Source organism: Haliscomenobacter sp. (genome assembly GCF_041740695.1).
In the GTDB taxonomy this organism is placed as follows: Bacteria; Bacteroidota; Bacteroidia; order Chitinophagales; family Saprospiraceae; genus Haliscomenobacter.
On the sequence record NZ_JBGSLK010000076.1, the window covers coordinates 1 to 49,199 of the forward strand.

At 45.3% G+C, this 49,199-nt stretch carries 49 protein-coding genes and 1 rRNA gene; 15 read left to right on the plus strand and 35 right to left on the minus strand.

What is annotated here, in order from left to right; all coding sequences use genetic code 11:
- Positions 1 to 25 precede the first annotated feature (25 nt).
- Positions 26 to 136 (plus strand): 5S ribosomal RNA (gene rrf / locus ACEW9O_RS15695).
- A gap of 597 nt (positions 137 to 733) precedes the next feature.
- Here rrf and ACEW9O_RS15700 read toward each other — a convergent pair.
- Together ACEW9O_RS15700 and ACEW9O_RS15705 are read right to left on the minus strand one after the other, a co-directional pair.
- Positions 734 to 1,786, minus strand: coding sequence for a sugar phosphate isomerase/epimerase family protein (locus ACEW9O_RS15700; protein WP_373551125.1), 1,053 nt, complete (start codon positions 1,784 to 1,786; stop codon positions 734 to 736).
- Positions 1,787 to 1,803: 17 nt separating this feature from the next.
- Positions 1,804 to 3,462, minus strand: a complete 1,659-nt coding sequence (locus ACEW9O_RS15705; protein WP_373551126.1) for a M1 family metallopeptidase — start codon at positions 3,460 to 3,462, stop codon at positions 1,804 to 1,806.
- Positions 3,463 to 3,663: 201 nt separating this feature from the next.
- Here ACEW9O_RS15705 and lpxK point away from each other — a divergent pair, with 201 nt between their 5' ends.
- From lpxK to ACEW9O_RS15730, 5 genes are all read left to right on the plus strand, one after another.
- A complete protein-coding gene (lpxK, locus tag ACEW9O_RS15710) occupies positions 3,664 to 4,731 on the plus strand; it encodes a tetraacyldisaccharide 4'-kinase (RefSeq protein ID WP_373551127.1) in 1,068 nt (355 codons plus the stop codon).
- A gap of 37 nt (positions 4,732 to 4,768) precedes the next feature.
- Entirely contained in the window at positions 4,769 to 6,076 is a 1,308-nt protein-coding gene (locus ACEW9O_RS15715; protein WP_373551128.1) for a 1-acyl-sn-glycerol-3-phosphate acyltransferase, read from the plus strand.
- 12 nt (positions 6,077 to 6,088) lie between these two features.
- Complete coding sequence (locus ACEW9O_RS15720) at positions 6,089 to 7,216, plus strand: glycosyltransferase (RefSeq protein ID WP_373551129.1); 1,128 nt, start codon at positions 6,089 to 6,091, stop codon at positions 7,214 to 7,216.
- Complete coding sequence (locus ACEW9O_RS15725) at positions 7,204 to 7,821, plus strand: RNA polymerase sigma factor (protein ID WP_373551130.1); 618 nt, start codon at positions 7,204 to 7,206, stop codon at positions 7,819 to 7,821. Before ACEW9O_RS15720 ends, ACEW9O_RS15725 begins: the two co-directional genes overlap by 13 nt.
- A 113-nt stretch (positions 7,822 to 7,934) precedes the next feature.
- A complete protein-coding gene (locus ACEW9O_RS15730; protein ID WP_373551131.1) occupies positions 7,935 to 8,777 on the plus strand; it encodes a DUF4349 domain-containing protein in 843 nt (280 codons plus the stop codon).
- A gap of 65 nt (positions 8,778 to 8,842) precedes the next feature.
- Here the strand turns inward: ACEW9O_RS15730 and gcvH are convergent, their stop codons facing one another.
- Complete coding sequence (gcvH, locus tag ACEW9O_RS15735; RefSeq protein ID WP_373551132.1) at positions 8,843 to 9,226, minus strand: glycine cleavage system protein GcvH; 384 nt, start codon at positions 9,224 to 9,226, stop codon at positions 8,843 to 8,845.
- A gap of 87 nt (positions 9,227 to 9,313) precedes the next feature.
- Positions 9,314 to 10,633 carry a citrate (Si)-synthase gene (locus ACEW9O_RS15740; protein ID WP_373551133.1) on the minus strand — a complete coding sequence of 440 codons (1,320 nt, stop codon included), beginning with the start codon at positions 10,631 to 10,633 and terminating at the stop codon, positions 9,314 to 9,316.
- Between the two features lie 150 nt (positions 10,634 to 10,783).
- Here ACEW9O_RS15740 and ACEW9O_RS15745 point away from each other — a divergent pair, with 150 nt between their 5' ends.
- Positions 10,784 to 11,359: a DUF3109 family protein gene (locus tag ACEW9O_RS15745; protein ID WP_373551134.1), complete on the plus strand. Its 576-nt coding sequence runs from the start codon at positions 10,784 to 10,786 to the stop codon at positions 11,357 to 11,359.
- A gap of 71 nt (positions 11,360 to 11,430) precedes the next feature.
- On the opposite strand, the gene ACEW9O_RS15750 is transcribed toward ACEW9O_RS15745, so the two are convergent.
- The 6 genes from ACEW9O_RS15750 to ACEW9O_RS15775 form a co-directional block, all read right to left on the minus strand.
- Positions 11,431 to 11,646 carry a DUF4177 domain-containing protein gene (locus ACEW9O_RS15750; protein ID WP_373551135.1) on the minus strand — a complete coding sequence of 72 codons (216 nt, stop codon included), beginning with the start codon at positions 11,644 to 11,646 and terminating at the stop codon, positions 11,431 to 11,433.
- A 48-nt stretch (positions 11,647 to 11,694) separates the two neighbouring features.
- Entirely contained in the window at positions 11,695 to 12,129 is a 435-nt protein-coding gene (locus ACEW9O_RS15755; protein WP_373551136.1) for a hypothetical protein, read from the minus strand.
- Positions 12,130 to 12,179: 50 nt separating this feature from the next.
- Positions 12,180 to 12,419, minus strand: coding sequence for a DUF4058 family protein (locus tag ACEW9O_RS15760; RefSeq protein ID WP_373551137.1), 240 nt, complete (start codon positions 12,417 to 12,419; stop codon positions 12,180 to 12,182).
- Between the two features lie 39 nt (positions 12,420 to 12,458).
- Positions 12,459 to 14,516, minus strand: a complete 2,058-nt coding sequence (locus tag ACEW9O_RS15765; protein ID WP_373551138.1) for a TonB-dependent receptor family protein — start codon at positions 14,514 to 14,516, stop codon at positions 12,459 to 12,461.
- 50 nt (positions 14,517 to 14,566) lie between these two features.
- Complete coding sequence (locus tag ACEW9O_RS15770) at positions 14,567 to 14,872, minus strand: DUF1330 domain-containing protein (protein ID WP_373551139.1); 306 nt, start codon at positions 14,870 to 14,872, stop codon at positions 14,567 to 14,569.
- Between the two features lie 142 nt (positions 14,873 to 15,014).
- Positions 15,015 to 16,154, minus strand: a complete 1,140-nt coding sequence (locus ACEW9O_RS15775; protein WP_373551140.1) for a P1 family peptidase — start codon at positions 16,152 to 16,154, stop codon at positions 15,015 to 15,017.
- An 83-nt stretch (positions 16,155 to 16,237) separates the two neighbouring features.
- On the opposite strand from ACEW9O_RS15775, the gene ACEW9O_RS15780 reads away from it, so the two are divergent.
- On the plus strand, positions 16,238 to 16,540 hold the full coding sequence (locus ACEW9O_RS15780) for a nucleotidyltransferase family protein (protein ID WP_373551141.1): 303 nt from the start codon (positions 16,238 to 16,240) through the stop codon (positions 16,538 to 16,540).
- A gap of 327 nt (positions 16,541 to 16,867) precedes the next feature.
- Here ACEW9O_RS15780 and ACEW9O_RS15785 read toward each other — a convergent pair whose 3' ends face one another.
- From ACEW9O_RS15785 to ACEW9O_RS15820, 8 genes are all read right to left on the minus strand, one after another.
- Positions 16,868 to 17,413, minus strand: a complete 546-nt coding sequence (locus ACEW9O_RS15785; RefSeq protein ID WP_373551142.1) for a hypothetical protein — start codon at positions 17,411 to 17,413, stop codon at positions 16,868 to 16,870.
- A 187-nt stretch (positions 17,414 to 17,600) separates the two neighbouring features.
- On the minus strand, positions 17,601 to 17,981 hold the full coding sequence (locus ACEW9O_RS15790; RefSeq protein WP_373551143.1) for a hypothetical protein: 381 nt from the start codon (positions 17,979 to 17,981) through the stop codon (positions 17,601 to 17,603).
- A gap of 305 nt (positions 17,982 to 18,286) precedes the next feature.
- A complete protein-coding gene (locus ACEW9O_RS15795) occupies positions 18,287 to 19,036 on the minus strand; it encodes a bacteriorhodopsin-like (RefSeq protein ID WP_373551144.1) in 750 nt (249 codons plus the stop codon).
- A 102-nt stretch (positions 19,037 to 19,138) separates the two neighbouring features.
- Positions 19,139 to 20,095 (minus strand): Brp/Blh family beta-carotene 15,15'-dioxygenase, encoded by a 957-nt coding sequence (locus ACEW9O_RS15800; protein WP_373551145.1) that lies wholly within the window; start codon positions 20,093 to 20,095, stop codon positions 19,139 to 19,141.
- Entirely contained in the window at positions 20,092 to 21,276 is a 1,185-nt protein-coding gene (locus ACEW9O_RS15805; RefSeq protein WP_373551146.1) for a lycopene cyclase family protein, read from the minus strand. Before ACEW9O_RS15805 ends, ACEW9O_RS15800 begins: the two co-directional genes overlap by 4 nt.
- Before the next feature lie 198 nt (positions 21,277 to 21,474).
- Positions 21,475 to 22,425, minus strand: a complete 951-nt coding sequence (locus ACEW9O_RS15810; RefSeq protein ID WP_373551147.1) for a fasciclin domain-containing protein — start codon at positions 22,423 to 22,425, stop codon at positions 21,475 to 21,477.
- Positions 22,426 to 22,589: 164 nt separating this feature from the next.
- On the minus strand, positions 22,590 to 23,222 hold the full coding sequence (locus ACEW9O_RS15815; RefSeq protein WP_373551148.1) for a trans-aconitate 2-methyltransferase: 633 nt from the start codon (positions 23,220 to 23,222) through the stop codon (positions 22,590 to 22,592).
- 73 nt (positions 23,223 to 23,295) lie between these two features.
- Positions 23,296 to 23,862, minus strand: coding sequence for a Crp/Fnr family transcriptional regulator (locus ACEW9O_RS15820; protein ID WP_373551149.1), 567 nt, complete (start codon positions 23,860 to 23,862; stop codon positions 23,296 to 23,298).
- A gap of 32 nt (positions 23,863 to 23,894) precedes the next feature.
- Between ACEW9O_RS15820 and ACEW9O_RS15825 the strand changes: the two genes are divergently transcribed.
- Positions 23,895 to 25,070, plus strand: a complete 1,176-nt coding sequence (locus tag ACEW9O_RS15825; protein WP_373551150.1) for an MFS transporter — start codon at positions 23,895 to 23,897, stop codon at positions 25,068 to 25,070.
- A 252-nt stretch (positions 25,071 to 25,322) separates the two neighbouring features.
- The gene (locus ACEW9O_RS15830; protein WP_373551151.1) at positions 25,323 to 26,948 is read left to right on the plus strand and encodes a sulfatase; all 1,626 of its coding nucleotides are present in this window, start codon (positions 25,323 to 25,325) and stop codon (positions 26,946 to 26,948) included.
- 42 nt (positions 26,949 to 26,990) lie between these two features.
- On the opposite strand, the gene ACEW9O_RS15835 is transcribed toward ACEW9O_RS15830, so the two are convergent.
- Positions 26,991 to 29,219: a TonB-dependent receptor domain-containing protein gene (locus ACEW9O_RS15835; RefSeq protein ID WP_373551152.1), complete on the minus strand. Its 2,229-nt coding sequence runs from the start codon at positions 29,217 to 29,219 to the stop codon at positions 26,991 to 26,993.
- Between the two features lie 247 nt (positions 29,220 to 29,466).
- The gene (locus ACEW9O_RS15840) at positions 29,467 to 29,817 is read right to left on the minus strand and encodes a heavy-metal-associated domain-containing protein (protein ID WP_373551153.1); all 351 of its coding nucleotides are present in this window, start codon (positions 29,815 to 29,817) and stop codon (positions 29,467 to 29,469) included.
- A gap of 182 nt (positions 29,818 to 29,999) precedes the next feature.
- Between ACEW9O_RS15840 and ACEW9O_RS15845 the strand changes: the two genes are divergently transcribed.
- The 4 genes from ACEW9O_RS15845 (at position 30,000) to ACEW9O_RS15860 (ending at position 33,137) form a co-directional block, all read left to right on the plus strand.
- Positions 30,000 to 31,169, plus strand: a complete 1,170-nt coding sequence (locus tag ACEW9O_RS15845; RefSeq protein ID WP_373551154.1) for an alpha/beta hydrolase family protein — start codon at positions 30,000 to 30,002, stop codon at positions 31,167 to 31,169.
- 472 nt (positions 31,170 to 31,641) lie between these two features.
- Positions 31,642 to 32,163, plus strand: a complete 522-nt coding sequence (locus tag ACEW9O_RS15850; protein WP_373551155.1) for a hypothetical protein — start codon at positions 31,642 to 31,644, stop codon at positions 32,161 to 32,163.
- Between the two features lie 95 nt (positions 32,164 to 32,258).
- Positions 32,259 to 32,819, plus strand: a complete 561-nt coding sequence (locus ACEW9O_RS15855; protein ID WP_373551156.1) for a DUF4240 domain-containing protein — start codon at positions 32,259 to 32,261, stop codon at positions 32,817 to 32,819.
- Between the two features lie 6 nt (positions 32,820 to 32,825).
- Positions 32,826 to 33,137, plus strand: a complete 312-nt coding sequence (locus tag ACEW9O_RS15860; RefSeq protein ID WP_373551157.1) for a hypothetical protein — start codon at positions 32,826 to 32,828, stop codon at positions 33,135 to 33,137.
- Between the two features lie 54 nt (positions 33,138 to 33,191).
- On the opposite strand, the gene ACEW9O_RS15865 is transcribed toward ACEW9O_RS15860, so the two are convergent.
- The 6 genes from ACEW9O_RS15865 to chrA all read right to left on the minus strand — a co-directional run bounded on the left by ACEW9O_RS15865 (position 33,192) and on the right by chrA (position 41,652).
- Positions 33,192 to 34,151 carry a hypothetical protein gene (locus ACEW9O_RS15865; protein ID WP_373551158.1) on the minus strand — a complete coding sequence of 320 codons (960 nt, stop codon included), beginning with the start codon at positions 34,149 to 34,151 and terminating at the stop codon, positions 33,192 to 33,194.
- 125 nt (positions 34,152 to 34,276) lie between these two features.
- Positions 34,277 to 35,443, minus strand: coding sequence for a hypothetical protein (locus ACEW9O_RS15870; protein WP_373551159.1), 1,167 nt, complete (start codon positions 35,441 to 35,443; stop codon positions 34,277 to 34,279).
- A gap of 193 nt (positions 35,444 to 35,636) precedes the next feature.
- The gene (locus ACEW9O_RS15875; protein WP_373551160.1) at positions 35,637 to 35,903 is read right to left on the minus strand and encodes a hypothetical protein; all 267 of its coding nucleotides are present in this window, start codon (positions 35,901 to 35,903) and stop codon (positions 35,637 to 35,639) included.
- A 117-nt stretch (positions 35,904 to 36,020) separates the two neighbouring features.
- Positions 36,021 to 38,579, minus strand: coding sequence for an SUMF1/EgtB/PvdO family nonheme iron enzyme (locus tag ACEW9O_RS15880; RefSeq protein ID WP_373551161.1), 2,559 nt, complete (start codon positions 38,577 to 38,579; stop codon positions 36,021 to 36,023).
- Positions 38,580 to 39,650 carry an SIR2 family protein gene (locus ACEW9O_RS15885; RefSeq protein ID WP_373551162.1) on the minus strand — a complete coding sequence of 357 codons (1,071 nt, stop codon included), beginning with the start codon at positions 39,648 to 39,650 and terminating at the stop codon, positions 38,580 to 38,582.
- Positions 39,651 to 40,311: 661 nt separating this feature from the next.
- Positions 40,312 to 41,652, minus strand: a complete 1,341-nt coding sequence (gene chrA, locus ACEW9O_RS15890; protein WP_373551163.1) for a chromate efflux transporter — start codon at positions 41,650 to 41,652, stop codon at positions 40,312 to 40,314.
- 179 nt (positions 41,653 to 41,831) lie between these two features.
- On the opposite strand from chrA, the gene ACEW9O_RS15895 reads away from it, so the two are divergent.
- Positions 41,832 to 42,602 (plus strand): ion transporter, encoded by a 771-nt coding sequence (locus ACEW9O_RS15895; RefSeq protein ID WP_373551164.1) that lies wholly within the window; start codon positions 41,832 to 41,834, stop codon positions 42,600 to 42,602.
- 97 nt (positions 42,603 to 42,699) lie between these two features.
- Here the strand turns inward: ACEW9O_RS15895 and ACEW9O_RS15900 are convergent, their stop codons facing one another.
- The 9 genes from ACEW9O_RS15900 to ACEW9O_RS15940 all read right to left on the minus strand — a co-directional run bounded on the left by ACEW9O_RS15900 (position 42,700) and on the right by ACEW9O_RS15940 (position 49,160).
- Positions 42,700 to 42,906, minus strand: coding sequence for a DUF6496 domain-containing protein (locus ACEW9O_RS15900; protein WP_373551165.1), 207 nt, complete (start codon positions 42,904 to 42,906; stop codon positions 42,700 to 42,702).
- A 376-nt stretch (positions 42,907 to 43,282) separates the two neighbouring features.
- Positions 43,283 to 44,068: a CPBP family intramembrane glutamic endopeptidase gene (locus ACEW9O_RS15905; RefSeq protein ID WP_373551166.1), complete on the minus strand. Its 786-nt coding sequence runs from the start codon at positions 44,066 to 44,068 to the stop codon at positions 43,283 to 43,285.
- Complete coding sequence (locus ACEW9O_RS15910) at positions 44,061 to 44,888, minus strand: CPBP family intramembrane glutamic endopeptidase (RefSeq protein ID WP_373551167.1); 828 nt, start codon at positions 44,886 to 44,888, stop codon at positions 44,061 to 44,063. Before ACEW9O_RS15910 ends, ACEW9O_RS15905 begins: the two co-directional genes overlap by 8 nt.
- Before the next feature lie 4 nt (positions 44,889 to 44,892).
- A complete protein-coding gene (locus tag ACEW9O_RS15915; protein WP_373551168.1) occupies positions 44,893 to 45,102 on the minus strand; it encodes a hypothetical protein in 210 nt (69 codons plus the stop codon).
- Positions 45,103 to 45,232: 130 nt separating this feature from the next.
- On the minus strand, positions 45,233 to 46,366 hold the full coding sequence (locus ACEW9O_RS15920) for an alpha/beta hydrolase (protein ID WP_373551169.1): 1,134 nt from the start codon (positions 46,364 to 46,366) through the stop codon (positions 45,233 to 45,235).
- An 11-nt stretch (positions 46,367 to 46,377) separates the two neighbouring features.
- Positions 46,378 to 47,319: an NAD(P)-dependent alcohol dehydrogenase gene (locus ACEW9O_RS15925; protein ID WP_373551170.1), complete on the minus strand. Its 942-nt coding sequence runs from the start codon at positions 47,317 to 47,319 to the stop codon at positions 46,378 to 46,380.
- 374 nt (positions 47,320 to 47,693) lie between these two features.
- Positions 47,694 to 48,194 (minus strand): hypothetical protein, encoded by a 501-nt coding sequence (locus tag ACEW9O_RS15930; RefSeq protein WP_373551171.1) that lies wholly within the window; start codon positions 48,192 to 48,194, stop codon positions 47,694 to 47,696.
- Positions 48,195 to 48,244: 50 nt separating this feature from the next.
- Positions 48,245 to 48,673, minus strand: a complete 429-nt coding sequence (locus tag ACEW9O_RS15935; RefSeq protein ID WP_373551172.1) for a hypothetical protein — start codon at positions 48,671 to 48,673, stop codon at positions 48,245 to 48,247.
- Positions 48,674 to 48,767: 94 nt separating this feature from the next.
- Positions 48,768 to 49,160 carry a DUF6064 family protein gene (locus ACEW9O_RS15940; protein ID WP_373551173.1) on the minus strand — a complete coding sequence of 131 codons (393 nt, stop codon included), beginning with the start codon at positions 49,158 to 49,160 and terminating at the stop codon, positions 48,768 to 48,770.
- Positions 49,161 to 49,199 lie beyond the last annotated feature (39 nt).

Consider the following 49,199-nt stretch of genomic DNA (forward strand, 5'->3'; position numbering starts at 1 on the left):
AACATTCGTCATTCACCAAAGAATTGTTGGTGGTTATAGCGAGCGGGTTCCACCTCTTCCCATTCCGAACAGAGAAGTTAAGCCGCTCAGCGCTGATGGTACTGCCCTTGGGTGGGAGAGTAGGTCGCTGCCAACTCAATAAACACACACAATATAAAGCCTCATCTGGTAACCCAGGTGGGGCTTTCGTGTGTCTGGGCCAGAACAAAACCCAACACACAACCCGACCTGAAAAACACCATTTCAATTCGGAACGCAGGGCGTCCCGAATGCAATGCAGGCCAGATATATGGGGCCCTGCTCCTCTACCACAATGTAACCTGTCTAACCACGGAGTGGTTCAATTCAGAATAGCCGCAGTCGTCTGCGGTAAAAAGTCGGAGCGAGGTGTCTCAACCACGGCAGTGGTTGAACTGACCACTGCGAATGGTTCAACCGCTACCGCGGTTGGGAAACAAACCTGGGCCCGAAAATTCCCCGGACGACCGGGGCTATTCTAAATTCAATCGCTCCGCGATTGGTAGGATGTTGAAATAGAGGGGATAGGTTCAAGTTAGCAATCAAGAAAGCCACTACATTTATCTGTAATTGCAGTAGTTTTTTAAAAACGATCACCTTTGTCAAAGCGGGAAATAGTCGATTAATTGAGTTCTATTCATAAAACTTCATAACTAACGACCAATCAAAACTCAATTGATTAGTCGTTAGTTATGTTTACTTAAGCGTGTTGTACCTAAATCCCTAACACCTTCCGGTTAAACGCCTCATCCGATCCTGCACCCGCAAAATCATCAAATGCCTTCTCCGTCACCTGAATGATGTGGTCGGCGATGAATTGCGCACCTTCTTCAGCCCCTTGTTCCGGGCTCTTGATGCAACATTCCCATTCCAATACCGCCCAGCCATCGTAATCGTATTGCGACAATTTGCTGAAGATGGCCCCAAAGTCGACTTGCCCGTCGCCCAATGAGCGGAAACGCCCAGCGCGGTTCACCCAACCCTGGAAGCCGCTGTACACCCCTTGAGAACCACTAGGATTAAACTCGGCATCTTTCACATGGAACGCCTTGATGCGGTCGTGGTAAAGGTCGATAAAGGCTACGTAATCCAGGCATTGCAGCACAAAGTGGCTGGGGTCGTAGTTGATATTGGCGCGAGGGTGGCCACCGAGGTAATCTACAAACATCTCGAAGGTTACCCCATCGTGCAAGTCTTCTCCTGGATGCAACTCGTAACAGGCATCCACCCCATTGTCTTCAAACACATCCAGGATTGGTTTCCAACGCGCAGCCAATTCTTTGAAGCCCGTTTCTACCAATCCAGCTGGCCGTTGAGGCCAAGGGTAAAGGAAGGGCCACAATAAGGCACCGGAGAAAGTAACGTGTGAGGTCAAACCCAGGTTTTTGCTCGCCTGTGCGCCCCATTTCAATTGCTGCACCGCCCATTCGGTGCGGGCTTTGGGATTGCCGTGTACTTCTGCTGGTGCAAAACCATCAAACATGGCGTCGTAAGCGGGGTGTACTGCGACCAGTTGACCTTGCAAGTGTGTCGACAATTCGGTGATGGACAAGCCGTAATCGTCAATTTTACCCACCAACTCATCACAATAGCTTTTGCTTTCGGCGGCTTTTTTGAGGTCGATCAAACGACTATCCCAAGTTGGAATTTGAATGCCTTCGTAGCCCAGGCCTGCGGCCCACTGGCATACACTGTCCAGGCTATTGAATGGGGCTTCATCGCCCATGAACTGCGCCAGAAAAATGGCGGGCCCTTGTATCGTTTTCATGTCTGTTATAGGTTTTTTTATCTGGCTATATCGTAAAGTCCCCAGCGATCTGGGTCTACTTCGGGTTTGTCTCCCGGGTTGAAAGATAAGGTAATGGTTTCTTTACCCAAATCAAGGCGCTGAATTTTCCCATTAATTTTTATTTCAACGGGGAAAGAGAAGGGCAAATTCTGGGGCGTTTCCCAGTGCAAGCTGATCTGCTGGCCTTCTACCTTAGTGACCAGTTTGGGCAATTGTGCTTGACGGAGGTATACATCAAAAAACCAACCCAGTGCTTTGCCACTTTCCTGCTCACAAATCAGTTGAAAGTCGGCAGTGGTTACAAAATGGCACTGGCGGCCATCTTTGATTTTTTCTGCTTCAGGCGTATCGTAACATAGGCGGCGCATGGATTTGAGTAAAGCTTCTTTGCCAATCACTGCACGCAGGGCGTGCAAAATCCAGGCACCTTTGGTATAGATTGGTGCGCGGTAAATTTGTTTGGAACTTTGGGAAGCCAAAGGAGCAACTGCCAGGTTGTTGGGAAAACGCCGCGAAGCATTCATATAATCGTGGTAACCCGCCAATCCTTTCAGCTCCTCCAGGTACAAGGCCTGCATGTAAGTGCAAAAACCTTCGTGGATCCACATGTCTTTCCAATCGTAATTGGTAACGAGGTTACCCCACCATTCATGCCCAAATTCATGGTGGTGCAGGGCATCGAAGCCCCAGTCTTTACCCCCGGTCATACTCCCATTGTTGAAGTTGGCACCATATGCAATGATGCTTTGGTGCTCCATGCCCAGGTGTGGGGTTTGAGCCACGCCATATTTGTCAATGCGGAAAGGGTAGGGGCCCAACATTTTTTCGTAAAACTTGATGTGCTCAAAAATCTCGGTAAAGAGTTTTTTTCCCTTCTCATAATCATCCGGCAACACATAAAACACCACCGGGAAAGTTTCTCCAGTCACACTTTTATATGGCCCTTCGATGCTGCGGTAAGGCGCGAGATTGAGCGCTACGTTGTAAATGTTGATGGGGGTAGAGATGTACCAGTGGAAGGTTTGGGTGCCATCTTTGTGTTTGCTGGTACTGCGCAAACGGCCATTGCAGGCAGCCACCAAGGGTTCGGGTACCCGCACGTTGAAGGCCATTGAATCCGGCTCATCGGATACGTGGTCTTTGCAGGGCCACCAGAGGTCGGCCCCTTCGCCCTGGCAAGTGGTGGTGATCCAGGGTGCGCCAGCTTTGGTAGTTGCCCAGGTGAAGCCACCATCCCAAGGGGCACGAGCGGCCACGCGGGGTTTGCCGCCATAAAGAATGCGGACCTGGACTTGTTCGCCCGCCTGGCGGGTAAAGCCAAGGTCGATCCAGATTTGGCCAACTTTGCGTACAAAAGGTGCAACAACCGGCTTTTTCGGATTGGATAAATCCCAGATTTCCTTAACGCTCAACAAGGTATCCAAATCCAGTACCAATCGATTCATGGGCTGAACTACTTTGGCGCGAACGATGACCTGACCGTCAATTTCGCGGGTGTCGGGTTTGATGCTCACACTGAGGTCGTAAAAAGTGACGTCGTAGGCGGATTGTTCAGGGCTGAGCGGGCCACCGGAGTCGAGGATGGAAGTTTGGGCGGAAATAGCAGAATAAACCAGCAGGACGATGCTGATGAAAAAGAATTTAATGTGATTCATGTTTTTGGATTAGCCGATAGAGCAAAAGTTGTCGACCAAATATTCACCAAGATCGAAACTGTTCTATACAAAAATACGTTTTTTAAGCGAAAGAAGTATTTTTGTTCAGCAACCATCTGCAGCGACAGCGATATCTGCTCGGCAGCCCCCATTCTAGCCGACTTTCAAATCCCTGCACATCAAGTATTTGGAAAATAACTCATGCTCGACAACATCATCGTCAAACTCCTGCTCGCACCATTGTCCCTCTTGTATGGCATTGGCATCAGTGTACGCAACAGTTTTTACAACTCTGGACTGATTCGTTCGGTCAAGTTTAACCTGCCCGTCATTTCGGTTGGCAACCTATCCGTAGGTGGAGCTGGCAAGACCCCACATATTGAATACCTCTTGCGGCTGCTGCACGATTACATCGAAGTGGGTACCCTGAGTCGGGGTTACAAGCGCAACACCTCGGGTTACCTGGATGTGGAAGCTGATCACAGCGCCAGTGAAGTGGGGGATGAACCCCTCCAGTTTCGGCGTAAATTCCCTAATATCGCCGTTTCGGTTTGTGAAAATCGAGCTTATGGCATTCCCCAAATGGTAGGGCAACATCCTACCTTACAAGCAATTTTACTCGACGATGCCTTCCAACACCGTGCAGTAATCCCTGGGCTGAACCTCATGTTGACCGAGTACGCCAGGCCGTTTTTTGAAGATTTTTTGATGCCTTCTGGCCGATTGCGCGAATGGCGATCCGCCTACCGCCGGGCCGATGTGCTGATCGTAAGCAAATGCCCCGCCGATTTGACAGTCGACCAGAAACATCAAATGCTCGAAAAGCTGAAACCACTGGCGCATCAAAAAGTCTTTTTTACCCAGTACACTTACGGCGATCCTTATTATATTTTTAACTCAGGGTACAAAAAAATCCTGGACAAGGATACCGACCTGCAACTACTCAGCGCCATCGCAGGGACCGACTACCTAATGACTTTCCTTAATCCACTGGTAGCCACGGTAACCAGCCAGGAATACACGGATCACCACAATTTTTCAGAGGATGATCTGCGGGACATTCGGGCGCAATTCCTACGCATCAAATCGCCCAACAAGTTGATTCTGACCACTGAAAAAGATGCCATGCGGCTGGAGGCTCATCGGGAGTACATACTTAAAGAGGATTTGCCCATCTTTGTATTGCCTATCGAGGTGGAGTTTTTATTCAATGAAGGGCCTCAGTTTGATCAAATGATTCAAAATTATTTGCTCAATTTTAAAGTTTGAGCCACCACAGCGTGTATTTTCACCCAAATCCTACATCGTGAGCCTTTTGCAACGCATTGTTTATACCGTATTGAAAGCCCTGATTAAGCTGGTTGTGTATGTGTATTATCCACGAATCGCGTTTTCAGGAAAAAGAAAACTGAAGATCAGTGGTCCTACGATTATCACCGGCAATCACCCCAATACCCTGATGGATGCCCTGAATGGTGCAATTTGGGTCAATGAGCCAGTATATTTTTTGGCCATGGCCCGATTATTTAAACCAGATTGGGTGGGCAAAATCCTGCGTTTTTTATTTTGTATTCCCCTCGAGCGGCGCAAGGACAACAATGGCGGCCCTGTCAACAATGATGATTCATTCCGCCAGGCCATTGATCACCTGTTGGCGGGTCGAAACCTGTTTATAGCCCCCGATGGTGGCAATGAGCTGGAGCGCAATTTATTGCCGCTTAAAACGGGTACCGCACGCATCAGTCTAAGTGCAGAAATGGAGCGTGATTTTCAACTGGGTTTGCACATCGTTCCATTGGGCTATACCTATTATGGTGATCGGGAGCAGTTTGGCAGTGAAATGTTGATCCAGGCTGGCGAGCCTATTATGTTACAAGACTTTGCGGACGCCAATGCCCAGGATCACCAGAGTGCCGTGCGCAATCTGACGGGGCTACTGGAAAAACGCATGCAGGACTTGCTGCTCAATGTCAAAGACGAGGAAGAAGATCAACTCTTATATGTGTTGGAAGAAATACTGCGTGACGAAGCTCCACTGCCTCTACCCGCCTTTTTTCAACGCAGCAAAGTGCTGTTGCTCCACTTGCGCAATCACGCCATTGAGCATCCCGAGGCTTACGATAGCTTTGTTTTACAAGTAAAAAATTATGCCTTGGCGCTCAAATCTACTCAAGTGCGCTCGGGAGCCGTATTTTTACAGCAGATGGGGCGTTCGGCACGCCTGGGCAAACAATTGAAATTTTGGCTATTGGCGCCCATTTGGGCTTTCGCCTGGCTGAACCATTGGCCGCTGATTGCCTTGTGCCGTTGGGCGGTACGCAAGCTGAATTTGCATATTGGCTACAAAACGACAGTGGAGCTATGCCTTGGGTTGCCAGCTTTGCCCATTTTTTACTTCCTGCAATCCTTACTGGTAGAGCTGTTGACGAGTACTGCCTGGAGTTGGGTTTATTTACTGGCCATTGTCCTAGCGGGTAGAATTGCCAGTGTCAATCAGCGTTACATGGAGAATGGTTTTTCCTTTGTAAAATTGAATAAAATGGGACCGATTAAGCATAAGTTAGCGAAGGAAAGGAAGGCACTTGCTGATCAGTTGGAGTTTTTTTTACATTAAATCTAATCCTAAATGGTGTCCAGCATCCTCGCAATTGTTTTTATCGGGGCCACGGTAGTGCAGTTGTTGTTTTGGCTGCTGGTTTTTTCACGACTGGGTAATTATCCTCAAATACCTGCTTTAGGGGACGTAAATCTCTCTGATGATCAACTTCCCCCCATCTCCGTTGTCATCTGCGGATGTAACGAAGCGGACAATTTGAACAAATACCTTGACCGTTTTCTCGCCCAAGACTACCCTTTCTTTGAAGTTGTGGTCGTAAATGACAATTCAGTTGATGAAACTGAAAAAATTTTGTTTGCGTTTCAAAAAAAATATTCGATATTACGTCCCGTTACGATCACAGAGCAACATCCACCTGGAAAAAAGTACGCTTTACAGGTGGGGATTGCAGCCGCAAAATACGATTTGCTTTTGTTGAGTGACGCAGACTGCTACCCATCCTCCCCCCATTGGATCCGGCACATGCAGTCTTTAATTAAAGATGAGGTTTTAATTGGACTAGGCTATAGTCCGTATGAATACCGAAACGGTTTGCTCAATCGTTTCATCCGCTTTGAGGCCATTTACACTGCTATCCAATATTTTTCCTTCTCCATCGTGGGTATGCCTTATATGGGCGTTGGCAGGAATTTGATTTACCACAAATCACTCTATCAACAACAACAAGGTTTTTCTACACATTTGGACCTCGCTTCCGGTGACGACGATTTGTTTGTCAACGCCGTAGCTACAGGGAAAAATACGGCAGTGCAATTGGCTTCAGAAAGTTTTGTTTTTACCATCCCCAAAATGACTTGGGGAGGCTACTACCGTCAAAAAACGCGCCATTTGACCACTGGCAACCGCTACAAACCAATGCATCAATTGGTGTTGGGCATGTTGTCAGCCAGCCATTTCTTCCATTACATTGGAGGTTTGGGCTGGGGTTTGTACACGGGTCAATGGGGCATCATTTTGATTTTTTACCTGGCGCGAGCCACGGTAGTAGCAATGGTAAGCAGACCCATCTTCAGCCGCTTGAAAGCGCTTTCTCTCTGGCCTTGGATGCTCTTTTTAGACCTGATTTATCTCCTCTACTACTTCGTGTTTGCGCCGGTTTTGATAATCGGCAACCCACGAACATCATGGAAACACTAGCACAAAACAACACCGCCCGCCGCCGGGGCAAAGACGACCATAGCCTGGTTGAACTCGCTGTAAATGGCAATCAACTCGCTTACAGCATTTTGGTGGAGCGGCATCAAGTCAGCTTGATGCGGGCCATCCAAAAAATCGTCCCCAATCGGGTCGATGCAGAAGACCTGGCTATGGAATCCTTTGGCAAAGCTTTTAGCAATCTTGAAAGGTACCGCCCTCATTTTGCTTTTGGCACCTGGCTACAGCGCATCGCCATTAATCACTGCATTGACCACCAGCGCAAACGTCGTTTACATACCCTTTCGATCGACGCCCGGATGTGTGAAGAATTTGAAGGGCGATTTTCGGAAAACATTCGCGCCAAAACCTTGAACCCCGAGGAAAACCTCATCAGCCTGCAAAAAAGACACCTGCTCCGCAAATTGATCGCTCAACTCAGTGAGCGCTATCAAATAATGTTGGAACTGCGTTATTACGAAAACCTGACCTACGCTGAAATCGCCGACGAGCTACAAATCCCATTGGGTACCGTAAAAGCACAGTTGCACCGGGCCCGGGAAATCCTTCACGACATGCTTTGTAAGCCGGAAGCGGCAGCGTATTAGATTATGAGAAAAGAGTAGAGGCGCAAAATCTTGCGTCTCTACATTAATTTGATTCAGGGTACACCATTTTAGCATACCTTAGCATCTACACTGGTAACTAAAAATCCCTGATTATGCGTACCTTATCCCTATTGAGTTTTTTGGTTTTGGTCAGTATTCTGCCCTATGCATGTAACAACGACAAATCTGGCAACCTTGAAAGCGTTGCGGAAATGGACTCATCTGCACCCGAAGTTGAATCCAAAGCAGCTCCTGAAGCGCCGCCGCCGCCGCCTTCACCCTCTTCACCTGGTGAAGCAAAAGCTGATGTCGCTATTGAAATAAAACTCATCAAAACGGGTAACCTGGAGTTTCAAACCTCCGACCTGGGTAATACTTACCAGCGCATCCGCAATGCTGCCCAAATCAATGCAGGTTTTTTAAGCAATGAATCTACGGCTAATGAATACGACCGAATTGTACAGCACCTCACCATCCGGGTACCTTCCCGCAATTTTGACAAACTGGTAGATGCGGTGTGCAAAGGGGTGGAACATTTTGACACCAAAACCATCGAAGCGGTAGATGTCACCGAAGAATTTGTAGACGCTGAAGCCCGGCTCAAAACCAAAAAACAGGTAGAACAGCGTTACCAGGAATTACTGAAACGCGCCAATAAAATCTCAGAAATCCTGGAGATTGAGCGGCAAATTGGCGAATTGCGTGCTGAGATTGAATCCATCGAAGGGCGGTTGCGCTACCTTAACAATCGGGTGGATTATTCAACGCTAGACATCAGTTTTTACAAAAAAACACCTGAACATCGAGTTGTAGAAGAAAATAGATTCGGACGTGCTTTCCACAATGGATGGGATGGGATGCTCAGTTTTGTGATTGGCCTTACTTCCATATGGCCTTTCTTGCTCATTTTTGGAGTAGGAGGGTATTTCTTTTGGCGCCGTTGGAGAAAAAAGTAAAAGAAGAAGGGCACTAAACAATGATGCTTAGTGCCCTGCAATCTTTACAAGTATTGGCCTCGTAACTATCCAGCTACACTACTTTCATAAGCAGCCGCATCCATCAATCCTTCCAACTGTGAAGGATCACTCATTTCTACTTTAATGATCCAGCCCTCGCCATAAGGATCGGTATTGACCAAATCGGGAGAACCATCCAAAGTGGCGTTCACTTCTAATACCTTGCCATCAAGGGGCATGAACAGGTCAGAAACGGTTTTCACCGCCTCAACCGAACCGAACACCTCATTTGCGTTGAGGTGGTTCCCGATGCTGTCGATGTCAACGTAAACAATATCGCCCAACTCACCCTGAGCAAAATCAGTGATGCCAATGGTGGCAATATTGCCTTCCGTTACGCGCACCCATTCGTGCTCAGAGGTATAGCGCAAGTCTTGAGGAAAATTCATATTGGAATTGTTGAGTGTTTAAAATTGGTTTTATTGGTTGGTTGAGTAATCGGCGCTTCGACTTCGCTCAGCGACCGATTATTCAACTTATGCTTTGGCCTTATGCTCGGCCAGGAACTGTTTTACCCATTCCGTAGTCACGGATTTTGGCCGCTCCAGCGGGAAACCCAGGGCGCGCGACCAGCACAAGGCCGCCAGTACACCCAAGGCGCGGGAAACCCCGAACAAAACGGTGTAATACCCATATTCTTTCAGGCCATAGTGTACCAACAGGGCACCAGAGTGTGCATCCACGTTTGGCCAGGGGTTTTTTACTTTGCCCAGGCTGCTCAGAATCCCTGGCACCACATCGAATACTTTCCAAACGACTTCTACCACATCATCGTGGCTGATGTATTCCTTGGCAAACTCCATTTGGGCCATAAACCGTGGATCGGGGCGACGCAATACCGCATGCCCATAACCTGGAACCACTTGACCTTTTGCCAAGGTGGCGTGTACATAATCTGCAATTTGCTCTTTGCTGGGCGCTGTAGTGCCCAACTCGTCCAGCATATCGAAGATCCACTTGATTACTTCCTGATTCGCCAATCCGTGGAGTGGGCCAGCCAACGCGTTCATGCCCGCTGCAAAAGTCAGGTAAGGATCGCTGAGGGTAGAACCAACCAGGTGGGTGGTGTGCGCCGAAGCATTACCGCCTTCGTGGTCGGCGTGGATGGTCAGGTACAAGCGCATCAAGGCTTTGAACTCTTCGTTCTCAAAACCCAGCATGTGCGCGTAATTGCCCGACCAGTCTTCGGTAGTGCTGGGTGCAATATGCTTTCCACTTGCATAAGTGCGGCGGTAGATGTATGCAGCAACTTGGGGCAAACGCGCAATGAGGTTCATCGTGTCCTCGTACGTTGCATCCCAATACTCATCCTTCGGCATCCCTTCGTCGTAACGGGCGGCAAAGATGCTTTCGGTTTGCATGGCGGTAATGGCAATCGAGAACTGAGTCATGGCGTGGGTGTTCGCTGGCAAAGCATCCAGGGTCGTAAACACGTGAGCAGGCACGGCAGCACGTTTGCGCCATTCTTCGGTCAACCCATCTGCTTCAGCCTGCGTTGGCACTTCACCAACCAACATCAACCAAAACAATGCTTCGGGCAGTGGTTCTTTGCCGTCTTTACCTTTAGGGAGTTGTGCTTTCAATTCCGGAATCGACATATTCCGAAAGCGGATACCTTCCATTGCGTCCAATTCGGAGGTTTCCCACACCATCATTTTGATGTCGCGGGCACCGCCATAAATCTGTCCGAGGTTTACGTCATCCACCATCAATTCGCTGTACTCCTTGAGCAAGGATTTGATTTCGACTTTGAGTGCGCTGGATTTCTCGTAGAATTTTTTCTTGAGGGTATCCATTCAAGTAAGTGTTATGGTTAGTAATGTTATTCGCTTGCTTAGTTGGGGCAAATCACGCCATAAAAATGCAATAATAAATTGATTTTTTTAGGCGATCTGTGTCTCCTTGCCGCTTCTTTTTTAGTTTTGTTGCTCATTTAAGTTTCTAGTATGTTGGTTGTAAACGATGTATTGATTAGTGACGAAGTGGTGCAAGAGCATTTCATTTGTGATTTGGACGCTTGTAAGGGGGCTTGTTGCTGGGAGGGAGATTTTGGTGCACCCCTGGAAAAGGCCGAATTGCCCATTTTGGATGAAATCTACGACTCCATCAAGGATTTTTTGACCAGTGATGGCCGCGCGGCAATTGAAGCTCAGGGCAAATACACCTACTTTGAAGAAATGGGGGGCTATGGAACCCCACTTGTCAACGGAGCTGCCTGTGCTTACCTTACCTACGACATCAATGGCATTGCAAAATGTGGCATTGAATTGGCGCATCAGGCTGGGGCAAGTCCTTTCTTAAAACCCATTTCCTGTCATTTGTACCCGATCCGCGCCAAGTCGGAAGTGGCCGGATTTGAGGGGCTGAACTATGAGCGTTGGCACATTTGTTCGGCAGCATGTACGCTGGGCAAAAAGGAAAAAGTACCCGTTTATGTCTTTTTAAAGGATGCTTTGATTCGGAAGTACGGGGAAGATTTTTATGAGGAGTTGTGTGAAGCGGCCAAGGTTTTGGAGGAATAAAGACTGGCTACCAAAATACTTACAACTGGACGTTTACACGGTTCGTCCAGTTGTAATGGTGACACTTTTATTTATAAATATTCTTCAGCGATGTCTTTTTCAAAATACAGATAAAAATAAACCGCAAATCCAAAATCAGTTGCGTCTGTTGAAACCAACCTGTAGCCTTCTTGTGCATATTCGTCCAATTTGGCCTGAATATCACTGGTCGAATCTTTGAGGATGTGTTCTTTGTCCAGCGATATTTTCGAATAATAAATGAGTGACTCAAGTTTGTACACCTTCATTTTTTGTGTTTTAAGTTATGCGTTAGAAATGATGAAAGGTAAATAAAACTACTTTGACGCAGCACCCTCATACAACAACTTCCCTTTGACAGCTTCCAAAGAATACATCCCGCGCCACTGCTTCAGCACGTACTTTTTATTCTTCCAAGTACCCGCATCATCCTTGCCTATTTTAGGAAGAAGTATAGCTTTTTCACCGGGTAAAAAAAGCTCGACCTTGGCATCTTCGTCCATCGATTTAAATACGATAAAGGCTGAAGTGGTTTGGTTCAAGTCCTTAGCCTTTGGATCAAGGCGAATGCCAATTTCAAAAAGGCGAAGGCATTCACCACGCAATTCCGACCATTGGTATCCTGCGGAACCAATGCAGCCGTGTTTGTCTCTATCACCACCTACCGTTGGGGTTCCGTCTGGTTTTTGGGCATTACAAGCGCTCAATAAGAGGAACATGAATAAGGCAAAAAGTGTAAACCTGCTTGACATTATCAATGAATTTTTGGTTAATCGTGGGTTATTCCGTTTTTGTGGTCACTTTACGCTACTTCCGATTCTCTGAGCAAATTACGTTTTAAAATCTCTACATCGGGGTAGATGATGCCAACCTCCGTTTCGGGGACACTGTCCGCCACTGTATACAACTCCAAACGGGCTACATATTTGGGTGCTATTTGTGGAGCCAGAAATTCCGAAATCACGGCAGCCATCCGATTGTGGACATCGGGCCACAAGTAACCTTCCAAATAAGGGTCCATGCCGGGGAATGGAGATTTCATGCAGGATTTGTTTTTTGCTTCAGTCCAAGTTAAGTTTTTTTAGTTTTTCTTCCAACTTAACTTTAACCCTCCATAATAAGTCGCTTGTGCCACTCCTGGTTCATAAAAACGATTGCCTACGGCATTGAGCAGAATATTCCCGGTATAGGCGGTACCAAAGATGTTGTTGATGCCCGCAAAAGGCTCTATCCGCCACAGTTTACCCAAGCGGAAAGCATGTCCAGCGCGGGCGGAAGCCATGGTAAATGCTTCAGCACTGGCGGTGTTGGCATCGTTGACAAAGGTACTGCTGATGTTGCGCACCTGTGCTGCTACAAAAAAGCCGGAGCGGTGTGCCCATTGCAACACACTGAACAAGTGATGCTTGGGCACCGCAGGTTGGATATTGCCATCAAAGCGGGTGCCATTGGCTGCATATTCCTGATAACTGAAGTCGGAATAGGTATAATTGACACTTAGGTAAAGCCCTTCTTCGATGCGCAAATTCATGGCAGCCTCCAAGCCTCGGCGCAGTGACTTGCCCGCATTGCGGAAAAAAGTACGCCCAGGCGCACTAGCCAATTGGTAAGGCACCAGTTCATCCTGTAAGTTGATTTGGAAAAGGGCCAGGTCAAAACTCAGCCGATCATTGACCAGGAGTTTGGTGCCCAGTTCGTAATTCAAGGAACGCTGAGGCTGTAGGTCGGGGTTGAAGCCGCCCAGGTTATTCGGGTTGGCGGATAATTCGGTGAGGGTAGGGGTTTCAAAATTGCTGGCGAGGTTAGCATAAATATTGGCCCATTTACTGGCTACAAATACTGCGCCTACACTGGGGTTGAAACGATTGAAGTTGTTTTTTCCACTTTGATTGCCATCGCTCAAAAACGCATCATCGGCGCTGAGTTGCAGCGCATCGTACCGGGTGGCGGCGGTGAGGGTTAGTTTTTTGCCCAAAGCCAATTCGTTCAACCAAAAAGCGCCGATGCTGCGGAAACTTTCCAGTTGGTCAAGGGTCATGGTACCTCTTTTGCCATTGTCGTTGTTGTAGCGTTGGCGGTCGTCGTTTTGGTCGTTCCATTCCAGCCCCACTTGGGAGCGATACGAGCCGCTGGTATAGGCATACGTCACGCCCAGACCACCAAAACTCCGCTGAAATTCTACCCAACCACCACCCTGAAAAGCCAGGCGATTGGCAAAGTCCCGATTGGTGATGAACCCACGGGCACTGAGGCGATGTTTGGCAGAAAACTGTTTTTCAAAAACCAGTCCTACTCGGCCTTGGCTTACTTCTTCTCCGGCGTCGAACTGCACGTTGGCTGCACGCGCCTGGCGTCGATCCGCCTGGACTTGCTCTGCTGTCAGCCCGCCCGGGTCTTGTGCATAAGGGCTGTTCCCGTAATTGAGCAAAAACGAAAGTTTGGTGTCGGTGCTGAGTTGGTAGCGCAGTTTGAGGTTCAGCGTCGTTTGTTGCATGGAACTTTGGGCCCGATAGCCTTCCATGCGGTTTTGGGAGGCACTGGCAAAAACACCCAGTTTGCCCGCCATAAACCCGGTTTTGACCTGGTAACGCTGGAAACCAAAGCTACCCAAGAGGGCCTGGGTTTCTACAAAAGACTGCTTGTTGGGTTCCTCCGTGCTCAGGTTGAGTACTCCACCCGAGGCATTGCCGTACAAACCCGCCGAGGCACCGCGCAACAATTCAACGCGTTGCAGCGCGCCTGGGTCCACGTTGTCTACATCCGCCTGGCCATCGGGAGTAGATTCGGGCAGGCCATCTACAAACAAACGGATGCCCCGAATCCCAAAGGCCGAACGCGCCCCAAAACCCCGAATGGAAATGCGCAAATCCTGGGAAAAGTTATCCGGGTTGAGGGTGAAAACGCCCGGTAAGGCGACCAGCGATTCATTGAGTGAAAGCTGAGCCTGGGCCCGCTGGATTTGGCTTTTGTTCAGGATACTGATGGCAAACGGCAAACGGTTGTATTGGGCCTCAAAACGGGAAGCGCTTACCGTGATGGGCGCAATATCCAAGGTGCGTAAGGTGTCTTGAGGAGCTTGTTCTTGAGCAAAAAGGCAAAAGTGCAGGCTTGCAAACAGAAGCAGGAGGTAGCAGCGCATGATGATCTGAATTGTGGGTGATTGATCTGAGCAAAGATACTAGACTTTGTTTACAACTTTTCACCCTTAATCAATACCGCGGATTGAATGGACTGCTCCTTCAAATGCAAAAACTGCTTGCGGATTTCATCCTGCATGTACCCTTGAAAGTCTTGCTCGGAATCAAATTCCACCAAATGAATTTCATAGGGTTTTTCGAGGTGTAATTCGATGTAATCTGCGTCGTTTTCTGGCCGTAAGCGGAACAACAAACGTCCATTGTAGCGAGGAATCCCCGGCAGCGCAATGGCTTCAAATTCGTCAAAAATGGCCTCCTGGCCGGGTTTGAGGTAGATGAGTTGGGTGATGTAGAGCATGGTAAGTGAAAAGTGAAAAGTGAAAAGTGAAAAATGAAAAGTGAAAAGTGAAAAGTGAAAAGCAGTAGACTGTTTATTTTAACCGCCTTATGTTTATTCAGATGCATCAAAATATTGTAAGCGGTGGAACTCTAATGGTGTATCACTTTTCACTTTTCACTATTTTATTGTATTTTCTCAGGATGGGAAGGACTTTATCCAGCGGTATCGCCTCAATTTTATGTCCATCCTTACCCTCGGTAGTGGTGGCCATAAACAGGGAATTGAGGATAGCTTCTTCGGTGGCTTCGATGGCGGCCATAAACAAGCCAGACATGGCGTCGTTGCGTAGCACTGTGACTGTTTGGGTTAGGTTTTTGGATTCGTGCTTGACTCTATTTTCTGGAGCGGTACTGAATGCGATCACGTAGTCACCGCTGCCGTTGGAGGCAATGCCGCCCGTTTTGCCCAAGCCTAAAAAAGCCCGTTTGGCCAGGCGCTCCAGATTGCGGCTGTCGAGTGGCGCATCGGTGGCTACTACAATCATGCAGGAGCCATCGGCTTTGTCTTTGAAGTATTCGCTGAGGTAGTATTGTTTCAGCTCTTTGCCTACGGGGGCACCGTTAATTTCCAGCACGCCACCGAAGTTGGTTTGTACCAGTACCCCCAGCGTATACCCACCCAATTCAGCCGGAAATTTCCGCGACGCCGTGCCAATTCCTCCTTTAAAATTGAAACAAACCGTACCAGTCCCCGCACCCACACAACCTTCGGCGACCGGGCCCGATTTGGCGTTTTTCAAGGCCTCCCAGACGTGCTCCACGCGCAGATGCCGCCCCCGAATGTCGTTGAGGTAACCATCGTTGGTTTCACCCACCAGGGCATTCACTGACTGGGCCTTTTCGTTGCCGGGCTGGTTCAAGGTGTATTCGATGAGGGCATCCATAGCGGTGGATACGTTGAGGGTATTGGTGAGGGCGATGGGCGTTTCGAGGTTACCCAACTCCTGCACCTGGGTACTGCCCGCCAGTTTGCCAAAACCATTGGCGACAAAGATGGCGGCGGGGATTTTGTTTTGGAAAAGATTACCCGTGTCGGGCACAATCACGGTGACTCCGGTGCGGATGTTTGGCCCTTCACGCAGGGTGTGGTGGCCGACCTGGACATTGCCTACGTCGGTGATGGCGTTGTGGAGGCCAGTCGGGAGTACGCCGATACGGAGGCCAAGGGCGCGGGCGCGGGTTTGGGCTTGGGACATGGTGAGGAAAACAAGGCAGATGATGAAAATGGGAAACAGGCGCATGAATGTTTTTTCTTTGTTCCTGGTTTGTAAAAACTGAAAGACTTGTTCAGTACCTCAAAAAAACATAATTTTATCCAATCCAAATGCAAAATATGTACCTCAACGACCAACAAGTACAAACAATTCGGGACTATTTTCAAAACAAACCAGTTTTGAAAGCGTACTTATTTGGCTCATATGTACGTGGTGAGGCAGAGGAAAAAAGTGATGTAGACATTTTGGTCGAACTGGACTATACTCAACCAGTCGGGCTGGAGTTTGTGGGCATGAAATTGGATCTTGAGGATTTATTGGGTAGAGAAGTGGATTTGGTTTCTGCTAGGGGGCTTTCTGAGTTTATTGGCCCGCTTATTCATCAGGAAAAAGAGTTGCTTTATGCCAGATAAATTTGGTCTGAATAATCGCTGCTAACTAGCTATACCCAAAAAATAACCATTTTCAAATCTTAGAAAATATAATCATTAGACTAATAATGATTGATAATCAGTCAGTTATATAGTGTTAGGCTCAACGACCAGCGGCAGCGCCGCTAAACGTCTGTAGTATGAAGTGTCTAATTCTGGAGTAAAGGTGCGGAGCACCGCAACAAAGAAGCAGGAGTTACGGTGCTCTGCACCTTTAAGCTGGTATCATGCATTAAATCTACAGACGTTTTGGCGGCTATGCCGCTGGTCGTTACTTAATAATTGCTAGATTATCAATTTGCTTCAAGTCTATTGCCTTCCCAGTATGGGATTTATTTTATTTCGAAGCATTCTCTCAAGCTGAGGCATAATAATATCGTAGTTTTTTACTTCTACTTTTATGGTACTTACTTTAAAAACATGCTCATAAATGTTCTCACGACCAATTAACTTTAAGGCACCAGTTGGTCTTTTCATCTCAATGTATAAATGCTCTTTTATACGTTTAGAGATATCCTTAGATTTACCAATGTAAAGAGGGAACCATGTACTTAGGTCTTTATGAGCTGCTAATCTGCCTTTTCTTGAGTTAGGCACAAAATGTGACGCATACTCTTTGTCTTGCCATTTTTCCAAAAATGATTTCACCCAGTCGTTAAATACAATTCCCTGGTCTCCTGTATGTATCTCAATTAGATATACACCAGGATATTTTATATTTTGGAGAAAAGAGAGGTCAAAATTTTTATTCAAGACGAACTCAAATTGTGATTCAAATTGGTAATGATCAAGCTCTGCTTTCAGGCTAGTAATTAAAGTGGATAATTCAGTGTCAATTTTAGTAATGTTTTCCATAAAGTGATTTTAAACATGAGGTAATAAAGAGTTTTAGATCATTTGGTGTATACGATATTATCCAGCAAAGGTTTCAAGCAAACAATGTTTTTTTGAAATTATCGCCCCACCTGCCGATAATACCCCACCATCTCCCGTCCCAACGCATACACATCCCGCCATTCAAAGTACCAGAGGCTCACCCCACTCACCGCCTTAAATCCCTTTTTTCTGAACAACTGAGGTAGAAGCGTTGATTCTGCTGCATCTTTTCCTCGTACCAACGGGCAAGTTGATGGTAGCTTTTTTCCAATCGATGCATGTCTTCCATCGTCCAATCCGCACTGTAATCCAAAGTAAGGTTGAAATACCTGAACCCTTTTTGGTAGAGCCAGTCAATGGATTCGGCTGCATGACCAGCTGAAAAGGGCGTTAGCACCGTGGTGACGCTGGCACAAGGGTTGGCGCGTAGCAAAATGGGAATGGCTTTTTCTATGGGGCGATGCACTTTTGTTCCGGTATAGCAGTAAGTACAGCGCAAATTACACTGGTGCGTGAGGTGAAATGTGGCGGCAAGGGTTTGTGTCATCGTGGGAATTTGTATGTTTTAAAAACGGGAAACGTTTGTCATAAATTACAAATCTCCTACTATTATTTCACCCGCAAATAAGTTTGTTTGACATAAAAAAGGCTGTAAAGGGTTCATTTTCCTTTACAGCCCATGCATGGTTATAACGCTTGATCGCTTTATGGCCAAAGCTAAAAAAACGTTAAAAAGCCTCGCCTATCCTAGAAAGTCCATAACTTGCAACTTTATTACTAATGCAATTCAGCCTACTTCATGGTGTGTCCTGGGGTAGGCCTTTTCATTTATAAAAAAGTTAGTTGCTCTGATTAGGCAGTCTGTAATTTCTGATTGCTGCTGATAGCCAGGCTGTAGATGACCAATCCGAAGCCAATTTTGTTGACCGCATCGCCGATGTTATAGATCAAATCCATAGCTTGGATGGGCAGTACTCCGCTCAACAATCCACCTTCGATAGCCATGTAACCAATGGGATAAATAGCCCAACCTACCAAGATGAACCATCCCAAAATTCGCATGGCATTTTGCAGGTTCGGGTCAGCAGAGCTGTTTGCCAATTTTCTGGCACCACCAAACCATACGTCATAGGCAATAAACGCATAACCGATGGTGGAAATGGCTCCCCAAATCGCCGATTGGCTGCGGAAGACCGTTTCACCCAGATATCCGGTTACGAGCATCCACAATGACCAGAAGATCATGCGCCACATCAGGCTTTGTTTGGCACCGTAGGGCTTCAGGATCAAGTAGAATTCGACGCACATCAATGGTACGGTCAAAATCCAGTCGATGTACCGAAACTCGGTTGGTGAAGTTTGATTCTCGGCCCAAAAGCTACGCATGTAAAAATAGTGCGCAGCAGCAATTCCCGTAATTAGGGCGGATACGAGCAGAGAGTCTTTCCACTTCCCTTCTACCCGGGTCATCTGGACAAAGAAAAAGACGGTTGAAGCCAACATGGCCATTGAACCGATAAAAAAGGTGAAGCCAACATAATCTCCAGGCTGCAATTGAGCCAGAAAAAGTGGCTGAAAGTTGTTGATTACTAATGCATTCATGATGTAATAAGGTTTATTGAAGATACAATGTATGCTTAACGAAGGGCCATTTGAAATGTTCAAAATATTCAGAACTTTCAATAAAAATAAAAGATTAATCGCCTATTCGGACACACTTGTGCCCCATTCTGCATCGGCAGCTTGCCCCATTCCGTACAACATTTCGATAAGGAGAAGGTGAGGTAAAGTAACCAAGGACAAAAAGATGAACAGGATTCCCCAGGCTGCATCCAATTGAATGGAGTTGGAATACCAGATCATCATCATTAGTCCAAAGATGGCGAGTCCAGTATAAGGTATTGCCGCTTTGATGTAATCTTTAAGCCGAAACCCAGGCTTTTGCGACCGAAAAAAAGCAATTTGATCTTGGATTGAGCTCAGCGCATGCCACCCAGAAAAATAAAGGGCAAATCCCAATAAAAGTGGCGTGGATACAAAAAGTACAAGCAAGATGAATGTGTTTAAAACCTCTGCCCAAACTTCCTGAACGGTCAATTTTCCCCTCATCCAAAGCACAATGATTGCCCCCAAATTGAGGATCGTAATCAATCCAATGCCTCCATTTAATAACTGAGTTGATACAATGGGAAGGGGACGCTGAATGATCGATTCAACAATGGGTTGGGCAGTCTCAAAATGAGCTAGAATGGGTACAAAGAGCACAAAAGCCCCGTAAAACAAATAAAGCGGGACTTGATGCCAGTTGCTTAAGTTTACGTAATTCCAGTTGGACTGTCCGAAATGGTACATGGAAGTCAGTAAAAAAATCAGCAAACTAAAGACCGGGCTCAACCACCACAACAATGCGTAAATCAGCATCAAACCCAAATAGCCACCATAAAACCCCAGCATCGCTGGCTTTCCCCCTCTTTGCTGAAGCAGTACATGAAAGATTCGATGATCAGTTGCGCCATGGGGGATGCCCAAACCTGCAATCAGCAATAGTGCCAGAAAAAAACTCAAGTGCAGGGCTGAGCCTGGTAAAACCAACACCAGGATAGACATCAATAAACTAGTCAGCCGCAACCAAAAATAGAGGCGAGGGTAACGTGCAGTCATTGGAAAACGGATTTTGGACGTAATGACGCAGATGTATGCATGCCGAGATGAGACTCCCAAACGGCTTGGAGGAATGGCCCTGGTGGCAAACTGGCCAGAATTCCAAGCTCCTCACTGAGTTGGGTGTCTTCATCTAAAAATTTGAGAATTTGAGGAAAGTCGATCTGTTGAAATAACCGACCAAAAATTGAGGCACCCAGGCCTCCTCGATAAGTTAGAATATGCAACAACAATTGATCGTAAAATTCAAATCTTTTGGGGCGTTTGAGTTGGGGATTGGGCAACTTTTGTTCGACCAATTGTTGCGCAAGTTGTTTGGTTTGTTCCTGGATGCGCGCAAAAGCGTAGCCCGTTGAGGGTTTTACTGCTCCACCAACTGTCCCGATTTGGAAGACGTGCGCTTGTTTTTCCCTGGGTTTGGATTCCATGATTTGCATGGGAATCACGCCGAATTCTTGCTCGTGGATTACCCAGCGCTTGATCTTTAGGGTATTTTGGAGGTATTCTTCAAGTGCTGCATCATAAGCTTTTTTGGCCAATAGCTCGGTTGAAAATACAGTGAATTCCACCAGTGCTCGCCGAGCAGACGTTGGCAATACGTAACAGAAACGGGTATTGCCATACTGAGGAACTCTAAAGTCCATTATGGTGGCGCAACTCGGGTCAAAACAATCCTCTGCTGTTTCTATCCACCATCCAGCGAAATGCTGATAAAGTTTATCGTCAGTAGCAAATTGGACAGGCAGTTTTTGAATGCTGGAGAACACCCATTCGGCTGAAAAAGAAGTTCCTCCAGCCCGTACAATTGCGCCAGTTTCGGCATCTTCAATGCTTTCAATTTCGGATTGAAGCCAGGTAACATTGGGAGCGAGAGCAAGTCTTTGCTGAATAAAATGGTAAAAATCAGCGGAGCGGAGCAAACAATAACGGTAGGGATCAATGGATTGGGCTCTTTGTTTGCTGTGATCAGCAAACTTTAAATGTTGCCATCGATGCATAAACAAAGAGTCGAATGGTGTTGGCGACTTGCTCCACCAACACCACGTGCGGTCATTATTGGACTTTTGTTCACGGTCCAATATTAGGACGTCACCCAGGTAACCTTGCTCAACTAAATAGTAGGCCAGGCTCAAACCAGCGCAACCTCCCCCTGCGATAATGCAATCGAAGTGTTGTTTCATTTTTTTACTAATGCAATCGGATGTAAGACAATAAAAACCAAAAAAGGTTTAGGTTTTTAAAACCATATTTTGCAAATATTGCTCCAGCCCGAACTTTTAACCAAAATCATAATTTAAAGCTTCAGAAAAAAAAGGCCAACCCCGTTTTAGAGGCTGGCCACAGCGCATTAAAATACGACTAAGCTAAATCGAAAAGAATTATGGCAACAATACTCGATCAATCACGTGCACTACACCGTTTGTTGCCAATAAATTGGCGATGCTGACATTGGAAGCATTTGCACCGTTGCCATTGCCCAATACCTTTACAGCACCTTCAGCAATCGTCACTTTGGCTTTGCCTCCTTGCACCGTAGTTAATTCTGCACCATTGGTCAGGTTGGTAGAGAAAGCTCTGGCCGCAACTACGTGATAAGTAAGAATGCCCGCCAGGGTTGCTGGATCAGCAGCTTCAATGGAAGCGATGGTTGGAAAACCAGCGGCCTGGAATGCGGCATTGGTTGGCGCAAACACAGTCAGCGGTCCAGCCGAAGTCAATGCATTGACCACACCACTACCTGCGCGAGTTACCGCGGCCACCAGAAAGCTCAAGTTTGCATTGGCAGAAGCCAAACCAACAATGTTTACTGATGGTGGGAGAATCACTGCGTTGATCACATGAATCACCCCATTAGAAGCACTAACATCTGCCTGGGTCACCAGGGCTCCATTGATGGACACACCAGCAGCATTTTTGGTAATAAAAGCATCCACATTGCTCAACATTTTCGTAGTCTGGTTGTCTCCTGATTGAATGGCTGCTGCGTTGATCTTGCTGCCAATCACATGGTACTGCAACACGGCCTGCAGGGTAGCTACGGGCGTATTGTTGATGGCATTGACATCAGCAAAACCAGCTGCACGAAAAGCGGCGTCGGTTGGGGCAAAAACAGTCAAGCTACCGGTGCTCAGTGCGTCGGCCAATCCTGCACGTACTACCGCCGCCTCCAGCAAGGTAAAATCTGCACCATCTACCACAATTTGGGTGATGGTTTTGGCATCTGCATCGTCATCATTGTCGTCACAAGCTGCAGTCAAGGCTAAGGCAAAAACGGATAAAAGGGTCACCATTAAACTACGCATGGGGAACTTCAGAAATTTGGTTTTCATAATTTGATTCATTTTGGTTGATAAGTTAGGAGTATGAAATCGGGAATAAAACCGACTTTACATTGCTATGTTTAAATTTCAACCAAAAGAATCGGCGGCGTGTCTATTATTTTACAATCCTTATGTATTTTTCAAATCTGTGTGAACAAAGCCAGCGATGTGGATTAATTGGAATGTGTACGCTGAAGAACACAAAAAGTAAATTGTTGGGTAGCCTGGGATGGAGTCAAATGATTAGATTGTTGGCAAAATATTTTATTGAATTGATTTTCAAAAACTTGCACTAAGTCTTGTTCCGAATATTGTTTGATTTCCAAGCCACTGCACTTTTTCGGCCCTTGCTCTGAGAAGGTTCCAATGACCAAAAAACCACCGGGTTTGATGGCTTGAGCAGCCGTTTGTGCGTAGTGTTGAATGTCCGCTTCTGTAGTCAAAAAATGAAAGGCAGCCCGGTCATGCCAAAAATCGTACTGCTCGGTAGGCTCGAACTTGGCCGCATCAGCTAGGATCCATTTGACGGTTTTGGCCCGCTCACCCAAACGGTTTTGGGCTCTTTCCAGTGCCTTGGGGGATATGTCCAAGACACTGATGTTTTGATAACCCAAATCCAGCAAGTGGTCTACGAGTAGGCTATCCCCTCCACCCACGTCAATGATGGCGTCGTCTTTAGCGATTGAAAGTTGTTGTGTAAAACCAAGGGAAATGTTGGGTATGGGCTGATACCAACTACTTTGTTCCAGTGCTTTGGTGGTGTAAACCTGATCCCAGTGTGACTGCTTTGTGCCAATTGCTTCCATGAAGTATACGTTTTGAATTACCGTACAAAACTCCAGGGTTTTTCAATGGCATCCTTTAACAATTGATAAATAATCACTTGATGCTGGCTCGAATCCGGCTCAAACTCACCTGTGTAATGCCGAGGTAAGAGGCAATGTATTTGAGTGGCACCCGCTGCAACAAATCGGGCATTTCGTTGAGCAAATTCAAATAGCGCTCCTCCGCGCTATAAAACTGTAAGCTTTCCAGGCGGTTCACGGTTTCGACATAACCTTGTTCAAAGATTTTGCGAAATAGTCGCTCAATAGTGGGATATTGGTCGTACAAGGCGAAAAGTTGAGTAGCATTGATGGCGATAATTTCCGCCGCTTCAATGATTTGGATGCCCTTTTGCGAGGGGCGTTGGGTAAACAGGCTTTCTACCCGGGCAATGATGTGGTTTTCGGCAGCAAAACACTCGGTGATGTCGATCCCGTCTTTGTAGTAAAAAATGCGGGCGATGCCTTTTTGTACAAAGTAGATGGTTTTGCAGGTGTGGCCAATGGGTTGCAAAACATCGTTTTTTTTCAAATACTGTAACCTGGAAATGGCCAGCAATTGATCCTGGCATTCCTTGTTTAAGGTTTGAAAATGTTGAAAATACGTCAATAAAACGTTCATGGTCAATTGTTCATGACAAATTATGCATTGGTATGAAATACATCACCCGCAGCGTTTGGGTTTTATCCCTCGTCAGCCTGTTCACCGATACGGCCAGCGAAATGTTATACCCGATCATGCCAATTTACCTCAAAAGTATCGGTTTTTCAATTGTATTGATCGGAATCCTGGAAGGTGTAGCCGAGGCTACTGCGGGCTTGAGCAAGGGCTATTTTGGCCAATTGTCGGATAACATGGGCCGAAGGGTCCCTTTTGTACAAATCGGTTATGCCCTAAGCGCCTTGTCCAAACCCATGATGGCCTTTTTCATCCACCCAATCTGGATATTTTTTACCCGTACCCTCGACCGCTTTGGCAAAGGGATTCGCACCGGGGCAAGGGATGCGTTACTTTCCGACGAGGCTACTCCTGCAACCAAGGGTAAGGTGTTTGGTTTTCACCGCTCGATGGATACTTTTGGCGCGGTTTTAGGGCCCCTTTTGGCTTTATTGTACCTCTATTTTTACCCCGAAGACTACCTTACTTTGTTTTACATTGCTTTTATTCCGGGGATGTTTGCGGTAGCAGCCTCATTTTTTTTACAGGAAAAAAAGTCGCTGCTGGTTAAAAAAAATACCACTACCACTTTCCTCTCCTTTTTGAGTTATTGGAAAAAAAGCCCGGTGGATTACCGCAAACTGCTGCTCGGGCTTTTGGCCTTTACCTTGTTCAATAGCTCGGATGTTTTTCTCCTGCTAAAAGCCAAGGCCAGCGGGCTCAACGACACCTGGGTCATCGGGCTGTATATTTTTTACAACCTCATTTACGCACTGGCTGCTTTTCCTTTGGGTATCCTGGCGGATAAAATCGGGCTCAAAAAAATGTACAGCGTTGGTTTATTGCTTTTTGGGATCGTGTATTTGGGTATGGCGACCACCAGCAATGCCTATGTCCTGGCAGCCTGGTTTTTGTTGTACGGCCTTTATGCCGCTGCTACCGAAGGAGTCTCCAAAGCCTGGATCAGCAACATCTCTGCCAAAGAGGATACAGGAACAGCCATCGGTACTTATTCGGCTTTTCAAAGCATTTGCACCATGCTGGCCAGTTCATTGGCCGGGCTAATTTGGTGGCAATTTGGAGCAGCGGCCACCCTGGCATTGAGTGGAGTAATGGCTTTGCTGATTGCGGTTTATTTTACGCTGGCCATTCCTGGGATAGCCAAAACTTAGTACAGGTTTCCTATTCTCAAACTCTTGGATATTGGGCTCGGAGGACATGAATAGCCCCTGGCTTTAGCCTGGGGTTGGCGTAATACCCTCTGATCTGGGCTTTAGCCCTCGTTTGAAATTAAGGCTTGGGCTAAAGCCCGATCAAGAGGGCGTTTCCATGACCCCAGGGGCTATTCATGTCCTCCGCGTCTGAAAAACAAAAATCTCCAGTAGTATGGTTTTATTCTTAACATTGCTCAAAAGAACAGTCGCATGAAAAGAGCTTACATCAGTTTGTTTTTGTTAGGAGTCGGAGCCTTGCTTTTTTGGTCCTTTAAACCCCAAAAACAAGAGCGTCCCAACATCGTTTTCATTATGTCCGACGATCATGCCTACCAGGCGATCTCGGCGTACAGCGATAAATTGTTACAAACCCCCAATATCGACCGCATTGCCAAAGAAGGCATGCTGTTTACCAATGCCTGTGTCACCAATTCGATTTGTGCGCCCTCGCGTGCGGTCATCCTCACGGGTAAACACAGCCACCTCAATGGGAAGGTGGACAATTATTTCCCCTTTGACACCACCAATGTCACTTTTCCCCAATTGCTGCAAGCCAATGGCTACCAAACAGCCATGTTTGGCAAACTCCATTTTGGCAACAACCCCAAGGGGTTTGATGAATTCAAAATTCTGCCCGATCAAGGGAATTATTACAACCCGGATTTTATCACGAAAAAGGAAGGAAACATCAAGTTGACGGGCTATGTCACGGACCTCATCACTAGTATGACCCTCAATTGGCTGAAAAACGAACGGAAGAAAGATAAACCCTTCTTTCTGGCGTACCTGCACAAGGCGCCCCACCGCGAATGGCTCCCGGCTGAACGCCATTACAAGGAATTCATTCAGCGCAAATTTCCGGAGCCTGCTACTCTTTTCGACAACTACGAAGGCCGGGGCCGAGCGTCCAAAGAACAGGAAATGAACCTCCTCACCCACATGAACTGGGCGGGTGATTCCAAAATTTCCCCTGAGAACATGGACAAATTGGGCATCAAAGAGTCTCATCCTTACGACAAACGCAATTACAACGGTACGATTGGACGGATGAATGAGGCCCAACGCAAAGAATGGGACGCGGTATACGGCAAAATGAACGAGGAATTCATCCAAAACTACCCCAAGATGACCCAGGAAGACCAAATGCGTTGGCGCTACCAGCGCTACATGCAGGACTACCTGGGGTGTATTGCCTCCGTGGACGAGGGGGTAGGAGAGGTGCTGGATTTTTTGAAAGCAAATGGCCTGGACAAAAATACCATTGTGGTGTACACCTCCGATCAAGGGTTTTACCTGGGCGAGCATGGCTGGTTCGACAAACGGTTCATTTTTGATGAGTCGTTCAAAACCCCACTTTTGGTCAAATGGCCTGGGGTGATCCAAGCGGGTTCCCGCAATTCTCAAATGGTGCAAAACCTCGATTTTGCCCAAACTTTCCTGGAAGCTGCGGGCATCAAGCCCCCTGGCGACATGCAGGGCGAAAGCCTGATCCCGATTTTTAAAGGCAAGGGAAAAAACTTCCGGGATGCGGCATACTACCACTATTATGAGTACCCCAGCGTCCACATGGTCAAGCGGCACTACGGAATTGTAACCGAACAATACAAACTGGTGCATTTTTATTACGACATCGATGAATGGGAGTTGTACGATCGGACGAATGACAAAAACGAGATGAAAAACGTGTACCACGATCCCAAATATGCCGTGGTAAGGGCAGAACTGCACAAAAAACTGGCTAAACTGCGGTTGAAGTACAAGGATTCGGAGACCTTAGATAAAATGTACATCGAGAAATACAAGGAACTGGAGGCACAGGGGAAGATTTTTAAATAAAATGGCCGCTAAATGAGATGGTGATTTGGACGCTTTATAAAATCACCATCTCATCCTTACCCCCACATACAACTCCCTTCCCCGCGTAGGCCCCCAGGCAAAAGCCGTATCAAAATAATCGCCAAAAGGATTTTGCCAATTGATGATGGGGCGAATTTGGCGGAAATCGAAGAGGTTTTCACAACCTGCATAAACATCCAGTTTTTTCCAAACCTTGGTAAACTGCACATTGGTTACTGAAAATGCGCGCGAAAAATCCGGCTGCCGGAACGATTCCGGTAAGGATTGGGTATTCGGCAAACGTTGTGGGCCCATCCAATGCATGTTTACATCGGCGTGCCATTGTTTGTTTTTGGGCTCGTAAGAAAATGCACTGACCAGGCGGTGGCGGGCATTGAAGGGCAACTGGATTTTTTGCTCGCCAGTGCGGCGGTACACATCCAGAAAATTGTAGGCAAACTTGGCTTCAAAAATTTTCGCCAACACAAATTTGGCATCGAACTGAAAGCCATTAGAAATAGAAGTACCCCGAAAATTTTGGATGATGGCCAAACTTGGGTCGCTATCGTAATCGGGGAAAATCTGGTTTTGAAAACGGGTATGGTACAGGTCGACCGAAAAAGTGGCCACCAAGGTCTCGCCCGTAGCTGTATGGGTGAGGTTGACCCCGGTATTCCAGGCTTTTTCCAAATCCAGCGATTCCGAAAATTGAATGTCGCGAGAACTGATGAGCAAAGAGATGTTTTCGGCAAACAAGTTGACCGAGCGCAAGCCCCGGCCCACATTGGCACGAATCACCGTGGCATCACCCGCATTGTAGCGCAGGGTCAGGCGCGGTACGAATTGCCAGCCAAATTGCCGATGGTGGTCTACTCTGGCTCCGGCAATGATGCTGAATTGCTCAAAGTTGAACACGTTTTCGGCGAACATCCCCGGGGTGCGTTCCTGCCGCCGGTAGTCGCCCGCAAAAGTACGCTCCAGGTCATTGTTGGAAAAACGGATGGTCTCGTCCAGGCTGAGGTGGCGGTAGCTGAAGCCAAACTTCAAGTCGTGTTTTTGCGCCCAAAGTTGCTCGTATTGCAGGTTGGCGTAGGCGTTCAGGTGTTTGGATTCGTATTGGGTGACGCCAAACCAAGCCGATTGCTGGTGCTGAAAGGCCGAGGCAATCAGGGATATTTTTGACTGGGGATTAAAACGATAGCCGGTTTTGGTGTACAGTTCGGGTTGTTGGTATTGTACCACTTGGCCATAGACTTGGTTGGAGCCCTGGTCATTTTTGGCGTCAAAAGTGGTTTGTCCGCCGATGCGCTTTTCGTCCAAATAACGCAAGCCTATTTTGCTGCTCCAGCCCGCACTTTGTTCATCGCCCAGTGTGAATTTTTGGTAAATCGCCAAACGGGTCAGCAGGGGCAAGTCCAAAAAAGTATCTTCATCCCGATCGCGTTTTCCAGCGGGTTGCACCAGGTGCAGGGAAGTCAGGCTTTTCCAGTTTTTGCCCAAAGTGGTCGAAAAATTGGCGTTGAGGTGTTTTTCCCCAAAGGAATTGAGGTAGGCGTTGAGCAAGAATTTTTCTTTGTCAGGTTTAGGGTCTTTCAGTACTACGTTGACCTGGCCGCTGATGCTTTCAAATCCTTGCAAGACGGAATTGGCACCCTTGGCAACAAAAATCTGATCGACCAAAGTGCCGGGGATGCTGCTGATGCCATAAGTAAAGGTGCTGCCCAAAATCATCGGCATACCGTCCACCAGAATTTGATTATAGGTTCCAGAGAGTCCAAGGATGCGCAGTTCTTTGCTATTGAGCAGGAGGTTGGTGGTTTGGGCCTGGATGGTGCCCTGGGTTTCAAAACAACCCGCCAGATCACAACAGGCGGCTTTGGTGAGTTCTTTTTGGTTGATGACTTCAACTTTGATGCCTTGTAAGGCTGAGATGAAAGAGCCTCCTTGCTGCGCTACGACGGTGGCGGCTTCCAGGTATTTGGCGTCAGGTTCGAGGTATATGGAAAAATAGGTGCGTCCCGCAATGGCTACGGTATCGGTTTTGAAGCCTAAAAAAGAGACTGCCAAACGAGGGTCGGCATTGGTGGGTACCAGGATTTCAAATACGCCAAATTCATTGCTCACTGCGCCTTGGGTAGAGCCTACCAAAGTGAGGGTTGCTCCGGGCAGGATTTCATTGCCGGAGGGGGTTTTGCCAAAGATTTTGCCTTTGATGCTTTGGGCGGAAAGGACACAGGGGAAGAGGGAAATGAGCAGGAGAAGAAAGCGCATGGTAGCGTGATTTTACCAATGGGAGTGCTCGGGGAAAAAGCGACCCTGTGGTTACAACGTAGTACCAAAGCGACATTTTTTTAACACAAAGAATAAAAAAGAGGACACAAAGGACACAAAGTTAGACGTTGACGGCCTTTGTGTCCTCTGTGGACCTTTGTGTTTTCTTTGTGATAAAAAATGTCGCTTTAGTAAACTTCTAAAAATAGTTGAGACAACTCGTGTCTACTTTGAATGGGAAGCTTGGTTACAAGTACGTCACCGCTTTCACCTTGTATGGCAGATCCCCAGGTTTTTCACAACCTTCGGTTTTTTCAATCAAGCTGCGGATTTTTGCTTCAGAAACAATCCCGGTATGGTAAGTCACCTTGATGTTGGTTGCTTCTTTTTTGGCATCATCGGCAGTCACTGAATCGATGCCTTCCTGGTTGACCAGTTTCTTTTTAATGGTTGCCAAGTCACCGTTGCAGCATACGCCGCTCACTTTTACGGTAACCACCTTTACTTCGTCCTGGGGTGCGTTGGCTGTTTGCGCCATCAGGGTTTGGGCAAAAAACAGGCAGGCGAAGGTCAAAAATGCAGCGAATACGTTTTTCATGGTTGATGATTTTAATTTTGGTGCTGCAAAAATAAGCGAAATCGAGATGCCTTGCCTGTATAATTTATAGTTTAACAGGTGGATAACAAGTAGACTTTAAGGCCCATCTGCTTTTCAAAATAGAATCGCTGAGCCATTGCGATTTTTATCATAAATTTGAAAATCGATCAAAACACCTACAAATGAAAAATCAGCTCCTGCTCTCTTTCCTTTTGGCACTCAGCACCACCCTTCTTGCCCAGTTCAACCCCGAGAAACCCGAGCTTTGCCAACGCAATTTCTACACCGAAGCCCAAGCCGTGGAGGTCCACAAAGCCGTAGCCGAGAAATACAATGACCAGGCCAGTTGGGAAAAACGCGCTCAACTCATTCGGCAAGGCATTCTGGACGGTGCCGAAATCAAAGAACTAAGCCTCAAAAAGCCCAAACACATCAGCATCCATAGCCGCAAAGCCTTGAATGGCTACGCTGTTGAGAATGTTTCGTTCCAATCCCTCCCGGGTATTTACGTGACGGGCAACCTTTACACGCCCCTCAATACGAAGGGCAAATTGGCGGCTATTCTTGCGCCACATGGGCACGGCCCCGAACCCCGCTACAAGGAATACGTCCAACAACGTTGCGCCACGCTCGCGCGTATGGGCGCGGCAGTTTTTGCGTACGATATGGTGGGGCTAGGCGACTCCAAATATTGCGAGCACAAAATTGAAAAGGCACTGAAACTCCAACTCATCAACAGTACCTACGTCCTCAATTTCCTACTCTCGTTGCCTAAAGTGGACAAAAACCGCGTGGCCATGAGCGGGGAATCGGGTGGTGGCACCCAAACCTTTATGTTGGCGGCCGTGGACGAACGCATCAAAGTGTCGGTGCCAGTGGTGATGGTATCGGGGCATTTTTTTGGTGGCTGTAGTTGTGAAAGTGGCATGCCTGTACACAAACGCCCTACGCATATCACCTCCAACCTAGAGATTGCGGCGCTATTTGCCCCCAAACCCATGCTCCTCATTTCCGATGGCGATGATTGGACCAAAAACACGCCCGATTTTGAATACCCTTTTGTGAAACGGATTTATGGGTTTTACAAAAGTGAAGACAAGGTGGAAAACGCGCATTTTCCCCAGGAAAAACACGATTACAATGCGTCCAAACGGCAAGCGGCGTATGCTTTTTTGGCGAAGCACTTGGGCTTGAATACGGCAGGGGTCTTGAAGGATGGGAAATTTGATGAAACGGGAAATACGGTTTTGACGGAGCTGGATTTGAAGGTGTTTAATGAAAAATATCCGCTGCCAGGAGATGCGTTGAAGGGGGATGAGGCGGTGGGGAGGGCGTTGAATGTTCAGCGGTAATTTTCCTAATGAAGTATTTCCATTTTGGAAACTGTTGGTGGCTTGCCAGTCTTAACAATATTGGGCTTGAGGTGAATTGATAATCAGGAAACTTAGTAATCCTAGACTCAACGACCAGCGGCAGCGCCGCCAAAACGTCTGTAGCATGAAATGTCAATTTGTGAAATAAAGGTGCAGAGCACCGCAACTAGGAAGAAGCTGTTGCGGTGCTCTGCACCTTTACGCTGGTGTCGCGCATTAAATCTACAGACGTTTTGGCGGCGCTGCCGCTGGTCGTTGCCTAATAATTCCTTGGTTATCAATTTGCCACAAGTCTATTTTAAGTTTTTGCTAAAACGAACTCCGCTTCTTCTTTTTTTAATTTAGGCGATGGTGCAAAATAAGCACAACGTTTTTAATTTTATTTGTTTTAAATTAAAGTTTTTTATTTAAATTTGTTTTCAATTAATTCCCTAACTAAACTGAATCCATTATGGGTGCATATCTCCACATTGGTTTCGTGGTTAAAGCGACCACGACTCTCCCCAAAAATGTTTCAAAAGCAAACTTTCAAAAAGAAGTTGAGGCATATTATCCCAGTGAAGTTTTCGATTGTGTTGAAGGCGAAGGTGGGAGCATCACCCTGGCATTAAAATCAAGCATTGCGACAGCGGAACTAGCGCCTTTTGTACAGGAAATATACAAAGACTGGTCTGGACGAATCGACAAAGATGCGATGGATTTCATCGAGGAAAACATCAATGATCCCAATTGGCTTGAAAAAGTAGAGGACGCAGATTTGTACCGATTTTACGTTCTGGACTATGGTGTTTATGATTATTTTAAAATTGCTGGGGAGGAAATAGGATTCCGCCTGACCGTAGTGACGCTGGCTTCCGAAGGTAAATTCTCGATGGAACAGAGTGAGTCTACCCTCGGATTTATGGAAACTTGTGCTCAACGCGCTTATGCTCAATATAAAATGGCTAAGGCTTTTCGAGTGTATGTGTTGTAAAGGAGCAAGACCTGGGCTAGCGGGGGAAACCTTATCTTAGACGCCATTTGATTTTTTGCACAAATTGATTTAATTTACCCAACAAAATCATTGTAATGACCACAGTCTTACGGGTAAATATGGACGAAATTGATGATGAACTGCTGCGCGATTGGAAAGCGCGGTATGGCTCGTCAATGGTGGAACTTCGGATTCTGGACGAAAACGAAAACGGCGATACTTTAACAGAGGCAGAATTTTGGGCGATTATTGATTCTTTTGACTGGGCAAAAGAAGAAGAGGAGGACATCATGAAACCCGCTCTCCATCAACTTTCCGCTCTACCGATTGCCAAAATTCAACAGTTTCAAGATATTTTATCGCATAAACTCTGGCAACTCGATGGCCAAATTTATGCTGCCACACTGATTGCCCAAGATGGCTTTTTATCGGTGGATGATTTTTTATACGTCCGGTGTGCAGCAGTAGCCGACGGAAGAAGTACGTTTGAAGAAGTGCTGCAACTGCCTGAAAAAATGCCGATTGAGTACAGCTTTGAATCCTTGCTCTACCTGGCTACGGACGCTTATGCTCAAAAAACAGGCGAACCAATGACCTATTTGCCGAAATACAATTTCGAAACGTACCAAAACCGCTCCGGTTGGAAGAAAGCTTAAATACCAGTGAAAAGGAAACACGGGAATGCCCTCAACAACAAAAAGCTCCATCACCTTTACGAAATCCTGGATTCAGAAGAAGACGATGACGTGTTTAAATACGGCATTTGTGGTCACCCCATTGGTAAAGATGATTACTCCAAAAGAATCCGAGAACAACTTAATTTGTACAACGCGGTTGCCAATTGTGTTCGGTTTTTCGCCCGGGTTTTAATCACTGGAATCCCCGGACGCGCCAAGGCAAAACAATTGGAAAAGGAGCATGTTGATGCTTATGAAGTGAAAAATGGTAGAAAGCCTAGAGGGAATCGGGATTGAGTTGGATGAAGGTTGGCATACATTAACTTAAGTTCTAAATTTTAGGCTATTGTGCTAAAAAGGAGCGCCATTTAGCAATCTAATAATTTCTATTTCCGCCTTTTTTAAAAAAAGTTTTTTTAAAGTTGTTAAAGTTGCTAAAATTGTGCCTTCATATTTTCTAGAATCGAATTTAATATCATTTATGTTGTTCAAATCAATTTCTGTTTTAATATATAGAGTCACAATATTATTTGTCGTCACTCTATTTTCTGTAAGTGTTTTTTGCAAATCTATTTCGCTGTCTTTTAAGAACAGATGGTAACTTATGTTTATTATGGCTGTGTATTTTTCGTTATAAGGAGTTCCGTCAACCTTGATAGTTGGAGGTAGCTTAAACTTATCTAATATCAGTTGCAATAAGTCCTCACCAGTAAACTCATCGGAGACTTTCATCTCATAGACAAAATTGTGTTTGTCATAGTAAAACAAGATAGGAAATGCGCTTTTGTTTAGGAGTTGTTTTTGTTTATTCGAATAATCATTTTCAAGTGAATCATTTAAAATTTGAGTTGGAGTTTTGCGACTAACACTTACTAATTGTCTAAAATTTCTTTTCACTTCATCAGGATATTTTTCGCAAAGATGTAGCCAATAGGACTTATCTTTGACGACAATATCAGAAAAAATCTCCTTTAGTGATTGAATCTGTTGTCCTGTTAATTCAACATTGGTACAGAGATGGTAATCCTTCCATCCAATTTCTTCTTTAGCTTCAATTGCTGTTTTTAAAGAATCTTTAGCAATGCTTATGTTGAATTTTTTATCAATTCCATCGAGAACTGATTTGCATTGATATGCTCTTTTTTTTTCTCTATAGAACAAATCAACACCTTTTTCAGGTGGTTTTCTTTTTACAATATCGTTAGAATTATTCTCAAATTTTAGCAATTTTAGACAAAAGTATTCCCATGCTTCATGAAATGAAGATTCTTCTGAGACAATAAAAAAAGGCGGAATTAAATGATACTCCATGATTATCCTGGATTTATGTCGCGTTTTGAATAACAGACAACGGTCGCGTTGCCGCACTCGCCACCGAGTGAAGTTTGAGCATTAGCACGCGGCCGTTGGCTGCAGTGCATCGTTTTCCTAATTTTTTATTTTCCAAATTCATTTGTAATTTTTAAAATTGCATTGGAAATTCTATTTCTTGTCAGTCCTGCATCTGCATCGTTTATCAGGCCTAAATTTATTTTCCTCTCCAATTCTTCCCATTGGCCCGATAAAAGATAAATATCTCGTTTAACTGATTCATTTTCAGATAATCTATTGTCAATCAAATAATTTATTGCCTCAATTGTATAACCTTTTTTTATAAACTCTTGAACGTTAGTAAGTATGTTTTCGATTGCTCCTGCAGGTTTCGTATTAAATTTATTATCATTCATTCTTTTTTCCAACACCTCTATTTCTACTTGAATCTCATCACTCAGTCCAATATCCCAACCAATATTTTCTGCTTCTCTTTCATATTCTATTTTTCGATGTTTTAGAAATTTTAGTCTTTCATATAGGTCATCAATTTTTAAGGCTTCTTCGGCAATGAATTCTATTGAGTATTTTTCGATGTTTAAATCTTGATAAGGCTCTAAGCTCCAACGACTGTCTAAAACTTCAATATTTATATGCGCAAGGTTGTTTTGAGTACCCGTGTCTGCATTAGCAATTAAGCCATTTATCTTGTCGTAAATAAAAATCTTTTGCTCTTTTGTCAAATTGTATTCATCCATTTTTTTCTTCAACTTTTCAACGCAGGTAATGGGCGTCCTGAAATTGTCCAAAAAATACAAATACTCTGATAATATCTCAAATGGCAATTCAATCTCAGGGAATAAGTTACTATCTCTCAAATGAAGGTGCCAATAATAAGCGTTGTTGTTAAAATGTTCGTCTTTTGTGTTGAAATATTTTTCAACTCCATCAAACTCGTTTTTAGTATTTTTCCAATCCGCGATAATTGCCTCTACACTTAACTCTTCCAGTTCCTCTAAATTAAAGCGTTCATTAGTCCTATTAAACAAATGATTATTTTTGCATATCATAAATAATATAAAATCCTCTGTTATTTCAATTCCTCTATTTTTTCTTGATTGAGTTTGTTTATCAATTATTGACGGAATTTTATCAATCCCCACTTTTATCATTGTTGCTTCAATGACAATTTGTTCTTCGTTCTTATCCTTCAATTCTTTATTACGAAATTTCTCAATTACTTGATTAGCAGTTTTGTAGGCAATTGCTTTAAAGTCATCACTTATTTTCATTTTTACTTTTTTATTTTCTTCTTATTGTCCATAATTTCATTAATTAACAACAATCGACTACCCAAAATCCGCATTGTACCTTTTCCTTAGTCGTTAGTTACCAATAAACACGTGATGGTTTTATGCTATTGTAAAAGTAAATAACATCTCCCAGGTTATCAAGCATTTCACATAGAATTTAATAGGCAGAAACCTACCCAACTCCCGCCTCAATCCTCCCTTTCATCTCCTCAACCGTCACCTCCCCCAAAATCCACTCCTCAATCAAAGCCACACACTTCACCTTCGTCTCCACAGTAAGCACTGTATAGATCACCAATTCATCAACCGCCGCTTGCCCTTCTTCTAATTCAATGGTATCCATCCATGCGGTGATCAGGATATTTTCCTCTATTTCATTCGGATCAATCTGAATGACCCGAACTGCTCGTTTTTTCGCTTTCAGCGCCCACTCAGGCACCTTCAGGCATATATACCCTATACGCACATACAGAAGAAGGGGGAACACACCGCGTGTATTCCCCCTTCTTCCCTGCTTTTTTCTTCGCAAAAGGCTAAAAGGTAAAAAAGATAAAAGCTAAAACGTCCTGGCTAACCGGAACCCACAGTCGTCGTTGTCCATGAGCTCCGAAAAGTCTCTTTGGCGAAAGGCAACGCGGCACGCCTCCGCGTAGACGTTCCACGACCCGCCGCGAAGCACCCGGAGCGAGCCAGTATCTGGACCACGTGGATTGATTTTCATGTCAAGATTGTATTCCTCATACCAATCCCAACACCATTCCCATACATTGCCGCTCATGTCGTACAAGCCGAGTTGATTGTTCTTTTTGCCAGCCACCGGATGGGTACGTTGTACACCATTGATGATTGAATTTTCATCATACCAAGCAACTACATCGAGATCATCGCTACCGCTGTAAACCATTGGCTGCCTTTTGAGGCCGCCACGCGCCGCATATTCCCATTCTGCTTCGGTGGGGAGGCGAAAGCCATTGGATGTTGTTGTGTCCAGGCTTACCGCCCATTCGTAATGGTCTGCTTTTTCCATGGAGTCAATCTTGTAAGCTGCACTACGTCCAAATCTGCTGCTCAGCCAATTGGCATAAGCGCATGCATCAAACCAGTCTACATTCACCGCTGGATTGTCGCCATCAATGCCCCAATTCGGAGAATAATCCTGCAAGGCCAAGCGATTGGCCGCGCAGTACAAACCCCATTGCCAAAAGGTGGTTTCGGTGCGCGCCAGTTCGAAACGGCTGAGTTGAACGGTATGGAGGATTTCATCTTCTTGACAGTTCTCATCAATCGTGGAATCACAGCCCATTTGGAAAGTTCCTTTTGAAACGCTGAGCATCACTGGAAAATACCGGCCCATCAATACATCGTAGTGGTTGGCATCCAGACCTTTTAGCATTTGCCGCATTTGCACAATGGATAAGTTGCGTTGCGTTGGCTTCGATTTCCCCAGCAAGTTTCCAATTTGGGAGATAAGGTCAGCAGTTTCCCTAAGTTTTTGACCCGATTCGAGGCGTACAAAAGCAATTTCTTGCAAAGCCTGCGCCACTTTGGTTTTGTTTTGCCCCAGTTTTGCTGCAGCAAGTAAGGAAGGTAAAGCTTCCTCGTATTTTAAATGGTATACAGCATCTTGAGCCACGTTCAATAGCGCATCCACCGCTACTTTTGCGTTGCCGTTGGCCATACGGGTTTGGTTTAAGGCAAAAAAGGTAGCCACCAATGCAATGGCAGTAAGCACCAGCCCTGCCACCGCCAGCCAGGTAGCCCTTCTCCTTTTGCGCCGTTCTTCGGCCAGTTGTTTTTCCTTCTCAATTTGTTCCTGTTGCAACCTTTCCTGTTCTTCCAGCGCCTGGCGGACTTTTTTGGCTTTTTGGATGGGCAGCACCAGGGTATCGTGCGAAATTTCGAAACTAAAACCACCCACGGTGTTCAGTTCGCGGCGGATGAGGTAGGTTTTTTCGAGTTCGTTGAGCAGGGTTTCGCTCAGGCCCATTTGGAGGAGGTCGTGGCGGTCTACACTTTTGCGGCGGCCTTCGCCAGTGGCGGGGTCTTCGGCCAGCAGGGCGTCTTCGAGTACCCGTTGGGCTTTACTGCGGGCTTCGGCGGGTAGTTCGTCAAGTTTGCGGTAGTAGTAGTTTTCGTAGAGCTGGCCCATGTCGGGCAGTTGGGCAGCGGTGATGTCGGGCAGGCCGTTGTTGTCCAGGTCGGGTACTTTGCCGTCTTTGACCAGGCCCTCCAGGTATGCGCAGAGGATTTGGAGTTGGAAGGCTTCGATGCCAGTGGCGACGGTTTCTGTACTTTCCGCAGTTTTGGTGGTCAGGGCGCGGATGATGGCTTGCAGGCCGCCTTCGGTGTATTCAAAGGGCGGAGAGGCAAAGTGTTCCCCTGGGATGCGGGCGGGTTTGACGATGGCCTCACGTGCCTGCGCGGGTGTGAGGGGGCGCAGCTCGTACCGTTTGTGCAAGATGGCGGGTAGCACGTCCTTCATGGAGTCGAGCTGGCTCATGCGGTCGCTGCGGATGGCAAAGACAGCCTTGATGTTCATGGGCTGCGCCAAAAAACGGCGGGCTTCGGGGCTTAGCTCGTCGAGCCTGGCCCGCACCGACTGCGGGATTTCGGTGTACAACAATTCCGCCAATTGCCGCCGCAGGCATTCCTGTTGCTCGGCGGGGTAGGAAAAAAACTCTTCAAACTGATCGAAGAGCAGCACATACTGGCCATTGGTGCTGGTCTGGCGGCGTTTGAAGTGCAGCCAGAGGGTGTCGCCTTCCACCAAGTCGGTCAAAAAATCGGCGGCAGGGTCGGTAGGCAGGTCGCGCAGCAGGCGTTTCAGGGTTTCCAGGGGCGCGGGCGACTGGCCTTCGGCGTAGTGGGTGAAGCGCACCTCCACGGGTTGGAAGCGAAACAAAGGAGGCTGCTTCTCGTCCATGAGCCGGGGCATGATGCCGGCATTGAGCAAGGAAGATTTGCCGTAGCCGGATTTGCCAAAGAGCACGACGAGTTTTTCGAGCAGGATGAAATCGTGCAGGTCCTCGATGTCTTTGTCGCGGCCGAAGAATAGGTGGCGGTGGCTCGTTTTAAAGGGCTGCACGCCGAGGTAGCGGGATTGGGTGCCAGCCATTTATTGGAGTTTTTGGGAGAGTTCGAGAATGTTTTTGCGCACTCGCGCCAAGGCGCTGTTCAGGTGCTCGGTCAGTACAATGCCTTCTTTTTTGTCTTGCAGGTATTGGCTGTAGGTGCTTTGGGTCATGGTCAGCAATTGTTGATCATCGCTGTCGAACTGGGATTCAAATATTTTGAGCATGGAAAAAGCCGAGTCGTATTCACTTTTGGCCACCAATTGGTCAATCGTTGCTGCGGTAGGCGAAAGTTGATTGATCAATTTGCGCAGTTTGGCGGGGTATTTTTCGGCGAAGCGGCGGTGCAATTCCTCAAAAAACGACCAGTCGGCGCCGATGAATTTGATGTTGAATTGCTGCAAAAAAAAGCGCTCCATGTCCGCGTCCTGAAAGGTGGTTTTTAGGACATAGTTGCGGTTGTTGTTGTCGAACTGGTTTTCATTCATGTTCAGGTAGCGCAAAAAGAGTTGGGTGTACCAGCGCTCGAAATGAAAACCCACAAAGATATAGGTGTTAGTTTTCATCAGGGGCATGCGGATTTCGTTGGGGACTTTGAGGTCGGTCAGCAGGGTTTTTAACATTTTGAACAAATCGTCGTAGTCCAGGATCAGGGATTCCTGGTCTTCCACGCTGCCGCAGATGTTGTAGAGCAAGGGGTTCTCCTCGCTGGGGCGCTCGATTTTGTATTCCTGCTCCTTGTTGTTGCTGGAGAAATAATCGAATTGCAGGTTCAGTTTGTATTGGGCAAAGGCATCGAGCAAAAACTTGTCGGGATTCGTCGAGACCATCAGGCGAAAGGGCATTTCGGCAATTTTTTTCAAAATCGCGTCCTCGGGTGGGTTGTTTTTGAAAAAACGGGCCGCTACTTGTTGGGCGGTGGTTTTGGCGTCGCTGTCCTTGAAGAGGAAGAGGCCGTCGCGGGTGTAAAAATGGAGCAGTTTGTCGCCGAGTTTTTCGGTCAATGCGGCATTGAGTTGCTCGTGGGCATTGGGCAAGAAGTTGTGGCCGAGGAGGAGCACGGCGCGTTGTTCTTCGATGTCGTAGAGAATGTCGTCCCAGTGAATGTCTTCCATTAGTGAGGTTGAATTTTGTTGAACATACTTATTGCTTGGTCCTTGGTTGTAAGTATGGTTTTATAGCATGGTGAAAATAGATATTTAAATTTTATTCTCAAAATAGTGAATGCTTTATCCCAATATCATTGATTTTAGCCCTTTAATATTGAGCAAGTGCTTTTAGCGCGCAATTTGCGGTGGCTTTAAAGGATACAAAATTGAGTGTTTTTTCAATATTATGCATTAGATCAGTTCCAACTGAGTCTGGGGACTATTGATACCAAAGCGACAATAATAGCAGCGCGGATGACGCGGATTTACGCGGATTTTGCTTTGCCTGCGGCAAAGTTTTTTGCCACGAATTACACGAATTTTCACGAATTAAGGCACAAACTTCGTTTGCGCGAAAGCACGTTGACATGAACGCAGTGAATGCCTAAATTCGTGAAAAATTCGTGTAATTCGTGGCTCATCTAATCCCAATCACGCCGAAGGCGGGATAAAAATCCGCGTAAATCCGCGTCATCCGCGTCATCCGCGCTGCTATTATTGTCGCTTTGGTATCAAAATTCCCCGAACTCACATCACTTCACCAACTTCAACCCCGTAGCATACCGCTGCGCCACATTGTCCCAATTCAAAATGCCAAACAGATTGTCCACATTTTTTCAACAACTGTTTAAAGAATGAAAAATTTAAAAATCAATCCCAATACAATACAAACGCCGATTGTCTTCAACATATCCCACTTCAGGCGAAAAGTAAAAATCAATGCGGCAAGGGTAATCACTAAAGCGCCCCAGTCTATGGTGTTCCAGAGGGGGATTGGAAGGTAAAAAGGCCCAAAATTCCGTTCACCTACCTCAGCAAACAAGGTATGCAAACTGAACCAGATACCTAGGTTAAGAATAACGCCCACCACCGCAGCGGTAATACCCGAAAGCGCAGTGCTCAAGGACTTATTGCCCCGGAGGTATTCGATGTACGGCGCTCCGGTAAAAATGAACAAGAAGGAAGGCAGATAAGTTACCCAGGTGACGAGCACTGAGGCGAGTACGCCAGCCAAAATTGGGTCCAGAGTGCCTGCATTGCGGAAAGCCCCCATAAAACCGACGAATTGCACCACCTGAATGAGTGGCCCAGGCGTGGTTTCTGCCATACCCAGGCCGTCGAGCATTTCGCCCGGTTGCAGCCAGCCATAGGTTTCTACGGCTTTTTGTGAGATGTAGGCCAGTACAGAGTATGCGCCCCCAAAAGTGACCATGGCCGATTGGCTAAAAAACAGGGCTTGTTTGCTGAACACGTTTTCGGTTCCCAAAATCAAGATCAATGCTACTACCGGCAACAGCCACATGGCCAGCCAAAAGAGCGCTACCCCCAAGGTTTTGACCAAAGAAGGTCGTTCTGCTTGAATGTACTGGTCGATCAAACCCGTTTCACTCTCCTTTACATCCGCGTGGCCTTTGATGACGTAGAATTTTTCTTCCCAGATTTTACCTCCGAAATAGCCAATCAACCCCGCTGCCAAAACGATGTAAGGAAAAGAGATTTTGAAAAAAAAGATGGCGATGAAAGCCAAAACGGCAATGCCGACCATAACTTCGTTTTTGAGCGCCTTTTTGCCAATTTTGATGACTGCACCCACCACTACGGCCAGCACAGCGGGTTTGATGCCGTAAAAAATGCCTTGTACAAAAGTCAGGTCTTTCCACAGGGCGTACAAAATGCTCAAGATCAAAATGGACACAAAACCCGGTAACACAAATAAGCCACCAGCCATAAGCCCGCCCCGGGTTTTGTGCAGCAACCAGCCAATGTAGGTGGCCAATTGCTGCGCTTCAGGCCCCGGCAGCAGCATGCAATAATTGAGGGCGTGCAAAAAACGGTTTTCCCCCAGCCATTTTTTCTCTTCCACGATGTATTTGTGCATCACGGCGATTTGCCCGGCGGGGCCACCGAAGCTGTACAGCGCTACTTTGAGCCACACTTGGAACGCTTCGCGGAAAGTAGGGTAGGGCATTTTTTTTATTGACAAAGATACAAAGGGTTTTTGCTGTTTTAAATCACCTGTGGCAATAGCGCAACAAAAATGAGTGGAATGGCATAAAGCAGATAAGAGGTTTACAACCAAGCTCTGCGTTGCAGGGTTTTAAAGATTAAGAGCATGTCTAAAATTTAATGTTGTAAAAAATAAACCAGATGAAAGGACCATCCATAAATGAAAGAAAAAAACTTCTTTTATCCATAGAGAGATTGCTTGAAGGACCAATGATTTTTTTAGGTTTTGTATGGCTTGTGTTACTGATTGTAGAATTGATATGGGGATTGTCCAAACCATTAGACTATTTGAGCCTTACCATCTGGCTGATTTTTATTGTTGACTTTATCATCAAATTCATTCTTGCACCTGGTAAGCTTATTTTTCTAAAAGAGAATTGGCTTACTGCCATTTCACTACTTATTCCTGCATTAAGAATATTTCGCGTTTTCCGATTTGCACGTTTGTTGAGAGGTATAAGAGGCATTCGCTTGGTTAGGGTTGTATCTTCCATTAACCGCAGTATGAAGAGCCTTGCGGCTACAATGAGACGAAGAGCTTTTGGCTACGTTTTTTTGTTGACCCTTGTCGTCACATTTGCTGGTGCAGCAGGCATGTATGCCATTGAGAAAGCTTATCCGGGGTTTGACAGTTATGGTATGGCATTGTGGTGGACAGCGATGAGGGTGATTACCGCAGGGAGTGAATACTATCCGTCAACTCCTGAAGGCAGAGGACTTGCCTTTCTAATTGCAATATTTGGCTATGCAATTTTTGGCTATGTTACGGCTACATTAGCCACTTTTTTTATTGGAAGAGACGCGGAAGAAAAGGATGCCCCCTTTGCCGGAGCCAAAGATGTAGCGGAATTAAAAAATGAAATTGCAGCACTTAAAAAAGCCATTGACAATATGATTTCTAAATTGGGATGAGTAGTGACATTGCCTCGATTTTAAGTAATGAAACTGTATTAATCGACCGATCAAGTTGAAAATGTCGATTAATACAGTTCCACTACATAGCACGCACTCAATCGGTTTTTTTAGGGGTTTCTCCTTCTTCTAGTTCATCGGCTTCACTGAGTGCAATCGCAATCGCCTGTTTGCGATCAGTGACGATGATGTCGCTTTTCCCAGAGTGTAGTTCACCTTCTTTAAATTCATGCATTACTTCTGCAATCTTTTTTTGAGCTGGAGAAGGTGTCTTTTTGGCCGCTGCTTTTTTTTCCTTTTTCATAAATGTTTACCTGTTTTAGAATCTGTCAATTGCTCACAAATCCGCACATTGAATGCGAGATTGTGCTTTTGTCTCAGAACCCCCGACCCCTAAAGGGGAGTACAGCTTACGTTAGCCTAAAAATAAGCCTTTTGTAAGGTGCTTTACGATTGGTTACTACCCGAAAACGTACTCCCCTTTAGGGGTCGGGGGTTCTGAGACCACGGTAAAATGCTCAATATCAACCACAAACTCAATTCGGAAGATTTGTGGGTAATTGATAGGTTTTAGTATACCAAGGTAGCGGATTGAGAAGGAGAAGTGTTACACAATCATAGCGAAGAGTTGCAGAATTCACACATTGTTGCTTTGCTACAGCTGGTACGTGATGGAGTAATTATTCAGCCAAGGCTTTTGCTCCCCAAAAATAGGTTATTGCGATTGCAGTGATGCCCAACAAAACACTAAATACAAATGGGTCGTAGTGGGCGCCATAATTGGGGATGAGATAGGGACTGATGTTCATCATGGTGTGAAAAAGAACCATTGCAAAAACACTTTTGCCAGTATTGTTGAATATCCAGACCATGATGACCCGCAAAAAAATGGTACCGATGCTTTGCCAGATGATCCAGACAGGGGTTTGGTGGGCTTGGCTCCAAGGGATAATGTGCCACAGTGCCCACAGCAATCCCAATAAGATGCTTGCTTTTAATGCCCCATACCGATTTTGTAAAGGGTCAATAACATACCCACTCCAACCCAACTCTTCGCCAATGGCACCAATAAAATAGACAAAGAAAAAAATAACCACAGCTAAAAACGATATTTTTGGTTCGGTTGGCACCACTCCGGTCAATTTCATATATCCATAAGATAGCGCGGCGATGCAAGGAATCAGAAAAACAATAGGGAGGTACCATTTTTTATCCTTGATTCTTTTGTAGTCGAAGGCTCGTTGCAATAGTTCTTTTACGCCTTGAGTTTTTCTTGCACGGTAAACCAGGATTATTGCTGCCAACATGGGGCAAAAAGTCATCAACGCACTGATTGGGAGTTTAATGGGCAGTATTTTGGTTAAATCTCTGGTGAACGCAGCCAATATCCAAAAGGGGATGGAAAGTAAAAGCACCAATAGAAAGAATTTGATAGCTGACTTATTTTCTGGTGCTTGGTTATTCATGATTGGGCGCTGGTTGATGGTATTTATACCTTGCTAAGGTCTTTGCTCCCCACAAAAAGACGACAACAACAGCGGTGATTGCAAAAACTGAATAGTGAATTTCAGGATAATCGACCAATGGATTGTGCAGGTCATCCTGTGGGGACAAAGGCCTGCCTAAATTCAACATCGTATGAAATAGTATGCAGGCAAATAAGCTTTTACCGGTATTATTATAAATCCAAACAATCAACACTCTTACTGCAACTGTGCCGAGCGTTGCCCAGGCTATCCAGCTTAGATGGTGTCCTTGTTGAATGATTGATGGGTAATGCCATATTACCCAAGGTATGCCCATCATGATGCTTGCTGCTAATGCGCCAAACCGTTCTTGCATGGGGTCAATGGCATAACCCATATAGCCGATTTCTTCACAGATTGCTCCGATAAAAAACAAGGGAAAAATAAAAAGAATAGATTGAAAAGGAATGAAAAATGTGCGCGGAAGGGGCAATTCTATAAAATAGATGATGAGGTAGATCAACAAATACAGTAAAAATGGCAGAAAAATAATCGGCACATACCATATCTTTTTTGTAATCCTGGAAAAATCTAAAATTCGCTGAAACAGTCTTTTAACCCCACTATGCCATTCTTCTTTGTAAATGAGTATGCTGGCTACAATCAATGGTGTGAACGCGGCGGCGATGTCCGTTATGGGAATATCTAAGGGTAGCCCTTTTATGTCAATCATGGTTTCAATGATCCATAGTGGAATTGAAAACCCATAAACCAGCAGGAAAAATTTCAGTGGTGTTCTTGTTCCTTTGTAGGTATCCATAAGTCTATTCCTTTTTATAAAAAATTCTTACCTGAGGCAACAGCGCAATAAAAATGAGTGGAATGGCATAAAGCATGTAAAAGGTTTGCAGCCAACTTACCCCTTGTACATAAATGGTTTCGACTTGTATCCAGATGATGAGGGCAAAAGCGACATAAATACTGAAAGACCAGGACCAATGCATATCCTGGAAAAAATTAAATTGCTCAGCCAATCGGGAGCTTGGTTTTTTCAACAAAGCAAAGACCAACAAGCTGGGAAAAAGCCCTAAAACAGTGAACAAAACAATGCCAGGTATAAGAAAATCTTGGAAAGGTGGTGGGGTGCTAAACTTTTACAATTATTTATTGTATATTTGCAAGCTTGTTTTTCCCGACAAATACATCCTCCTCAAAAATCTGTCGCATTTTTTCTGGTTCTTCAAACAAAGGGCTGTGTGCTGATTGTCGAAATGTGTAAAAGCCCTTTATCGGTGCCTTTAGCTGCTCGAAATAGTCCTTTGCCAAATGGTAAGAAACTGTGTAATCATAGATGCCATGAAAAAAATAGACCGGAATAGCAAGCGCTGGAACTTGTTTGGCCATATCCGTGACCAGCATCTTATCCCACAGTGAGCTAACGCCCGAGCGGGATTTGCCACGCCACATATTGATCTTTTCCATCAACGTGTACTCGCGACAGGCAAGCGAGGGTAAAAAAATACCAGTGAATATTGAATGCATGGCATGCGTGGTACCTATGCCAAGGCTGTGCATGGCTTCATCTCGCAGGTAAAGGTAGGCATCCGGGATTCCATCCGTCAGCGTGACTGGTGCTGACTCCAATTTTCTGACCATTTTTTTGTTTCCCTGCTTTTTAAACTGCTTAAGCATATAGTCGTAGGCAAGGCTTTCAGATTTAAGCTGAGCCGACATTTGAGCCACGCCAATGTAGGCGTGGTACAATTCAGGCACTTGCGCAGCCACTTGTATGCCAATAAAGGTCCCCCCTGAATGTGCCATGAGGTAAATTTTTTCCTGTCCAAAGCGCTTGCGTAGGTAATTCGTTACCTGCTTTGTGTCCGCTATCATTTGCTCCAGCGTCATTGAGGCTGGGGGAATGTTGGCACGGTAAGAAAGTCCTGAACCCCTTTGTTCCCACCAAACCACTGTGAAATAGTCTTCAAGACCCGTGGGGTACTTTTGGGTTAGGAAATAATCAGGTAGACCACCATGCAGGTAAAGCAATACTGGGTGCTTTACATCTTTGCTCTTGATGAACATACCCTGATCCAGGCCATTTATATTGATATGGATTTTTTCAGAAATGCTACCTGCCAACCGATTTCCGTTTTCATCCAAAAAGGGTTCAGGTTTTCCGGGACTTATGATCCACAGCATGCCTACAAGAATGAGTGTGCAGGTTATCAAGATTGAAAGCATAATCAGCATAATTCGCCCTCCTTTTTGTATAATTGATTGAATAGAAAATTGCTTCATTTTATTATTGGTTATTCTTTTTTGTTTATTAATATTGCTACGCCACCTTTTTTATGCCCTTTCTCCACATATCTGTGTGCCTCGACAATGTCTTCAAATGAATAACATTTATCGATAATGGGTTTTATATGTCCAGCCTCTATAACCTCTTTGATGGAATCAAGACGCTTAGAATCTAACATTAATTTTTCATCATCAATGGAGACATATTTTCCTTTGGGAGCAAGCGCTTTTTTACATGCCTTTTTCAATTTTGATGTTTTCATTTTACCAACAGCATCAAGTATAAAATCATATTGAACATTTGGGTCTAAAGTATCCACTTTGGTATAATCAATTACATCATCAGCTCCCAGCGATTTCACCAATGCCAAATTTGTCGTGCTGCATACCCCTGTAACTTTTGCCCCCAGGTATTTAGCCAATTGTATGGCTATGGTACCCGATGTTCCCGAGGCGCCATAAATCAGCACATTTTGCCCAGGTTGGATGTTACCTTTTTCCAAAGATTGAAATGCTAAAAGTCCACCATACGCAGCTACGGTCGCTTCTTCATAGGATATATTTGTCGGTTTTATGGTCAAACAGCCATAAGTTGAATCATTCTCTTTCATACACTTGTACTCGGCATAAGCACCAAGTCCAAATCCAGTAAGCCCATAAACTTGGTCGCCTATTTTGAATTTTTTGATGTCCTTACCTATTGATTCGATTTCTCCCGCTAATACCAGTCCTATGATAGACTTTCTCGGTTTCCACAAACCTAACATAATACGCATCGGTATTAGAACTTGGATAGGTACATTAGAGCTTCTGATAAAAATATCGCTTGCCGTTACAGCTGTTGCGTATATCTTTATGAGCACTTCATCATCCTTCGGCGTAGGTTTTTCTACTTGCCTTATCTGAAGAACTTCGGGTGCTCCATATTTCGTACAGATTATTGCTTTCATAAGTCTTGGATTAACTTTCTATAAATTATGCCACAAACAATGAGGATAAAAAAAATTGTGTAAATCAACTTGTTGTATTTTGCCAACCAATTTGGCAGATAAATATCAAAATTATCCTTCTCTGAATCAGAATATCTACGAGCCATAATGGTAAGCGGGCACATTCTTTTGAACATCAGCAGGACTACCCCTTCTATTAAGATAAGCGCAATACCGATCCAAACGAAGTTGTCAATTTTATTCACGATGACTGCATAAGCCATATAGAATAGTACCACATTGAAAAAAGCCCAAATGAGGGTATGGACAATTTTGATGGCAGTAAGGTTTGAAGCTACATTCATAATCTTTTGTTGTTTTTGGTTGTTTAACCATCACTCTATTTTTAAATAAATTAAATAAGTATGCCAGTTGTGAAAAATTAGAAATACGATGACAATGAAAAAATACCACCATCTTCTGTAGGGAATATTAAAGTATAAAGAATCTCCAATTAACCCGATACCAACTAACCAAAACAAAGGTGTGTAAGCAGGAGACAACAACCCTAACGCACTTTTACTCCACGTGCTGTTTGGAAAATACATTAGCATTAGCCATGAAGCAAAATAGAGTAGGGTTCCTATCACATATAAAACAAGTCCCTTTTTTTGAATGGGTTTCAGCATTTCAATGGGTATTAATGAAATAAAGATGAACATTAGTAATCTTGAACCATTTTCAATATTGATGATAAAAGAAGGAATGCCCTTTGAGAAATTTTCAGCTTGAAAAACTTGGGGCAATCTATCTGTGAACGCATAATCCCATAATAAAACAGGGATGGTTAAAAGAAAACAGTTGAAGAAATATTTTTGAAAAGTTTTAAATTCCATTTCAGATTGGTATAATTATTTATTTTTGAAAAAAGGCCCCCTCTCAGTATTCAATCCTTTTTTAGCAATAATTCTCTAGATTGCTTATCTTTTACCCTTATGCCTAATACAATAAGCGAAACGTAAATAACAATTGCAATTGAATCTATTACTGTATTTTTAAGTGCTGAAGCATTGTACAATAATGTTCCGCCAAGAATAACGGTCAGGCGAACAATCATTAAAATCGCAATCATCCACGCTGCAAATCTGACTTTTGACAAATCTTTGTGAACCGACATAAAAAGAAAAGATAAACCAAAGAGCGTATTTTCTGCTGTGATAATGTGCCAAACATAAAAGAATATCGTTTTTGTACCTACGGATATTGTATCAACATTGAGAGATGGCAGCACAATAGATTGTCCATTCCATGCGTGCGTAATGGAAAAAAGAATCGCAAGAAACCCTGCAATCAAGTAGTAATAATTCTTAACCATTTCTTTCAATCTATTTTAGAATAGCGCAAAGCTAGCGGGTTTTACTACGGAAGTGTTACATAATTTTAATTGTAAGTTGCAATTTTCTCACATTTCATAAAATAGAAGCCTCTTTTTTAGACAACATTCTATTCCGATAGATCAGTAAAGAAGCTGCACTCAAACCCGCTACCAACAAACCCGTATCTTCCACAATACCAAACTGGAATGCTGCCATAAACCCGATAATCGACCAAGTGAAAGGAATGATAAGAATGGCAAGTGGGCATTTTTTTCCATTCAGGAGCAGCAAACCAAAAGTAAAAACCGTAGTAGGGCAGGGCAAACCAAAAGTGGGTGACGAAGGGTAAACATGCCCCAAAAAATAACCTAAAATTGGATAAACGATTAAGAGCCTGTAAAAATTTAAGATTTTACAGATGTGAGGAATGAGAAAAAAGGAATCAGCGGTAATTTGGTTGGAGAAAATTTGCAAATATGTACCCAACCAACATCACTGATTCCCAATGGGAAGTTATAAGTTCTT

What these genes read in the sequence shown, in the direction of transcription:
- ACEW9O_RS15700 (WP_373551125.1), bottom strand. Translation starts at nt 1,786, where the DNA reads ATGAAAACGATACAAGGGCCCGCCATTTTTCTGGCGCAGTTCATGGGC.
- ACEW9O_RS15705 (WP_373551126.1), bottom strand. Translation starts at nt 3,462, where the DNA reads ATGAATCACATTAAATTCTTTTTCATCAGCATCGTCCTGCTGGTTTAT.
- lpxK (WP_373551127.1), top strand. Translation starts at nt 3,664, where the DNA reads ATGCTCGACAACATCATCGTCAAACTCCTGCTCGCACCATTGTCCCTC.
- ACEW9O_RS15720 (WP_373551129.1), top strand. Translation starts at nt 6,089, where the DNA reads ATGGTGTCCAGCATCCTCGCAATTGTTTTTATCGGGGCCACGGTAGTG.
- ACEW9O_RS15725 (WP_373551130.1), top strand. Translation starts at nt 7,204, where the DNA reads ATGGAAACACTAGCACAAAACAACACCGCCCGCCGCCGGGGCAAAGAC.
- ACEW9O_RS15730 (WP_373551131.1), top strand. Translation starts at nt 7,935, where the DNA reads ATGCGTACCTTATCCCTATTGAGTTTTTTGGTTTTGGTCAGTATTCTG.
- gcvH (WP_373551132.1), bottom strand. Translation starts at nt 9,226, where the DNA reads ATGAATTTTCCTCAAGACTTGCGCTATACCTCTGAGCACGAATGGGTG.
- ACEW9O_RS15740 (WP_373551133.1), bottom strand. Translation starts at nt 10,633, where the DNA reads ATGGATACCCTCAAGAAAAAATTCTACGAGAAATCCAGCGCACTCAAA.
- ACEW9O_RS15745 (WP_373551134.1), top strand. Translation starts at nt 10,784, where the DNA reads ATGTTGGTTGTAAACGATGTATTGATTAGTGACGAAGTGGTGCAAGAG.
- ACEW9O_RS15750 (WP_373551135.1), bottom strand. Translation starts at nt 11,646, where the DNA reads ATGAAGGTGTACAAACTTGAGTCACTCATTTATTATTCGAAAATATCG.
- ACEW9O_RS15755 (WP_373551136.1), bottom strand. Translation starts at nt 12,129, where the DNA reads ATGTCAAGCAGGTTTACACTTTTTGCCTTATTCATGTTCCTCTTATTG.
- ACEW9O_RS15760 (WP_373551137.1), bottom strand. Translation starts at nt 12,419, where the DNA reads ATGAAATCTCCATTCCCCGGCATGGACCCTTATTTGGAAGGTTACTTG.
- ACEW9O_RS15765 (WP_373551138.1), bottom strand. Translation starts at nt 14,516, where the DNA reads ATGCGCTGCTACCTCCTGCTTCTGTTTGCAAGCCTGCACTTTTGCCTT.
- ACEW9O_RS15770 (WP_373551139.1), bottom strand. Translation starts at nt 14,872, where the DNA reads ATGCTCTACATCACCCAACTCATCTACCTCAAACCCGGCCAGGAGGCC.
- ACEW9O_RS15775 (WP_373551140.1), bottom strand. Translation starts at nt 16,154, where the DNA reads ATGCGCCTGTTTCCCATTTTCATCATCTGCCTTGTTTTCCTCACCATG.
- ACEW9O_RS15780 (WP_373551141.1), top strand. Translation starts at nt 16,238, where the DNA reads ATGCAAAATATGTACCTCAACGACCAACAAGTACAAACAATTCGGGAC.
- ACEW9O_RS15785 (WP_373551142.1), bottom strand. Translation starts at nt 17,413, where the DNA reads ATGGAAAACATTACTAAAATTGACACTGAATTATCCACTTTAATTACT.
- ACEW9O_RS15790 (WP_373551143.1), bottom strand. Translation starts at nt 17,981, where the DNA reads ATGACACAAACCCTTGCCGCCACATTTCACCTCACGCACCAGTGTAAT.
- ACEW9O_RS15795 (WP_373551144.1), bottom strand. Translation starts at nt 19,036, where the DNA reads ATGAATGCATTAGTAATCAACAACTTTCAGCCACTTTTTCTGGCTCAA.
- ACEW9O_RS15800 (WP_373551145.1), bottom strand. Translation starts at nt 20,095, where the DNA reads ATGACTGCACGTTACCCTCGCCTCTATTTTTGGTTGCGGCTGACTAGT.
- ACEW9O_RS15805 (WP_373551146.1), bottom strand. Translation starts at nt 21,276, where the DNA reads ATGAAACAACACTTCGATTGCATTATCGCAGGGGGAGGTTGCGCTGGT.
- ACEW9O_RS15810 (WP_373551147.1), bottom strand. Translation starts at nt 22,425, where the DNA reads ATGAAAACCAAATTTCTGAAGTTCCCCATGCGTAGTTTAATGGTGACC.
- ACEW9O_RS15815 (WP_373551148.1), bottom strand. Translation starts at nt 23,222, where the DNA reads ATGGAAGCAATTGGCACAAAGCAGTCACACTGGGATCAGGTTTACACC.
- ACEW9O_RS15820 (WP_373551149.1), bottom strand. Translation starts at nt 23,862, where the DNA reads ATGAACGTTTTATTGACGTATTTTCAACATTTTCAAACCTTAAACAAG.
- ACEW9O_RS15825 (WP_373551150.1), top strand. Translation starts at nt 23,895, where the DNA reads ATGAAATACATCACCCGCAGCGTTTGGGTTTTATCCCTCGTCAGCCTG.
- ACEW9O_RS15830 (WP_373551151.1), top strand. Translation starts at nt 25,323, where the DNA reads ATGAAAAGAGCTTACATCAGTTTGTTTTTGTTAGGAGTCGGAGCCTTG.
- ACEW9O_RS15835 (WP_373551152.1), bottom strand. Translation starts at nt 29,219, where the DNA reads ATGCGCTTTCTTCTCCTGCTCATTTCCCTCTTCCCCTGTGTCCTTTCC.
- ACEW9O_RS15840 (WP_373551153.1), bottom strand. Translation starts at nt 29,817, where the DNA reads ATGAAAAACGTATTCGCTGCATTTTTGACCTTCGCCTGCCTGTTTTTT.
- ACEW9O_RS15845 (WP_373551154.1), top strand. Translation starts at nt 30,000, where the DNA reads ATGAAAAATCAGCTCCTGCTCTCTTTCCTTTTGGCACTCAGCACCACC.
- ACEW9O_RS15850 (WP_373551155.1), top strand. Translation starts at nt 31,642, where the DNA reads ATGGGTGCATATCTCCACATTGGTTTCGTGGTTAAAGCGACCACGACT.
- ACEW9O_RS15855 (WP_373551156.1), top strand. Translation starts at nt 32,259, where the DNA reads ATGACCACAGTCTTACGGGTAAATATGGACGAAATTGATGATGAACTG.
- ACEW9O_RS15865 (WP_373551158.1), bottom strand. Translation starts at nt 34,151, where the DNA reads ATGGAGTATCATTTAATTCCGCCTTTTTTTATTGTCTCAGAAGAATCT.
- ACEW9O_RS15870 (WP_373551159.1), bottom strand. Translation starts at nt 35,443, where the DNA reads ATGAAAATAAGTGATGACTTTAAAGCAATTGCCTACAAAACTGCTAAT.
- ACEW9O_RS15880 (WP_373551161.1), bottom strand. Translation starts at nt 38,579, where the DNA reads ATGGCTGGCACCCAATCCCGCTACCTCGGCGTGCAGCCCTTTAAAACG.
- ACEW9O_RS15885 (WP_373551162.1), bottom strand. Translation starts at nt 39,650, where the DNA reads ATGGAAGACATTCACTGGGACGACATTCTCTACGACATCGAAGAACAA.
- chrA (WP_373551163.1), bottom strand. Translation starts at nt 41,652, where the DNA reads ATGCCCTACCCTACTTTCCGCGAAGCGTTCCAAGTGTGGCTCAAAGTA.
- ACEW9O_RS15895 (WP_373551164.1), top strand. Translation starts at nt 41,832, where the DNA reads ATGAAAGGACCATCCATAAATGAAAGAAAAAAACTTCTTTTATCCATA.
- ACEW9O_RS15900 (WP_373551165.1), bottom strand. Translation starts at nt 42,906, where the DNA reads ATGAAAAAGGAAAAAAAAGCAGCGGCCAAAAAGACACCTTCTCCAGCT.
- ACEW9O_RS15905 (WP_373551166.1), bottom strand. Translation starts at nt 44,068, where the DNA reads ATGAATAACCAAGCACCAGAAAATAAGTCAGCTATCAAATTCTTTCTA.
- ACEW9O_RS15910 (WP_373551167.1), bottom strand. Translation starts at nt 44,888, where the DNA reads ATGGATACCTACAAAGGAACAAGAACACCACTGAAATTTTTCCTGCTG.
- ACEW9O_RS15920 (WP_373551169.1), bottom strand. Translation starts at nt 46,366, where the DNA reads ATGAAGCAATTTTCTATTCAATCAATTATACAAAAAGGAGGGCGAATT.
- ACEW9O_RS15925 (WP_373551170.1), bottom strand. Translation starts at nt 47,319, where the DNA reads ATGAAAGCAATAATCTGTACGAAATATGGAGCACCCGAAGTTCTTCAG.
- ACEW9O_RS15930 (WP_373551171.1), bottom strand. Translation starts at nt 48,194, where the DNA reads ATGGAATTTAAAACTTTTCAAAAATATTTCTTCAACTGTTTTCTTTTA.
- ACEW9O_RS15935 (WP_373551172.1), bottom strand. Translation starts at nt 48,673, where the DNA reads ATGGTTAAGAATTATTACTACTTGATTGCAGGGTTTCTTGCGATTCTT.